At 66.4% G+C, this 57,671-nt stretch carries 27 protein-coding genes (2 of these 27 running past the window's edge); 20 read left to right on the top strand and 7 right to left on the bottom strand.

Going from position 1 to position 57,671, the window contains the following annotated elements; translation table 11 throughout:
* The 3 genes in view from argC to BXU08_RS06000 are tightly spaced (at most 43 nt apart) and all read right to left on the bottom strand, a layout consistent with a single transcriptional unit that may run on beyond the window.
* Positions 1–790, bottom strand: the 5' portion of a protein-coding gene (argC, locus tag BXU08_RS06010; protein ID WP_077509235.1) for an N-acetyl-gamma-glutamyl-phosphate reductase. It extends 152 nt beyond the left edge of the window; the window shows 790 of its 942 coding nt (coding positions 1–790); the start codon lies at positions 788–790; the stop codon falls past the left edge of the window.
* The gene (locus BXU08_RS06005) at positions 787–1,053 is read right to left on the bottom strand and encodes an SH3 domain-containing protein (RefSeq protein ID WP_366926576.1); all 267 of its coding nucleotides are present in this window, start codon (positions 1,051–1,053) and stop codon (positions 787–789) included. The genes argC and BXU08_RS06005 overlap by 4 nt, the downstream gene beginning before the upstream one ends.
* A gap of 43 nt (positions 1,054–1,096) precedes the next feature.
* Entirely contained in the window at positions 1,097–1,450 is a 354-nt protein-coding gene (locus tag BXU08_RS06000) for a MarR family transcriptional regulator (protein WP_077512059.1), read from the bottom strand.
* A gap of 219 nt (positions 1,451–1,669) precedes the next feature.
* Between BXU08_RS06000 and secG the strand changes: the two genes are divergently transcribed.
* From secG to BXU08_RS05980, 4 genes are all read left to right on the top strand, one after another.
* Entirely contained in the window at positions 1,670–2,059 is a 390-nt protein-coding gene (gene secG, locus BXU08_RS05995; protein ID WP_077509234.1) for a preprotein translocase subunit SecG, read from the top strand.
* Positions 2,060–2,151: 92 nt separating this feature from the next.
* On the top strand, positions 2,152–3,783 hold the full coding sequence (locus BXU08_RS05990) for a CTP synthase (RefSeq protein WP_077509233.1): 1,632 nt from the start codon (positions 2,152–2,154) through the stop codon (positions 3,781–3,783).
* Between the two features lie 134 nt (positions 3,784–3,917).
* Complete coding sequence (locus tag BXU08_RS05985; protein ID WP_077512057.1) at positions 3,918–4,760, top strand: alpha/beta hydrolase; 843 nt, start codon at positions 3,918–3,920, stop codon at positions 4,758–4,760.
* A gap of 49 nt (positions 4,761–4,809) precedes the next feature.
* Positions 4,810–5,478 (top strand): peptidylprolyl isomerase, encoded by a 669-nt coding sequence (locus tag BXU08_RS05980; RefSeq protein WP_077509232.1) that lies wholly within the window; start codon positions 4,810–4,812, stop codon positions 5,476–5,478.
* A 121-nt stretch (positions 5,479–5,599) separates the two neighbouring features.
* Here the strand turns inward: BXU08_RS05980 and BXU08_RS05975 are convergent, their stop codons facing one another.
* Positions 5,600–6,064, bottom strand: a complete 465-nt coding sequence (locus tag BXU08_RS05975) for an Hsp20 family protein (protein ID WP_077509231.1) — start codon at positions 6,062–6,064, stop codon at positions 5,600–5,602.
* Positions 6,065–6,313: 249 nt separating this feature from the next.
* On the opposite strand from BXU08_RS05975, the gene BXU08_RS05970 reads away from it, so the two are divergent.
* From BXU08_RS05970 to BXU08_RS05955, 4 genes are all read left to right on the top strand, one after another.
* Entirely contained in the window at positions 6,314–8,776 is a 2,463-nt protein-coding gene (locus BXU08_RS05970; RefSeq protein WP_077512055.1) for a TonB-dependent receptor, read from the top strand.
* A gap of 452 nt (positions 8,777–9,228) precedes the next feature.
* Complete coding sequence (locus BXU08_RS05965; RefSeq protein ID WP_077509230.1) at positions 9,229–10,479, top strand: lipoprotein-releasing ABC transporter permease subunit; 1,251 nt, start codon at positions 9,229–9,231, stop codon at positions 10,477–10,479.
* Positions 10,472–11,146: an ABC transporter ATP-binding protein gene (locus tag BXU08_RS05960; RefSeq protein ID WP_077509229.1), complete on the top strand. Its 675-nt coding sequence runs from the start codon at positions 10,472–10,474 to the stop codon at positions 11,144–11,146. Before BXU08_RS05965 ends, BXU08_RS05960 begins: the two co-directional genes overlap by 8 nt.
* Positions 11,143–11,622, top strand: a complete 480-nt coding sequence (locus tag BXU08_RS05955; RefSeq protein WP_077509228.1) for a glutathione peroxidase — start codon at positions 11,143–11,145, stop codon at positions 11,620–11,622. The genes BXU08_RS05960 and BXU08_RS05955 overlap by 4 nt, the downstream gene beginning before the upstream one ends.
* 4 nt (positions 11,623–11,626) lie before the next feature.
* Here BXU08_RS05955 and BXU08_RS05950 read toward each other — a convergent pair whose 3' ends face one another.
* Complete coding sequence (locus BXU08_RS05950) at positions 11,627–12,049, bottom strand: hypothetical protein (protein ID WP_077509227.1); 423 nt, start codon at positions 12,047–12,049, stop codon at positions 11,627–11,629.
* 244 nt (positions 12,050–12,293) lie between these two features.
* Between BXU08_RS05950 and dnaE the strand changes: the two genes are divergently transcribed.
* Both dnaE and BXU08_RS05940 read left to right on the top strand, forming a co-directional pair.
* A complete protein-coding gene (dnaE, locus tag BXU08_RS05945; protein ID WP_077509226.1) occupies positions 12,294–15,773 on the top strand; it encodes a DNA polymerase III subunit alpha in 3,480 nt (1,159 codons plus the stop codon).
* A 264-nt stretch (positions 15,774–16,037) separates the two neighbouring features.
* Positions 16,038–17,621 carry a long-chain fatty acid--CoA ligase gene (locus BXU08_RS05940; RefSeq protein WP_077509225.1) on the top strand — a complete coding sequence of 528 codons (1,584 nt, stop codon included), beginning with the start codon at positions 16,038–16,040 and terminating at the stop codon, positions 17,619–17,621.
* Positions 17,622–17,770: 149 nt separating this feature from the next.
* Here BXU08_RS05940 and BXU08_RS05935 read toward each other — a convergent pair whose 3' ends face one another.
* The gene (locus tag BXU08_RS05935; protein ID WP_077509224.1) at positions 17,771–20,395 is read right to left on the bottom strand and encodes a M1 family metallopeptidase; all 2,625 of its coding nucleotides are present in this window, start codon (positions 20,393–20,395) and stop codon (positions 17,771–17,773) included.
* Positions 20,396–20,515: 120 nt separating this feature from the next.
* Here BXU08_RS05935 and rutB point away from each other — a divergent pair, with 120 nt between their 5' ends.
* The 8 genes from rutB (at position 20,516) to BXU08_RS05895 (ending at position 30,750) form a co-directional block, all read left to right on the top strand.
* Complete coding sequence (gene rutB / locus BXU08_RS05930) at positions 20,516–21,250, top strand: pyrimidine utilization protein B (RefSeq protein ID WP_077509223.1); 735 nt, start codon at positions 20,516–20,518, stop codon at positions 21,248–21,250.
* Positions 21,251–21,253: 3 nt separating this feature from the next.
* Positions 21,254–21,637 carry a pyrimidine utilization protein C gene (gene rutC, locus BXU08_RS05925; RefSeq protein ID WP_077509222.1) on the top strand — a complete coding sequence of 128 codons (384 nt, stop codon included), beginning with the start codon at positions 21,254–21,256 and terminating at the stop codon, positions 21,635–21,637.
* Positions 21,634–22,407 carry a pyrimidine utilization protein D gene (gene rutD, locus BXU08_RS05920; protein WP_253190520.1) on the top strand — a complete coding sequence of 258 codons (774 nt, stop codon included), beginning with the start codon at positions 21,634–21,636 and terminating at the stop codon, positions 22,405–22,407. The genes rutC and rutD overlap by 4 nt, the downstream gene beginning before the upstream one ends.
* Positions 22,408–22,409: 2 nt before the next feature.
* Positions 22,410–23,471 (top strand): pyrimidine utilization protein A, encoded by a 1,062-nt coding sequence (gene rutA / locus BXU08_RS05915; protein ID WP_077509220.1) that lies wholly within the window; start codon positions 22,410–22,412, stop codon positions 23,469–23,471.
* Positions 23,472–23,726: 255 nt separating this feature from the next.
* Entirely contained in the window at positions 23,727–25,682 is a 1,956-nt protein-coding gene (locus tag BXU08_RS05910; protein WP_253190519.1) for an AAA family ATPase, read from the top strand.
* Between the two features lie 74 nt (positions 25,683–25,756).
* Entirely contained in the window at positions 25,757–26,998 is a 1,242-nt protein-coding gene (locus BXU08_RS05905) for an SGNH/GDSL hydrolase family protein (protein ID WP_077509219.1), read from the top strand.
* 81 nt (positions 26,999–27,079) lie between these two features.
* On the top strand, positions 27,080–29,269 hold the full coding sequence (locus tag BXU08_RS05900) for a type I secretion system permease/ATPase (RefSeq protein WP_253190518.1): 2,190 nt from the start codon (positions 27,080–27,082) through the stop codon (positions 29,267–29,269).
* Positions 29,269–30,750 carry an HlyD family type I secretion periplasmic adaptor subunit gene (locus BXU08_RS05895; RefSeq protein ID WP_150125429.1) on the top strand — a complete coding sequence of 494 codons (1,482 nt, stop codon included), beginning with the start codon at positions 29,269–29,271 and terminating at the stop codon, positions 30,748–30,750. Before BXU08_RS05900 ends, BXU08_RS05895 begins: the two co-directional genes overlap by 1 nt.
* Positions 30,751–30,785: 35 nt before the next feature.
* On the opposite strand, the gene BXU08_RS05890 is transcribed toward BXU08_RS05895, so the two are convergent.
* Positions 30,786–31,388, bottom strand: coding sequence for a toxin-activating lysine-acyltransferase (locus BXU08_RS05890; protein ID WP_077509216.1), 603 nt, complete (start codon positions 31,386–31,388; stop codon positions 30,786–30,788).
* A gap of 446 nt (positions 31,389–31,834) precedes the next feature.
* Here BXU08_RS05890 and BXU08_RS05885 point away from each other — a divergent pair, with 446 nt between their 5' ends.
* Positions 31,835–32,506: a hypothetical protein gene (locus tag BXU08_RS05885; RefSeq protein ID WP_150125428.1), complete on the top strand. Its 672-nt coding sequence runs from the start codon at positions 31,835–31,837 to the stop codon at positions 32,504–32,506.
* A protein-coding gene (locus BXU08_RS20290; protein WP_150125427.1) for a tandem-95 repeat protein crosses the window boundary here: on the top strand, positions 32,503–57,671 show its 5' portion. The gene runs 11,173 nt beyond the window's last position; the window shows 25,169 of its 36,342 coding nt (coding positions 1–25,169); its start codon is at positions 32,503–32,505; its stop codon lies beyond the right edge, outside the window. The genes BXU08_RS05885 and BXU08_RS20290 overlap by 4 nt, the downstream gene beginning before the upstream one ends.

The following is a 57,671-nucleotide window of genomic DNA, read 5'->3' as shown; positions in this document are numbered from 1 at the left end:
GATCGGTGCCGGCATCCTCCTCGATCGAGACCATGGCGACGTCGCTGGGCAGCACGCGAACCAGCGGGCAATCCTTGTAGGCGTCGCGCAACGCGTTCTCGATGGCTTCGAGCGACGGGCGGCGGGTGAAGGTGTGCAACGGCAACGGCACTTCGACCACCATGCCGCGATAGGTGCGCACGACGGCCGGCTGGAAGATTGGCGGATATTCGATCCGCGCATGCTTCTGCATCTCGGGCACATGCTTGTGATCGAGGCCGAGACCATAGTTGCGGAACGCCGTGGCAGTGAAGCTGTCGGCGCTCTGGTCCTCAAACTCGGCGATCATCGATTTGCCGCCGCCCGAATAGCCCGAGACCGCATTGATCGAGAAGACATGGTCGAGCGGCACCAGCCCGGCGCGCACCAGCGGACGCACCAGCGCGAGGAAGCCGGTCGGGTAGCAGCCCGGATTGCTTACGCGAGTCGCTTCGGCGATCGCCGCCATCTGCCCGGGCTCGAGCTCGGCAAAGCCATAAACCCAATCGGGCGCCACGCGATGCGCAGTCGAGGCGTCGATCACCCGCACCTTGTCCGCGCGAATCATCGCCACGGCTTCGCGTGCGGCATCGTCGGGAAGGCAGAGAATGACGAAATCAGCCGAGTTGAGCGCATCCTCGCGCTTGCGCGGGTCCTTGCGGTCGGCCTCGGCGAGGATCAGTTGCTCGATCCCGTCGCGGCCGTCGAGCCGCTCGCGAATCTCCAGGCCGGTGGTGCCGACGGCGCCGTCGATGAATACACGGATGGTCATTGCGGATCGGCCAGCGTTACAGCGGGGATATAGCCGACCAGCCCGACACCGGGGGCAACGCCCCAGGCATGGTTGCCGGCAAATTCCAGCACTTCGAAGACATCGCCTGCAGCCAGCTGCGCCATCACGTCAGAATCGGCGGCGCTGCCGCTGCGCAGTTCTGCGGGCGCAGCAAGGGTGCGCGGCATCGGGGCGGCATAATGGGGAGCAAACACCCGGTCGGCCAGCCGGATATCGGCCAAGTCACGGCGCACGGCGTCCACGCGCGAATCGATGATCGCGGAACGGCCCTTCAGCGAGAAGCGCTTACGCGTTGGCCCTGCGGGCGACTGGCTGGCCGAGGGTGTCGCCAGCGAGGAAATGCCCGAACTCTGCAAGAAACTCTGCCCCTTCCGCGGTGCGCGCAACGAAGATGTTGCGTTTGTCGGTGTCGTCGCGCTGGCGGCGCAGATAGCCGAGCGTGCCCAGGCGATTCAAGGCGCGTGTGACGACAGGCTTCGAGACGTTCAATGCCCGCGCCAGCCCGCGGACCGTATGCGGCCCCGGATCCAGATAGACAAGCATCAGCAGCGCCATCTGTCGGTTGGTGAGATCGGGTTCGCCCGAACGCACATAATCGATCAGGGTGTCCTTCCAGGACGATAGCGATTGGTCCGGCATCGCGTTCACGGCATCTTCTCATCCGTTACGTTCCCGGTTCTGTCCGGGAGCATTCAGTCAAACGCAGCTTGAGCGCAGTGGTTTCAGTGCGTTGGCGAAATGTTACTTCTTTATTGAACAAGGTTCGTGCTGCGACGGGAGGCGTCGCGCAGGCAGACGCAGGTTGATCCCCGGCGGCCGCTCCCCTATGTCGCCGCTTTCGCAACAGGTCCGGTCTCAATGTTCACCTTTCTGCTCGTCGTCCACGCCATCATCGCGGCACTGCTCGTTGCCGTGATCCTCATGCAGCGTTCGGAGGGCGGCGGACTGACCACGGGTGGCAGCCCCTCGGGCCTGATGTCGGCGCGCGGCGCGGCAGACTTCCTGACGCGTGCAACGGCGATCCTGGCGACTCTGTTCATCCTGATGAGCATCGGGCTCGCCTTCGTCGCGGCGTCGCGCCACTCGACGACGATTGATACGTCGCTCCAGCGGGCACCGACCGCACCGGTCACCTCGCCGACCAGCGCTCCGGCAGCGCCGCTCGCGATCGGCAACTCGACGGCACCCGCGGGCGCCGCACCTGCGACCACTGCGCCGGCCAACAGCTCGGTTCCGCTCGCGCAATAACCTCGCCGCTCTCCGGCGACGGAGGCAATCGAAAAAATAAGTGAGTCGCGCGCTTGTCGGCGTGCGGCCAATGACGTTAGGCGTTTTCTCCCATGGCGCGGTATATATTCATCACCGGCGGCGTGGTCTCCTCGCTTGGCAAGGGTCTGATGGCGGCGAGCCTCGCGGCTTTGCTCCAGGCCCGAGGCTATCGGGTCCGCATCCGCAAGTTCGATCCCTATCTCAACGTCGATCCCGGCACGATGTCGCCGCACCAGCATGGTGAGGTGTACGTCACCGACGACGGGGCAGAAACCGATCTCGATCTGGGCCATTACGAGCGCTTCACCGGAGTCGCGTCGCGCCAGTCTGACAACATCACCTCGGGCCGGATCTACAAGACGATCATCGAGCGCGAGCGCCGCGGCGACTATCTCGGCGCGACGGTGCAGGTGATCCCGCACGTCACCGATGCGATCAAGGCGTTTGCGCAGGACCAGACCGACGACCTCGATTTCGTGCTGTGCGAGATCGGCGGCACCGTCGGCGATATCGAGTCGCTGCCGTTCATCGAAGCGATTCGTCAGCTCCGCAACGATCTCGGCCGTGGCCAGACCGTGAGCATCCACGTCACGCTGGTGCCGTATATTTCCGCCGCCGGCGAGCTGAAGACCAAGCCGACCCAGCACAGCGTGCGCGAGCTTGCGGCATTGGGCGTGCAGCCCGACGTTCTGGTCTGCCGCTCGGAGCGCGAGCTTCCTGCCGGCGAACGTGCCAAGATCGCCCAGTTCTGCAACGTGCCCACCTCCGCGGTCATTCCTGCGCTGGATGCCAAGAGCATCTATGCGGTGCCGATGCAGTATCACCGCGAAGGTCTGGACGTCGAAGTGCTCCGCGCGTTCGGCATCGATGCAGGCGCGCCGCCGCCGCTCGATCGCTGGGAAAACATCATGCGCCGCCTCGACAATCCCGAGGGCGAAGTCACGATCGGCGTGGTCGGCAAATATATGGGCGTTCCCGACGCCTATAAGTCGCTCCACGAAGCGCTGGTGCACGGCGGCATCGCCAACCAGGTCAAGGTCAACATCCGCTGGCTCGACGCCGAATTGTTCGAGCGCGACGACGAGGAAGTCGCCGCCAAGCTCGAGCCGATGGACGGCATCCTCGTCCCCGGCGGGTTCGGCGAGCGGGGCAGCGAAGGCAAGATCGCCGGCGTCCGCTTCGCGCGCGAGCGCGGCGTGCCGTTCTTCGGCATCTGTCTCGGCATGCAGATGGCGTGCGTCGATGCGGCGCGCGACCAGGGGCTGGACACCGCTTCCACGACCGAATTCGGCCCTACCGAGGAGCCGGTGGTCGGCATGATCACCGAATGGATGACCGCGGAAGGCATTCAGAAGCGCGAGGAAGGCGGCGATTTGGGCGGCACGATGCGGCTTGGCGCCTATCCGGCCAAGCTTGGCGGCAATTCGGTAGTCGCGTCGATCTACGGTTCGGATGAGATCAGCGAGCGGCACCGTCACCGCTACGAAGTCAACACGCATTACAAGCCGCTGCTCGAGCAGAACGGGCTGGTGTTCTCGGGCATGTCGCCCGACGGTTCGCTGCCCGAGATCGTCGAGCGGCCGGATCATCCGTGGTTCGTTGGCGTGCAGTTCCATCCCGAGCTCAAGTCCAAGCCGTTCGATCCGCACCCGCTATTTGCGAGCTTTATCGAGGCGGCGGTGAAGCAGAGCCGGCTGGTCTGATCTCTCCCCCGGCGAAGTCCGGGCCCAGTTGCCAATTGTCGAGAGGGCGGTTGTCGCTCGCTAAACTCATCTAAACTGGGCCCCTTCTTTCGCCGGGGAACAGGGCCGGGGTGACGAAGGAAAGAATACGCGCGATGCTCTCCGCCGACACCGTCTGGCCGCTCTGGGACGATGCACCGATCGAAGGCGCATTCGCGCTCGCCGACCCCGCCGCCACGCCGGAAGCCGCCGTCGTCACCACAGTCGCGCGGCCCGTTCTCCTCGGCTACGCGCCCACGCGGCCCAACGGTCGGGCGATGCTGGTGCTCGGCGGAGGCGGTTACACCCAGCTCATGGCCGGGCGCGAGGGCGTGCAGGTCGCGCAATGGCTTAGCGGCCTCGGCTATCATGCCTTCGTTCTGATCCACCGCTTTCCCAATGCCGAGCACGGCGTGGCCGCGCCGCTCGACGATGCGACGGAAGCGATGCGGGTTATCCGCGCCAGCGGCCGCGCAGGATCCGGGCTCGGCGTCGTCGGACTGTCCTCGGGCGGGCATCTCGCCGCGTGCCTCGCTGCCGAATATCCGGCGGAATGGACACCGCCGGCGTCGCGCCATGCCGGGCAGGCGACACGGCCCGACGTGCTGGTGGTCGGGTATGCGCCGATCTCCACCAACGCCAGGGGGCGGACGATCGTCGCCGACAAGCCGTCGCTGCCGCCGATCGAGAAGCAGGCGATGTACGATCGCCTCCAGCCCGATGCGCAACTGATCGCGGGGCCGCCGCCCACCTTCATCATCTATGCCGGCAACGACGCGGTCGTTCCCGTCGAGAATGCCCGGCGTCTGCATGCGGCGTTCGGTGCGGCGGGTGCCAGCGCCGAATTGCACGTCTTCACCGACGCGCCGCACGGTTTCGCGCTCGACACGCCGGACCTGCCGGTGTCGCTCTGGCCGCGGCTTTGCGAGGCGTGGCTGCGGCAGGTCGGTTTCCTCTGAGGCCGAAAGGCCTTCCCGCGCGCGATTGCTTCGATTAGCGACACCGCCCATGCGTATCCTCGTCGCGTTGCTCGCGTTCTTCCTGGTCTCCACCGTCGATGCCGCCGCGCAGAGCAAGCCGGTCCCCGGCATGGTTCGGGTGCGGATCGAGACCAGCGCGGGCAACATCGTCCTCGCGCTCGACGCCCGCCGCGCGCCCAAGACGACGGCGAATTTCCTCGCCTATGTCGATGACGGCCGGCTGGACGGCACCGGCTTCTACCGGGCGTCTCGCCGCATCGGGAACCCGAAGTTCGGCTTCGTGCAGGGCGGGATCGCCAGCGACGCGAGGCGCGTGCTGCCGTCGCCGCCGCTGGAGCCGACCAACCAGACCGGCATCCGCCACACCGACGGCACCGTCTCGATGGCGCATGGCGCCAATATCGACGGGGCGACGGGCAATTTCTCGATCATGGTCGGCGACAATCCGTCGCTCGACGCGCGCGGCACCACGCGCAACGGCTATGCGGCGTTCGGCCGCGTGGTCGAGGGCATGGACGTGGTGCGCAAGATCCTGGCCAGCCCGACCGGCGGGGGCAGGGGCCCGATGCGCGGCCAGATGATCCAGCCCGAGCCGGTGAAGATCGTCCGCGCGGTGCGGCTCGACGGCGCGCCAAAGCCCACGGGAAACGTCAAGCCCTGGCAGATCAGCCCCAATCCGTGGATCAAGCCGAACTAAATATCCTCCCCCGGTTCCCAGCGGAGGATTTCAGACCCCAAAAACAAAAGGCGCCCGGGCAGTGCCCGAGCGCCTCTGCTGCGGCGCCAAAGGAGGAAAGCGCCGCTAGCCCTGGGAGCGGTTACGCCGCGTCGCGATGCGCGATCGGAGTGGGCTGGCCGCCGGCGTTGACGGCGATCTTCTTGGGCTTCATCGCCTCGGGCACTTCGCGGACCAACTCGATGACGAGCAGGCCGTCGGCGAGATCCGCGCTCTCGACGAGAACGAAGTCGGCGAGTTCGAAGCGGCGCTCGAAGCTGCGGCTGGCGATGCCGAGATGCAGGAACGCGCCCTGGTTGTTCTCGTTCTCGCTCGCCTTCTTGCCCTGCACGAGCAGCAGGTTTTGCTGCGCGGTCACTTCGACTTCATCGGCCTTGAACCCGGCGACGGCAAGCGTGATGCGATAGCGGTCCTCGGCGATGCGCTCGAGGTTGAAGGGAGGGTAATTCTCGCTGCTGGCCTGACGAGCGCTGGTTTCCAGCAAGTCGAACAGCCGGTCAAAACCGACGGTGGAGCGGCGGAACGGAGTAAAGTCGAACTGACGCATTACAAATCCTCTTGTGAGCAAGTTGAACGTCTCTTGGTGCTGCGCCCGGAAATCCGCGGCGCTGCTTGTCGCGGCCCATCTGGCACCGTGACATTCCGGAATGTGGTTTCGCAGTTCGCCGTTTCAAGTGCGGCGAAGCGCTCCGTGGGTGCGTCGGAGAAACCCAGCTTCGGCTATCCAAAGATTCGCTTGCTGGCTAATGCCTACTGATATGATGGAGATTGGCATCAACAAAACAGGGGGATGTTGATGAGCCTTTCTTCGCTATCGCTGCTTTTACTGGCCGGAACCTCGCCGCTTGCGGTTGCGCAGGAAGTGCCGACCGTGACCGCGCCGGAGAGCGCGCCGCGAACCACCCCCGGCGAACAGGACCGTACCCCCGAAGACGTGCAGCGCAGCTCTGCGGCCGCCGACATCGTCGTCACTGCCCGCCGCCGCGCGGAACAGGTGCAGGACGTGCCGATCCCGATCTCGGTGGTCGGCGTGAAGGAGCTCGACAATACCGGCAGCTTCAACGTCCAGCGCCTCCAGCAACTCCAGCCGACGCTGCAATTCTATTCGTCGAACCCGCGCAACTCCTCGGTAAACATCCGCGGGCTCGGCGCGCCGCTGGGCCTCACCAATGACGGCATCGATCAGGGCGTCGGCGTCTATATCGACCAGGTCTATTTCAGCCGCGTCGCAGTCGCCACGCTCGATTTCCTCGACGTCCAGCAGGTCGAGACGCTGCGCGGTCCGCAGGGCACGCTCTACGGCAAGAACACCGTTGCCGGCGCGATCAGCATCACCAGCAAGGCGCCAAGCTTCGATTTCGAAGGGCGCGCCGAAGTGACCGCGGGCAATCTTGCGTTCAAGCAGGCCAAGGCTTCGATCTCCGGCCCGCTGGCCGATACCGTCGCGGTCCGCCTCGGCATCTCGACGACCAGCCGCCGCGGCACGATCTTCAATGTCGCAACCGGCAACTATATCAACGAGCAGGACAATATCGGCCTGCGCGGTGCGCTGCTCTGGCATGCAAGCGACAGCCTGAGCCTGACGCTGTCGGGCGATTATAACCGCCAGGATCCCGAATGCTGCGCGCAAATCTATGTGCGCTACGGCCCGACCCAACGCCCGGCGAACCGCCAATATCCGGCGCTGACCGCCGCACTGGGCTATACCGTGCCGAGCACTAATCCGTTCGATCGGCTGACTGACGTCGATGCCGAGCTCAACGCACTCAACGTGCTCGGCGGCGCCTCCCTGCGTGGCGAGCTCAATCTCGGCTCGGGCACGCTGACGTCGGTCACTGCCTGGCGCTTCTGGGACTGGGGGCCGAAGAACGACCGCGACTTTACCGGCCTTCCGATCACCACGCTCTCGCAGAACCCGACACGGCAGGACCAGTTCACTCAGGAATTCCGCTACGCCGGCGAAGGCACGGGCTTCGACTATGTCCTCGGCGTGTTCGGTTTCTACCAGAAGATCCACACCACCGGGCAGCAGCAGCAGGGATCGGCGGCGAGCCGCTGGCTGCTCAATCCGTCGAGCGCGCTGTCGAACGATCCGAGCGTCCTAGACGGGCTGACCGCCGAGAACGACATCCGACTCAAGAATTTCAGCGGCGCGATCTTCGGCAAGTTCAACTGGGACGTCACCGACTCGATCACGCTCTCGCCCGGCATCCGCGTCAATTACGACGACAAGGTCGGCAGCTATGTCTCGATCGTCCGCGATGCGCAGGGCGTCCTGGTGCCCTATAGCGGGGGCACCGCGCGTCAGGCGGCACAGCGCGAGGCGATCCAGCCCCAGGCCTTCACCGACGAAGCCTATCGCGCCTGGAACCTCACCTATGATCTGACTGCGTCGTACAAGCCGTCACGCGACGTGCTGCTCTACGCGACCTATGCCCACACCTTCAAATCAGGCGGCCTGAATCTCAACGGCGTCCCCGTGGTCAACGGCGTGGTCCAGACCGACCTGGCCCAGATCGATCCCGAAAAGGTCGACCATTTCGAGCTCGGCGTGAAATCGCAGTTCTGGGACCGCAAGGCGACGCTCAACGTGACGGGCTATTGGACGATCATCAAAGACTATCAGGCGATCGTGAACAACAGCTCGACCTCGACGCTGCGCGGCTACCTCGCCAATGCCGGCGAAGTGCGCGTCCGCGGCGTGGAGGCCGACTTTTCGATCCGCCCGACCGAGCGGTTCACTGCCTATGTCAACGGCGCCTACACCGATCACGAATATGTCGAGTTCGTCAACGCGCCGTGCCCGCCAGAGCGCTCGGGCGGCAGCGCCGCACCCGTCGGCAGCGCAGGCGGTACGCCCGGCGTTCCGGGCCAGCTGAGCCCGGTGGTTTGCGACATTTCAGGCCAGTGGCTGCCCGGCATCTCGAACTGGGCCTTCTCCTATGGCGCGGAATATAATGCTCCGGCCAAGGTGGCCGGGCTGGACGGCGAATTCTATCTCGCCGGCGACGCCAGCTCGCGGTCCGACTTCTCGTCCAACGCCTCGCGATCGATCTACACCGATATCAGCGGGTACACGCTGGCGAACTTCCGCCTCGGCTTCCGCACCGACGACTTCAACATCTTCGGCTGGGTCCGCAACGCCTTTGACGAGGAGTATTTCGAATTGCTCGCGACGACCCCGGGCAACACCGGCCTGGTGGCCGGCAACCCGGGCGACCCGCGGACCTATGGTTTGACGATCAGCAAGGCCTTCTGATCGTCTGCGTGTCTAGCGTCTCGCCATGGCCGGGGGACGCTAGGGGAGGGAGGCGGAGCCCGCACCGCCTCCCTCTTTCAAAACGCGGCGCATTTCGGGAAAAGGGGCCTGAAACGGCAAACGGCCGGACTGTTTCCAGCCCGGCCGCCTGCGTGACGAATGCTCGTCAGCCCCCTTTGTCAGGCTCTGCCCACACGCTCGTACTTGCCTACGAGCGGGGCGGAGCCCTCCCCGAACCACGGCCATTTGCTGCCTGCGTTTCGACAGCCGTCTGCTACGTCGGTGAACGGCTTTTGTCACCGGCTTTGGAAAGGCCGGCCGCCGATTGGCGGCACCCTGTGTTGAATCGGCAACATAGCGGACACACCTATGATGATGCGCCTGCATTGCCAGCCGGCGTCCGCATGGCCTAGAGCGGCGGCAAGCACTCACGTCAGGGTCCCACCGACCGCATGCTACTCTCACGCTACGAGCGGATGATCGCTCGCCGTTATCTCCTGCCCGGCCGCAGCGAGGCGTTCATCGCCGTCGTCGCCGGGTTCAGCCTTGTCGCGGTGATGCTTGGCGTCGCCGCGCTGATCGTCGTCATGAGCGTCATGAACGGCTTCCGCGCGGAGCTGTTCGACAAGATCACCGGGCTGAACGGCCATGCCGTCGTCCAGGGCTATGCCGGGCAGTTGCGCGACTGGCGCGACGTCGTCGCAAAAGCCAAGGCGACGCCCGGGGTGATCAGCGCCACCCCGCTGATCGAGCAGCCGCTGTTCGCCAGCTTCAACGGCCGCGTCGAATTCGCCCAGATCCGCGGCATGCGAGTCGAGGACATCCGCGCCAACCCCGCGCTCAAGGGCAAGGAAGTGATCGGATCGCTCAATCGGCTGGTGCCGGGCGGCGAGCAGGTCGCGATCGGATCGCGGCTTGCGGAGTCGCTCGGCGCCACGGTCGGCAGCAAGATCACGATCATCAATCCTGCGGGCAACGCAACGCCGATGGGCACGATGTACCGCTCGGTGAACTATACGGTCGAGGCGATCTTCGAAGTCGGCGTCTATGATTTCGACAAGATTTTCGTCGTGATGCCGATCGAGGATGCGCAGACGCTGACGCTGCTCGGCGACGCCGTGAGCATGGTCGAGATGGGCACCAACGATCCCGACAATGTCCAGCGGATCGTCGCGCCCTTGGTCGACAAGGTCGGCAAGAGCGGCCAGATCGTCGACTGGCGCCAGATGAACCGCGAGCTTTTCGAGGCGCTGCAGGTCGATCGGATCGTGTCGTTCACCGTGCTGTCGATCATCCTCGTCGTGGCTTCGTTCAACATCGTCTCGTCGCTGATCATGCTGGTCCGCTCCAAGACCCGCGACATCGCGGTGCTGCGGACGATGGGCGCGACGCGCGGCGGGCTGATGCGGATTTTCGTGACCGTGGGCACCACGATCGGCGCGCTCGGAGTCGCCGCGGGCGGGGTGCTCGGCTTCCTGTTCATCACCTTCCGCGCGCAGGTGGTCCAGGGGATCGGTTTCGTCACCGGCCAGCAGGTTTGGGATCCGTCGATGCGCTTCCTTACCGAGCTTCCGGCGAAGACCGATCCGTTCGAGACGATCGGCATCTGCCTGATGGCCTTGCTGTTCGCGTTCCTCGCCACGCTCTATCCTGCGTGGAAGGCGGCGAGCACCGATCCGGTCCAGGTGCTGCGGTATGAATGAGCCTATCCTCCAGACGCGCGGGCTGAAGCGTAGCTTCAAGCAGGGCGAGGCCGTGATCGAAGTCCTGCGCGGCGTCGATCTCGATATCCAGCCGGGCGAGATCGTCGCGCTGCTCGGACCTTCGGGTTCGGGCAAGTCAACTCTGCTCCAGGCAGTGGGTCTGCTCGAGGGCGGGTTCGAGGGCTCGATCCGCATCGCCGGCAAGGAAGCCGCCAAGCTTCCCGCGGGTGGCCGCACCGAAGTCCGCCGCAACAGCCTGGGCTTCGTCTACCAGTTCCATCACCTGCTGCCCGATTTCAGCGCGATCGAGAATGTCGTGCTGCCGCTGATGATCCACGGCGCCACCCGCGCCGATGCCGATGTCCGCGCGGGGCAATTGCTCACGGCGCTCGGCCTGTCGCAGCGGCTGACGCACCGGCCCAACCAGCTTTCGGGCGGCGAGCAGCAGCGCGTCGCGGTTGCCCGCGCGCTTGCCAACCGCCCCGCGCTGGTGCTCGCCGACGAACCCACCGGCAATCTCGACGAGGCTACGGCGGACAAGGTTTTCGCCGAATTCCTGAGGCTGGTCCGCGACGAGGGCTCGGCGGCGCTGGTGGCGACGCATAACGAACGGCTCGCCGAACGGATGGATCGCGTGGTGCGGCTGCACGAGGGGAAGCTCGAATGACTGCGATCACCGAAATCCCGGTCCGCAAGGCCGACGGCAGCGATACCGATCTGTCGGATCATGCCGGCGAAGTGCTGCTCGTCGTCAACACCGCGTCGAAATGCGGGTTCACGCCGCAATATGCCGAGCTCGAGAAGCTCCAGCGCGAATACAAGGATCGCGGATTCTCGGTGCTGGGGTTCCCCTGCAACCAGTTCGGCGGGCAGGAACCGGGCGATGCCGCGGAGATCGCGAACTTCTGCTCGCTCACCTATGACGTGACTTTCCCGGTCTACGCCAAGGTCGACGTCAACGGCGCCGAGGCCGCGCCGTTGTTCGAGCATCTCAAGAAGGAAGCGCCGGGGCTGCTGGGGTCCAAGGCGATCAAGTGGAACTTCACCAAGTTCCTCGTCGATCGATCGGGCAAGGTGGTCGATCGCTACGCGCCGACCACGTCGCCGAAGGACATTGCCGGCGATATCGAGAAGCTGCTCTAGCCGATCAGTGGACCGACGGCCCGGGCAGGCAGATCACATACTGGCCGTTCTTTTCGATTCCCGCGGTCTCGCCTTCCTCGCCGTTGACCAGCTTGCCCAGCCTGGTGAGCATCGACGCCATCGAGATGGCGCCGGTGAGCGGGCGTCCGCGCGGGTCGCGGCGCGGGGCAGGGCGGGCACCCCGGGGATCGCGGCGGCGCGGCGGCGGGGCGAGGCGGTGCATGCGCTGGGCGACATCCGAAGCATCGCCGCTGCGGCCGAACTCGCGCCAGACTACCTTGAAGCCCTGCGGCACCTGCGCCCAATCGCCTTCCTCGCTGCGGATCATGTCGCAGCCGCAGCGGTGGCACATGCTGAATTCCAGCCCCTGATTGTGGTGACGCTTGGCCGAGGGCACATGGTTCATCACCGAGCAGAGGATGGTCATCGCAGGAATACTCCGGTTTACCGGACCACGGCGCAAGCTCCAGGACGGGTGCGCCGCGATCGACTAGTTGATCGCTGTTAACCGTCTTTTTCCCGACCGGCGGGTGATTCGCCATTCCGGTCGGTTCCCATAAGCGACTCCCACCAAGGGGTTGTTACGGATATGCCAGGTTAGTTTTTGGAAAGCTGTGGATAGCGCCGCCCGCGCAGTGGCAAAGCGGCGCCCGCATGCCTAGGGTGCCCCGATGGCGCATTCGGGATTCGTACCGCTCCGGGTCTTCTCTTCGTACACGATGCTCGAAGGCGCGATCGAGCCCAAGGGGATCGCCAAGCGCGCGCGCGAACTCGGCTTTCCCGCCGTGGCGGTCAGCGACCGCAACGGGCTCTACGCCGCGATGCCCTTTTCCGATGCGTGCAAGAAATCGGGCGTCCAGCCGATCGTCGGCACGCTGCTCGCGGTCAAGCGCCCCGAGCTGGCCGAGGGCGCGCCGGTCGCGATCGACTGGCTGGCGCTCTATGCGCAGGACGAGGCGGGCTATCTCAATCTGTGCAATCTCGTCTCGATGGCGCATCTCGATCGCCCGATCGAGGAGGACGCGCATGTCGATTTCGATGCGCTTGACGGCCGTACCGATGGGCTGCTCTGCCTCACCGCGGGTGCCGAGGGCGCGCTCGCCCGGCTCTATGCCGAGGGACAGGACAGCGCCGCCGAGACCTATGCCCATCGGCTCGAGGCGCTGTTCCCCCACCGGCTCTATGTCGAGATCGCGCGCCGGCTGAACGAAATCGAGGGCCGCGCCGAGGCCAAGCTGCTCGATTATGCCTATGCCCGCGATCTCCCGCTGGTCGGCACCAATCCGTGCTGCTTCGCCGAGGAGAGTTTCCACGAGGCGCATGACGCGATGCTGTGCATTGCGAACTCGTCATACATCGCGAGCGACGATCGTCCCCGTTCGTCGCCCGATGCGTGGATGAAGCCGGCGACCGAGATGAAGTCGCTGTTCGCCGACTTGCCCGAGGCGATCGCCAACACGATGGTGGTGGCGCAGCGCTGCGCCTATTCCGCGCCCAAGCGCAAGCCGATCCTCCCCAGCCTCGCCGGCGACCGCGAAGGCGAAGCCAGGATGCTGCGCGAACAGGCACATGAAGGCCTGGACATGCGTCTTGCCAAGGCCGGGATCACAGCACCCGAAGAGCGCCAGCTGTACGTCGATCGCCTCGAATTCGAGCTCGACGTCATCATCCAGATGGGTTTCCCCGGCTATTTCCTGATCGTCGCGGACTTCATCAAATGGGCCAAGGCGCACGACATCCCGGTCGGCCCGGGCCGTGGCTCGGGCGCGGGCTCGGTGGTCGCCTGGGTGCTGACGATCACCGATCTGGATCCGTTGAAGCTCGGGCTGCTGTTCGAACGCTTCCTCAATCCCGAACGCGTGTCGATGCCCGATTTCGACATCGATTTCTGCGAAACCCGGCGTGGCGAAGTCATCCGCTACGTCCAGGAGAAATATGGCCGCGACACGGTGGCGCAGATCATCACCTTCGGGACGATGAAGGCGCGCGCGGTGCTCAAGGACGTCGGCCGCGTGCTCCAGATGAGCTATGGCCAGGTCGATCGCCTCGCCAAGCAGATCCCCAATCTTCCCGCCGATCCCTGGACGCTCAAGCGCACGCTCGACGGAGTCAGCGAATTCCACAGCGAGTATAAGAACCACAGCGACGTCCGCTATCTGATCGACCTGTCGATGCGGCTGGAGGGGCTGCCGCGGCACTCGTCCACCCATGCCGCCGGCGTGGTGATCGGCGATCGCCCGCTCGCCGAGCTGGTCCCGCTCTATCGCGATCCGCGTTCGGACATGCCCGTCACTCAGTTCGACATGAAATATGTCGAGGGCGCCGGGCTGGTGAAGTTCGACTTTCTCGGGCTCAAGACGCTGTCGGTGCTCAAGAAGGCCGTCGAGCTGCTCGGCGACCGCGGCCTCGAAGTCGATCTCGACACGCTGTCCTGGGACGATCCCGAAGTGTACGACCTGCTCCAGCGCGGCGACACCGTCGGTGTCTTCCAGCTCGAATCTGAAGGCATGCGGCGCACCCTCACTGCGGTGCGCCCCACCAACTTCGGCGACATCATCGCGCTCGTCTCGCTCTATCGCCCAGGCCCGATGGACAACATCCCGAGCTTCGGCCGCCGCAAACAGGGTAGCGAGGAGATCGTCTACCCGCACGAGACGCTCGAACCGATCCTGAAGGAGACCTACGGGATCTTCGTCTATCAGGAGCAGGTGATGCAGGCCGCGCAGATCCTCGCAGGCTACAGCCTGGGCGGCGCCGACATGCTCCGCCGCGCGATGGGCAAGAAGATCAAGGCGGAGATGGACCAGCAGCGCGCGATCTTCGTCGAAGGCTGCGCCAAGGTCCACGGCATCAAGCCGGCCAAGGCCAACGAGCTGTTCGACTTGATCGACAAGTTCGCCGGCTACGGCTTCAACAAGTCGCACGCCGCCGCCTATGCGCTGCTCGCCTATCAGACGGCCTGGCTCAAGACGCACCATCCGCACGAATTCTTCGCCGCGTCGATGGCGTACGACATCCACCAGACCGACAAGCTCGCGATCTTCGCCGACGATATGCGGCGGCTCGACATCGCGTGCCTGCCGCCAGAGATCAACGCGAGCCTCGCCGATTTCCATGTCGAGAAGCACGGCGACGGCCTCGCGGTGCGCTACGCACTCGGCGCGCTCAAGGGCGTCGGCGAGCGCGCGATGGAATTGCTGATCGAGGAGCGCGACGCCAAGGGCCGCTTCCAGTCGCTCGACGATTTCGCCAAGCGCGTCGATCCGCGGCTGCTCAACAAGCGCCAGCTCGAAACGCTCGCCGCGGCGGGCGCGTTCGACACGATCGAGCCCAACCGCGCCGGGGTCCATGCCGCCGCCGAGACGATTCTCGCGGTTGCCCAGCGCACGCATGAGAGCCGGACGAGCGGGCAGGGCGGCCTGTTCGGCGAATCCGAGCCGAGCGGCGGCGCGATCAATCTGCCGCGCAGCGCGGTCTGGACGCTCGCCGACAAGATCACTGCCGAGAAGGACGCGTTCGGCTATTATTTCTCGGCGCATCCGCTCGATCGCTACGCGCACCTCGTCCGCAGCCAGGGCGCGCGCGACATCGCCACGCTCAATGACGTCCAGATCCCCGAAGGCGCCCGCGTCGGCGCCACCATCGCCGCGCTGATCGAGGACGCGCGCTGGCGCACCTCGGCACGCGGCAACCGCTACATGATGGCGACGATCTCGGACACCAGCGGCCAGGTGCTCGCGAGCTGCTTCGACGAGTTCGCCGCCAAGGACATGGAGGACGCGGCGCGCGAGGGTGGCTGCGCGCTGCTCACCGTCGAGCTCGACAAGCGCCCCGGCGAGGATACCCCGCGCGTCTCGATCAAGCGCGTCCAGCCGTTCGAGGGCATCGCCAATGTCGCGCGGCTGCTGGTCGATCTGGTGGTCGACGATGCTGCTGCCTTGCCCCGGCTGGTGGAGATGATCGGCGAGGCTCGCGGCGGCCGCTGCACCGTCCGCCTCTGGGCACCGCTCGGGCACGAAGGGCAGGCCGAAGTCGTGCTCGGCCGCAACTTCCGCATCGACGAGGAGCTGCTCGCCCAGATCGCGGTCCTGCCGGGCATGCGCTCGGCCGAATTCGCCAGCACCTCGGCGATGCTCGCGGCGGCGGCGTAGCCTAACATTCGTCACGCCGGCGAGAGTCGGATGACAATGTCGTGGTCGATCCTATTCCGTCACCCGGCCTTGTGCCGGGGGCCACCATGCCGCGATCGAGTAGCAGGAGGCGTCAGGGTCTCGCGCGCCTCCCGGTGGACCCCGGCACAAGGCCGGGGTGACGGCAGTACGCGCGGGTAACGAATCATTGCCCATCGAGCACCCCCTCGACACCTCCACCCCTCCGGCATACCCTCTCCTCAAAAATAAGCCCTGGAGAGAGCGATGCTGGGTGGAATGCAGGATTTCGAGCTGCGCGTGATGCGCCTGCTCGATCACGCGGCGCGCGAACATGGACCGCGCGAGATCGTCACGCGCTGGGCCGATGGCTCCGAAACGCGCACCGATTGGGCGGGGATCGCCCGCGATGCCCGGAAGCTGGCGCAGGCGCTCGAACGGCTCGGCCTCCAGCCCGGCGACCGCGTCGCCACGCTGGCGATGAACCACAGCCGCCATCTCGTCGCCTGGTATGGCGCGATCGGGATGGGCGGGGTGATCCACACGATCAACCCGCGGCTGTTCGAGGACCAGCTCGCCTTCATCGCCAACCATGCCGAAGACCAGGTGCTGCTCTACGACAAGGCGTTCGCGCCGGTGGTCGAGAAGATGAAGCCGCACTGGAGCACGATCCGCCGCTATGTCTGCTTCGACGACGGCGAGTTCGAGGCGCTGATCGCCCCGGAGAGCGGCGACTATACCTGGGTCGAGGGCGACGAGCGCGATCCGTGCATGCTCTGCTACACCAGCGGCACCACCGGCAATCCCAAGGGCGTGCTCTACACCCATCGCTCGACCGTGATCCACGCGATCACCGAGCTCCAGCCTGCCGAGTTCGACCTGTCCACCCAATCGGTGGCGATGCCGATCGTGCCGATGTTCCACGCGGTCGGTTGGGGGCTGCCCTATGCCGCGGCGGCGGTGGGGCTGAAGTTCGTGTTCTCCGCAATCAACGACCCCGCGGTGCTGTGCGAGCTGATGAACCGCGAGAAGGTCACGCACAGCGCCGGCGTGCCAACCGTCTGGTTCGCGATGTTCCAGCACATGGACGCGACGGGCGCCGCGCCCGAGCATCTGAAGATCGTCACGATCGGCGGTTCGGCAGCGCCGCGCGCGATGATCGAGCGACTGATGAAGATGGGCGTCCGCGTCAACCACGCCTGGGGCATGACCGAGACTTCGCCGATCGGCACGATGGGCGCGCCGTCGCCCGATTGGGACGAGTTGAGCTTCGAGGCGCAGGTCGATCAGGTCTCCAAGCAGGGGAAGGTCCCCTTCGGGGTCGAGCTGCGCACCGTCGACGACGATGGCGCCGTCCTGCCGCGCGATGGGGTTAGCTCGGGCCGCCTCCAGGTCCGCGGCCCCTGGGTGATCCGCCAATATTATGGCGAGGAGCAACTCGCGGTCGATCCCGACAATTGGTTCGACACCGGCGATGTCGCCGTCCTCCACCCCGACGGCACGATGCAGATCACCGATCGCGCCAAGGACGTGATCAAGTCGGGTGGCGAGTGGATCAGCTCGGTGGAGCTCGAGAACGCGGCGGTCGGCTGCGCCGGTGTTGCCGAGGCCGCGGCGATTGGCGTGTTCCACCCCAAATGGGACGAGCGCCCGATCCTGCTCGTGGTGCGCAGTCCGGGTAGCGCAGTGACGCCGGAGGCGATCCAAGCCCATTTGGAGCGGCATGTCGCCAAATGGTGGCTTCCCGACGAGATCCACTTCGTCGACAGCCTGCCGCACACCGCTACCGGCAAGCTGCTCAAGACCGCGATCCGTGCGCAATACAAGGACTTCAAGTTGGCCGCGGCGTAAAAACCCTCTCCCCTTGTGGGAGAGGGAGGGAGCCGGCGAAGTCGGCGGAAGGGTGAGGGGGAGACGTAGCGGGTTACGTCCCCCTCATCCTTCCCACTCGATTTCATCGAGCGGGCCCCTTCCTTCTCCCACAAGGGGAGAAGGAGTTTTTATTTCCCCATTACCGCTGCGCTCACTTCGTTCGCCTTCGCGTCCTTGAACCGCGCGCAATTGCGAATCGCCTCCACTGCGCGATCCAGCCCCAGCGTGCTGCCGTTGACCAGCTGCGGCCGCAGCTTGGCATCGACTGCGTCTGCTTGCTCGTTCGAGCACAGCACATTGAACATCTGGGATGCGCGTACCGAGAAGATGCCGCCGCCGCCGCTGGCCTGGGAGAAGGTGTCGAAGTTGCGCAGCATATAGTCCGAAGCGATGTCGCGCGTCCGCGGCGAGCCGAGGAAGCTTGCGGCGGTGTAGAGCCGCCGCGCCTGCGGCAGGCGCGGGTCCTTTAAGTCGTTAAAGAACCAGCGGGCCACCTCGGCATTGCCCGAGCCGCCGATCGCCGGGAATGCGACCTGGCCCAAGGCGCCGTCATGCCCGCCCAGACCCTTCTCGGCGACCGCCTTGGCCATCGGCACGCCCTTGTCCTCGATGGCGAGCGACAGCGCGATCTGGGCGAATTGCGGGTCGAGCGCCTTGGCGTCGCCGCCCAGATACGCTTCTGCCGCCGCCACCAGCTTGCCGCGCAATGCCGCATCGCTTCCCGTGGCGGCGACGAGCTGGACCATGTCGCCACGCAGTTTCTGCTCGTCGGGGCTGTCCGATGCATGCGCGCCGACTGCGGGATCGAATCCGAGTTGGGCGAGCTTCGGCGCATAGAGATCGACGATCAGCTTGCGATAGGCGGGCAGTGCCGCATCGCTGATCAGCCCGCTGCGCAGGAGCTTGCGCAGCCGCGTGCCATTGTCGAGCGCAGCGTTCGAAGCGGGATGCCCCGCCATCGAGCGCGCGAGCGCTGCGAGCTGCGGGAACCTGGCCTTGCCGGCATAGAAGGACGCCCACAGGCTGTCGGTCACTGCCAGCGCCTCGCCCTCGGGCAGCGTCGGCGCCGCCGCGATCAGCGCGGACCAGTCCGCCGGGTCCATGTCGAAGCGGTAATAGCCCCAGCCGCCGGCATTGGGGACGACTACGACGTCGCCCTTGGCCTCGATCGCGCCATTGGGCTTATCGAGCAGCGTGCAGCTGCGCACCGCCGCGCGGCGCACGCAGACCGGCACGATCCACTGCGTCGCCGGCAGGTTGCTGCCGAAATTGGCGTAGCGCGACTGGCTGGCGGTCAGGCCGTTGCCGTCACGCTTCAACGTCACCACCGGCATGCCCTGCTGGTCGACGAAGCTGCGCAGCGACTCCAGCACGCGCGGATCATGCGCCGCGCTGGCAAGCGAATCGAAGAACTGGTCGGTGCTCGCATTGCCGTGATGGTAGCGCTGCATGTGCAGCCGCACCCCGTCGCGGAACTTCTCTTCGCCCAGATAGGCCGCGATCATCGCGACGACCTGTCCGCCCTTGCCATAGGTGATCTGGTCGAAGGTGGCGTCGATGTCGGCGTCGTTGACGATCCGCTGGTGGATCGGGCGCCCTGCGGCGAGCGCGTCGATCTGCATCGCGTCGAACGCTTCGTCGATCGCCGATACGCCGATGTTGAGGTCGGGCCGCCACTCGTTGCCGATGCGATAGCCCATCCAGTTGGCGAAGCTCTCGTTGAGCCAGATATCGTCCCACCAGGCCGGGGTGACGACGTCGCCGAACCATTGATGCGACAGCTCGTGCGCGACGACCATGCCGAAGGTCTGCTTGTCCTCGGTCGGCGAGGCCTCGTCGACGAACAGGATGCCGTCGCCATAGATGTCCGCCCCGGCATTCTCCATCGCGCCGGGCATCACCGGCGAGCCGATCTGGTCGAGCTTGGGGTAGGGGAAGGGCTGGTTGAAATAGCTTTCGAGCAGCGCGACGATCTTCTTCGATCCCTCCAGCGCATAGGCCATCTGGCCCGCATAAGGCTTGGTCCCGACGATGCGGAGCGGCAGCGGACGCGGGCGCTGCGCCGTCGCGGGGACATTGCCTTCGAGGGTAACGAACGGCCCGGTGACGAAGGCGACGAGGTAGGTCGGTAGCGGTTCGGTCGCGGCGAAGCGGTGCTTGACCAGCTTGCCCGCGCGCAGCGGCACGCCCTGTTCGGCGGCATTGCTCACTGCGACGAAGCCCGGCTTGGTCGTCACGGTGACGGTGAACGGCGTCTTGTATCCGGGCTCGTCGAACGAAGGAAAGGCGGCGCGCGCGTCGATCGACTGGAATTGCGACCAGCTATACCAGTCCTCCTCCACCTTGATCCGGTAGATGCCCGACGGCCCGTCGCCGAACGCGGCATCATAGTCGAACTTGAGCGTCAGCTTGCCCGGCTGGAGCGTCCGCCCGAAATCGAGCTGCGCCAGCCCCAGCGGCGTCTTCTGGGTGAAAGTCACCGGCGTCTCGCGCTTGCCGATCTTGACCACCGCCTTGCTGACGTTGAGGTCGCGGCCGTGCAGGAAGATCGAGGCCGCTGCCTGCTTGAGCTCGACATCGATCTCCGCATGGCCGGTGAAGCGTTCGCGCTCGGGCACGATCGTCATGTCGAGCCGATAGGCGATCGGCTTGACGGTGTCGGGCAGCTTGCCGGTGGGCAGCGGGGAAACGGACTGGGCGAGGGCGGAAGCGGGCAGGACAAAGGCGCAGAGCGCAAGCAGGAAGACGCGCATCGAAATTCCTTGAAGGGACGGCGACGCTTATGCGTTCGACTGCCCCGGGGCAACGGCAGCAGGACACTTGCCTGCCCGCCGCCCTTGGTTCACCTTCGCAGCCGCAAAACGAGGCGCGCGATGGATCAGGCAAGTGGCGTGACGGTGGGAACGGCGGCGGCGAATGCGGCGGCAGTGACGCTGCCCGCGCGGCCCGAGCCGATTCGGGTGGTGCCGTCCGAGACCGCGGTGGTCGTGATCGACATGCAGAACGCCTATGCCTCGCCCGGCGGCTATGTCGATCAGGCGGGGTTCGACATTTCAGGCGCGGCGGGGACGATCGGCCGGATCGCCAAGGTGCTCGAAGTCGCGCGCGGCGCGGGCGTGCAGGTGGTCTATCTCCAGAATGGCTGGGATCCCGACTATGTCGAGGCGGGCGGTCCCGGCTCGCCCAACTGGCACAAGTCCAACGCGCTCAAGACGATGCGCAACCGGCCCGAGCTGGCAGGGCAGCTGCTGGCCCGCGGCGGCTGGGACTATGATCTGGTCGAGGGTCTCAAGCCCCGGCAGGGCGACATCGTCATCGGCAAGACGCGCTACTCGGCCTTCTTCAATTCGCAGCTCGACAGCGTGCTGCGCTCGCGCGGGATCAGGACGATCGTCTTTGTCGGCATCGCCACCAATGTCTGCGTCGAGAGCACGCTGCGCGACGGCTTCCACCTCGAATATTTCGGGGTGATGCTGGAGGATGCGACCCACCATCTCGGCCCGCCGATGATGCAGGAAGCGACGGTCTACAATGTCGAGAAATTCTTCGGCTGGGTAAGCACCACTGCCGATTTCTGCGGCAGCTTCGGCCAGATCCCCAAGGAGTAAGGAATGCCCTTCGAACCGATCAACCCGCCGCAATTTCCCACGCCGATCGCGCCCTATTCAGCGGGCGCCAAGGCAGGCAACACCGTCTACGTCTCAGGAGTGCTGGCGCTGGGCGAGGGGGGTGTCGTGCTCCACCCGGGCGACGCCGCGGCGCAGACCCGGCATGTGCTGGACGTCATCAAGATCACGCTGGAAGCCGGCGGCGCGACCCTGGAGGACGTGGCGATGAACCACATCTTCCTCAAGGACCTCGCCGACTACGCTGCGTTCAACGCAGTCTATGCCGAGTATTTCCCCGGCGCCAAGCCCGCGCGCTACTGCATCAAATGCGATCTGGTGAAGCCCGACTGCCTCGTCGAGATCGCCAGTGTGGCGCACATCGGTTGATCGACGGGCTCTACTGGGAAGAACATGGCAGCGGCCCGCCGCTGATCCTGTCGGCGGGGCTGGGCGGGTCGGGCAATTACTGGCTGCCGAACCTGCCCGCGCTCGCCGAGCGCCACCGCGTCATCCTCTACGATCATCGCGGCACCGGACGCAGCGATCGCGCGCTTCCCGAGACCGTGACCGTCGAGCAACTGGGCGACGACATCCTTGCGCTGATCGCGGGGCTCGGGCTTGAGCGCGCGAGCATCCTCGGCCACGCCGCCGGCGCGGTGGCCGGGCTGGCGGCGGCGCTCGCGGCGCCCGACCGCATCGAGCGCCTCGTGCTGGTCAACGGCTGGTCCGCGCCCGACCCGCATTTCCTCCGCTGCTTCGAGACCCGGCTGGCGCTGCTCCGCAACAGCGGCCCGCGCGCCTATCTGCGCGCCCAGCCGCTCTTCCTCTATCCGGCAAACTGGATGTCCGAACGTGTCGCCCGGCTTGCCGCTGAGGACGAGGCCCATCTCGCCCATTTCGCCGGCGCCGAGGCCTATGAGAAGCGCATCGCCGCGCTCGCCGCCTTCGATGTCGACGCGCGGCTGGGCGAAATAACCGCGCCCACGCTTGCGCTCGCTGCCGAGGATGACATGCTCGTGCCCAGCAACTGCTCGAAGCGGCTGGTGGAGGGCATCGCGGGTGCCAGACTGGCGACGATGGATTGGGGCGGTCATGCCTGCAACGTGACCGATCCCGAAGCCTTCAACCGCCTCGTGCTCGATTTTCTGGGGGATTAGTCATGCAAGTCGGCGTCTTCGTGCCCATCAACAATAATGGCTGGCTGATCAGCGAGAACGCCCCGCAATACATGCCGAGCTTCGATCTCAACAAGGCAATCGCGCTCAAGGCCGAGGATCATGGCCTCGATTTCCTGCTCTCGATGATCAAGCTGCGCGGCTTTGGCGGCAAGACCGAGTTCTGGGAATATGGGCTGGAGAGCTTTACGCTCATGGCCGGGCTTGCCGCGGTTACCGAAAAGATCAAGATCTACGCGACCTGCCCGACCCTGGTGATCCCGCCCGCCTTCGCCGCCCGGATGTGCAACACGATCGACAGCATCAGCCATGGCCGCTTCGGGCTAAACCTGATTACCGGCTGGCAGCGCCCCGAGTACAGCCAGATGGGGCTGTGGCCCGGCGACGAGCATTTCCGCAATCGATACAAGATGCTCGACGAGTATGCGCAGATCCTGCGCGAACTCTGGGAGACCGGCCGCAGCGACCTCAAGGGCGAATATTACCAGATGGACGATTGCCTCGTCCGTCCGAAGCCCGAAGGCGACATGAAGATCATTTGCGCAGGAAGCTCGGACGAAGGCCTGGCCTTCTCGGCAAAGTGGGCAGACTATGCCTTCTGCCTCGGCAAGGGTGTCAACACGCCGACGGCATTTGCCTTCAACAACGAGCGCCTTGCCGCCGCCACCGCAAAGACCGGCCGGGAGGTGTCGGTCTTCGTCCTCGTCATGATCATCGCTGCCGAGACCGACGAGGAAGCGATGGCCAAGTGGAAGTCGTACAATGCCGGTGTCGACATCGACGCCATTGCCTGGCTCAAGGACCAGGGCGCGGCGGACAAGCACAACGCCACCACCAATGTCCGCCAGCTCGCCGCCCCCGAAGGCGCAGTCAACATTAACATGGGCACGTTGGTCGGCAGCTATGAGAGCGTCGCGCGGATGCTCGATGAGATGGCCGAAGTACCCAACACCGGTGGCGTGCTCCTGACCTTCGACGACTTTCTCGAAGGCGTCGAGAATTTCGGCACGCGCATCCAGCCGCTGATGAAGAGCCGTCAGGGCTGATCTTGCGCATCCGGAACGATCAGGCTAAAGGCGCGCTGCCCGCGGCTGCGCGCCGGGGCTTTTGGAGAAGAGAATTGCTGGACTTCCATTTCCTTGCGGGGATCACCCCGGGAAGCGTCCGCACTCTCCCGTAAACGCCTGACCCAGGCGTCGCGGGGAGGGCAGAGGCTCCCCCGCGGAAATCCCACAATTGATTGAAACGCCCCGAGCGAGGCCGCGCGTCCGCGCGCCGTCTCGCCGGGCCGGGATCGGGTTATGATGCACGAACATGAAATCGTCCGGGGCATGCTGCTTCGGATCTGCCGGGACGTTGCCGGCACCTCACCGCTGGGCAAGGCGGTGCTCGGCTGGGCGCGTCCGCATGCGCGCTGGCTGCTGGGCGAGCGCGTCGAAAAGACGAAGCTCGGCTGGCGCGACTTGCGCACTTCACTCGCGCCGAACGCGGCGCCGGGCGATCCCGCGCGTCCCGTCGAAGTTGCGGCGCGGCTGGCCGAAGCGCTGCGTTTCGACGCGGCGGACACGGTCGTGCTCGTCGCGGCCGTCGCGATCGAGCGCTGCCCGCGCGCCCGCGCGCTGGGCCTCGTCCTCGCCGAGCAGGAGTATGACCTGTCGAAGATGCTCGCCGAACTGGCGGGGCTGGAGCCGCACGCGCTGCGCCGGTCGCAGCCATTGCGGCTGGGGCTGGTCAAGCTCTTCACGCGGCGCGGTGGCGGGGTGGAACTCGATATCGGCTGGACAGTCGATCGGCTGATCGAGCGGCCCGTGGCCGATGCAGAGGGGCTGCTCGAGATTGCGGTCGGTCCCCGCCAGCAGGCGCGGCTCGTGCCCGGCGACTTCCTTGGGCGCGAAGCCGATACCGGCTTCCTCGTCCGACTGCTCGCCGGCGCGGTCCGCGAACGCGCGGTCGGAGTCAACGTGCTGATCCACGGGCCGCCGGGCACGGGCAAGACCGAGCTCGCGCGGACGCTCGCCGCGGCGGCGGCCGTTCCGCTCTACAGCGTCGGCGAAGCCGATGAGCACGGCGATGAGCCGACCCGCTGGGACCGGGTCAATGCGCTCAACCTTGCGCATCGTATGCTCGCGGAGCGCGGCGGCGCGGCGCTGCTGTTCGACGAGATGGAGGATCTGGTCGGCGATGCGCAGCCCGCGCAGGGCGACTGGATGCGCGGGCGGCAGGGATCGAAGCTCTGGGTCAACCGGCTGGTTGAAACCAATCCGGTCCCGGTGCTCTGGACGACCAACGCGATGGGCAACCTCGATCCGGCGATCGTCCGGCGGATGAGCTATGTCCTGCATCTCGGCACGCCGACGCATGCGGCAGGGCTGGGCATGCTCGACCGTATCGGCCGCGAGGAGGGCGTCGCTTTCCCCGAAGCGGTGCGCACACTCGTCGGCGCCGCTCCCGAAGCTGCGTCGGTGCTGCGCGTCGCGGCGCGGGCGGGGCAGATCGCGGGCGAGCCCGGGGATATCGGGCGCGCGGCGGAGGCGCTTGTCCTCGCGCTGCGGCGGGGCGCGCCGGTGCCGGTGGTGGATGGCGAAGTCGATCTGACGCTGTTCGAGGCGGATCGCGACCTCACGGCGCTGTTCGCCGGCATCGCCACGCCGGGTGCGCCGGCGGACATCTCGCTGTTGCTCACCGGTCCGCCGGGCACAGGCAAGACGGGCTTAGCGCACCATCTCGCGCGGGCGCTCGACCGGCCGTTGCTGGTCAAGCGTGCCTCGGACCTCCTGTCGAAATGGGTGGGCGAGACCGAGCAGCAGATCGCCGAGGCGTTTCGCGAAGCCGAAAGGCGCGGGGCGGTGCTGCTGTTCGACGAAGTGGATTCGCTCCTCTTCGATCGCGGTACCGCGACGCAGACCTGGCAGGTCGGGCAAGTGAACGAGCTGCTGAGTTGGCTCGATCGCCATCCTTTGCCCTTCGTCGCGGCGACCAACCATGTCGAGCGGCTCGATCCCGCGGCGCTCCGGCGCTTCGTGTTCAAGCTCGAGCTCGGCCCGCTGGGTCCGGCGCGTGCCGCGGCGGCGTGGGAGCGCTTCTTCGGCAGTCCGGCGCCCGCCGTGCTGGCGGAGATCGCCAACCTCACCCCGGGCGACTTCGCAGTGGTGCAGCGCCAGCTCCGCTTCACCGGCGGGGATAGCGGTTTCATCCTCGCCCGGCTGCGCGCCGAGGTCGAGGCCAAGCCCGGTGCGACGGGGCGGCTGGGGTTCTAAACCCCGGCCGCTCCGGCCATTGCCACGCCGGGTGCCGCGCTTATGGTATCGCTATCGAGCGGCGGAGGATGCGAATGCGGAAGATGTGCAGGCTGATCGGCCTGCTGGCGGCGGTGTGCCTGAGCGGCACGGCGGTCGCACAAGACAAGCCGTATTGGGTGGCGAGTTGGGCGACCTCGCAGATGGTGCCCACCAACGAGAATATCGCGCCCGCCGAGGATCTGACCGACGCTACGCTGCGCCAGATCGTCCGCATCTCGATCGGCGGCAGGCGGCTGCGCGTCCGGCTGTCGAATGCGTTCGGCACCGCGCCGCTTGTCGTTTCCGCGGCCAGCGTCGCGCTTTCGGCCGACAATAGGTCGTCGCGCATCGTTCCCGCCACGCGCAAGCAACTGACCTTCGGCGGCGCCATCAACGTCACGATTCCCGCCGGCGCCGACTATTTCTCCGACCCTGTCGAGATGATCGTCGCAGCGGGTGCCGATCTGGCACTTACGCTTCATCTGCCGAGCCCGCCCGATCGCCAGACCGGCCATCCCGGCGCGCGCGCCCACAGCCACTTTGCCCATGGCCAGCAAGTCATGGCCGAAACGCTAACCGGCGCGAAGACCTCCACTCGCTGGTATGTGATCGGCGGCGTCGAAGTCGATGCGCCGGGTGCCGGCGCGCTGGTGATCCTGGGCGATTCGATCACCGACGGCTACGGCGTCCAGCCCAACACCAATGCCCGCTGGCCCGATCGGCTCGCGGTGCGGCTTCGCGCCAATCCGTCGACGCGCGATCTTGCGGTGCTCAATGCTGGCATCGGCGGCAATCGCCTCCGCCTCGACGGCACCGGTCCCAATGCGCTCGCCCGTTTCGAACGCGAGGTGCTTACGCCGCCAGGGGTCACCCATTTGCTGGTGATCGAGGGGATCAACGATCTCGGCACGCTTACCCGCGACGCACCCGCAACGCCCGAGCAGCACGCCGCGCTGGTTCGCGAAGTCATCGGCGTGTTTCACCAGATCGTCACGCGCGCCCGCGCGCATGGCATCAAGGTGATCGGCGGTACGATCATGCCCGACGGGGCCTTCGCCTATTATCATCCCGATGCCGCCAACGAAGCCGATCGGGCCGCAGTCAATGCGTGGATCCGCGCGCCCGGCAATTTCGATGCGGTAGTCGATTTCGACGCCGCGATGCGCGATCCGGCCAACCCGACCCGCTTGCGTCCCGATCTGGACTCGGGCGACGGCATTCATCCCTCGATTGCCGGCTATCAGGCAATGGCCGACGCGGTGCCGCTTTCGCTGCTGGCCGCGAGACGGAAATGACTTCCGCATTATTTTGAAGAACCGCGCTTTTTTCTCTGCGCCGACCACGATAACAATGCCGGGGGCGTGGGGGCAGTAGTCGTGACACAAGAGGCGGTGGTTGATTCGGCCGGATCGTTCGATCCTGCGCTGGTTTGTTTCGTTCTGGTCGCGAAATTTCTTGGCATACCTGCCGATCCCGGACAGATCCTGCATGAACGCGGGCGCGGCGAGGCTCCGTTTCACTTCGACGATCTCGCGCGCGTGTCGCGGCGACTGGGAATCATCGCGCGCCGGCGCAATGCCGATCTCGGCGCGCTCCAGCGGATACCCACGCCGCTGCTGATCGCGCTCGCCGATGGCGGCACTGCGATCCTGCTGCGCGCCGATTCGAACGACGAAGGCAGCCGTTTCCTCGTCCAGCGCGCCGATGCCGAGCGTCCCGATCTCTGGCTGGGCGAGCAGATGGCCGCGCAGTTCGCCGGATCGGTGCTGATGATGACCTCGCGCGAACGGCTAGCGGGCGAGAAGCGCCATTTCGACGTCAGCTGGTTCATTCCGGCGCTGGTCAAGTACCGCAAGCCGCTGCGCGACGTGCTGATCGGCAGCTTCTTCCTCCAACTCGCCGGGCTGGTCTCCCCGATTTTCTTCCAGCTGGTGATCGACAAGGTGCTTGCCCACCAGTCGATGACGACGCTCGACGTGCTCGCTTTCGGGCTGGCGGTGGTGCTCATCTTCGAGACGATCCTGTCGGGGCTGCGGACCTGGCTGTTCGCGCACACCACCAACCGCGTCGATGCCGAACTGTCGGCGGCGCTGTTCCGCCACCTCGTCGCACTGCCGCTCGGTTATTTCGAGTCGCGCCGGGTGGGCGACAGCGTCGCGCGCGTCCGCGAGCTCGAGAATATCCGCCAGTTCCTCACTTCGAACGCCGTTACCGTGGTCATCGATCTCGTCTTCACGATCGTGTTCTTCGCGGTAATGTATCTCTATTCGCCGATGCTCACGCTCGTGGTGGCGGCGACGATCCCGATCTATGTCGCGATATCGGTGCTCGTGACGCCCGCGCTCCGCGCCCGGCTCGACGAGAAGTTCAAGCGCGGCGCCGAGAACCAGTCTTTCCTGGTCGAGACGGTCGCCGGGATCGGCACACTCAAGTCGATGGCGGTCGAGCCGCGGATGCGCGACAAATGGGAGCGTCAGTTCGCTGGCTATGTGAAGACCGGCTTCGACGTTACCGTGCTCGCAAACTGGGGCGGCAACGCGATCCAGCTCGTTTCCAAGCTGTGCACCGTCGCGATCCTGTTCTTCGGCGCCAAGGCGGTGATCGCGGGCGACTTGTCGGTCGGCTCGCTCGTCGCGTTCAACATGCTCGCGGGCCGCGTCGCCCAGCCGATCCTGCGGCTGTCGCAGCTGTGGCAGGATTTCCAGCAGGTGCGGATATCAGTCGATCGGCTGGGCGACATCCTCAACACGCCCGCCGAACCCGAGCATAACCCCAACCGCGCCAGCCTGCCGCCGATCGAGGGGCGGATCGAGTTCGACAAGGTCCGCTTCCGCTACCGGCCCGACGCGCCGGAGGCGTTGCGCGGCGTGAGTCTGACGATCGAACCCTCCGAGATGATCGGCATCGTCGGCCCCTCGGGGTCGGGTAAGTCGACGCTGACCAAGCTCGTCCAGCGGCTCTACGTGCCAGAGCAGGGCAGGGTGCTGGTCGATGGCGTCGACCTCGCGCTGGTCGATCCGGCGTGGCTGCGGCGTCAGGTCGGCGTCGTGCTGCAGGAGAATATCCTGTTCAATCGCTCGGTGCGCGAGAATATCTCGCTCGCCGATCCGACCCTGCCGATGGAGCAGGTCATCCACGCCGCGCAGCTTGCCGGGGCGCACGAGTTCATCCTCAGCCTCCAGCACGGCTATGACACGATCATCGAGGAGCGCGGCGCCAATCTTTCGGGCGGCCAGCGCCAGCGCATCGCGATTGCGCGCGCGCTGATCGGCGACCCGCGCATCCTCATCCTCGACGAGGCGACCAGTGCGCTCGATGCCGAGAGCGAGGAGATCATTCAGCATAATCTCAATGCGATCGCGAAAGGACGTACCGTGATCATCATCGCGCACCGCCTCTCGGCCGTGCGGCCGTGCGACCGCATCGTCACGGTGGAGGCAGGCGAAGTGACCGAGATCGGCAATCACGAGACCCTGCTTGCCGCGGGCGGCCGCTACGCCCAGCTCTATTCCAAGCAGATGGGTTTCGCCGCCGCGCCGCGCCGCTCTGGCGAGGTGGTGGCGTGATGGCGAGCCTGGCCGATCGCTTCCCCAATCTCACGCGTCACTGGACGGTGCTGCGCGAGAGCTGGCGCTTGCAGAACGATGCCGAGACCCGCGCACGTCCTCGCGACGAGCACGAGTTCCTCCCCGCCGCACTGGAAATCACCGAAGCGCCGCCGAGCCCCGGGCTGCGCTGGCTGATGCTGACGCTCTGCGCGCTGTTCGTGCTCGCGCTGCTCTGGGCATTGATCGGGCGGATCGACGTGGTCGCGGTGGCGAGCGGCAAGACCGTGGCGACGGGCAACGCCAAGGTGCTTCAGCCGATCGAAATCGGGGCGGTCCGCGCGATCCATGTCCGCAACGGCCAGTTCGTCCGCCGCGGCCAGTTGCTCATCGAGCTCGATCCGACACTGGCGACGGCGGAAGAGGCGCAATCGACGCAGGCGCTACGCACCGCCCAGCTTGTCCAGGCCCGCAACAATGCGCTGCTCGCGCATCTTCAGGGGCGCCCGGCAACCTTCGTCGCGCCGCCCGGCACACCGCCCGCAGTCGCGCGGGCGGAGGCGACCTATGTGCGCACAACAGTCGCCGAATATCAGGCGCAGGCCGCAAGCCTCGGCAAGCAGCGCGCCGAGAAGCTCGCGCAATTGAAGGCGTCGCAGGCGCAGGTCGCCAAGCTGCGCGAGGCCCTGCCGTTCATCGAGAAGCAGCTGACCGCGCGCAACGATCTTACCGGCCGCGGCTATTATTCGAAGCTCAAGCTGCTCGAATACGAGCAGGCGCGCGCCGAGCATATTCGCGAGATCGACGTACAAAGCGCGCAGGGGCTAGGCGCGCAGGCGGCGATCGGCACGATCGACGCCGAACTGCGGCGGCTGCGCGAGACTTTCGGCAAGGGCGCCGCGACCGACCTGACCGCCGCCAACGACAAGGCCGGTCTCGCCTCCGAGGAACTCCGCAAGAGCGAGCGGCGCCGGCGCTATCAGGAGCTGCGCAGCCCAGTCGACGGGATGGTCCAGCAGCTTGCGGTCTCGACGATCGGCGGAGTCGTCCAGCCGGCTCAGCCGCTGATGGTGATCGTGCCCTGCGCGCGTGGCCGCGGCGACGAATGCGCCAGCGTGCTCGAAGTCGAGGCCTCGGTGCTGAACAAGGATATCGGCTTCGTCCATCAGGGCCAGCGCGTCGCGGTGAAGCTGGAAGCGTTCAACTTCACCGACTGGGGCATGATCGAGGGCGTGGTCGATACGGTCAGCCGCGATTCGGTCGATCCCGGGCGCGAGGCGCAGCAAGGCGACAAGGCGGGGCAGGCGCCTGGCAGCCCGACCTATGCCGCGCGGATCCGGCTGCGCTGCGGCGCCGGCGATCCGCTGCGCACGCCACTCTGCGATCGGGTGCGCCCCGGCATGAGCACCCAGGCCGAGATCAAGACCGGCCGGCGGCGGATCATCGACTACCTGCTCTCGCCGATCTCCCAGACCGTGGCGGAAGCCGGCCGCGAGCGCTGACAGGGGCAGCGCCTGCGTTGCCGCCCCGCTGGGCGTCAGGCGTTGCCGGCCGGCTCGGGCATATCGACGGGCACTTCGGCTGGCGGCGTTCCGCCGCGCGTCGCTCCCATCTTCTGCAAGGTCTCGGCATCGACCAGGCGCGTGACGAGCGGGTGGAGCTTTAGCCCGCCTTCCTTCACCAGCTGGCGAAAATTGGCGATCACCGTGGCGGTGGTCTTCTGGTCGGGCGCGATCACGTCGAGCAGCCAGTTGTTGTCGCCCGAATTCCAGTCCTCGCCCTTCAGCCGCACCGGAAAGACGCCCGCGGCGATCTGCTCGAGGATCTTCGCATCGACGGCGTCCGACACGCTCGCCCAGATCGCCACGCCACTGACATCGGACATGGGCTTCTCCTCGCTGTCGCGCGGGTAGGCGAGGGCGACCCGGTCACGCAGCAGCGGATCGAGCACGAGGTGCTGAAGATCGGCCAGCGACTGGTTTCGATAACGCGGCAGCATCATCATGGTCATCACGACGTTGCCGAAGCTCTCCCGCACATGGCTGCGGACTGCGGCCAGCTTCTTGGCAATCTCAGGATCGAGCTGTTGCGCGGAGGTGCCGTTCGCCGCAGCCTCTGGTGCGCTTTCATTCCGTGTCATGCGATACTCTCCCCCCGGTTGGTTTCATGTACCTTAGCAAGTGACGGTGCCGTTGTGTCAACGCGGAGAATCAAGTCAATATCGTGACTTGGAGTCGTTTGCGCTCTTGGCGGGGCGCCATAGTAAAAGCGACGTTGTCCAGTCGGATTATTTGATCCGAACAGGATTTGTAGCGTTGATTTGGCCGCGCCGTTGCGCGACGCTGGTATCTTCACGAAGGTCGGGGGGAATCGGCTTCGTAATGGGGGAAAGAATTAGTTCGTTGGCGCAACGGTCCTGCGGGACGGCGAAAAGCCGTCTGCCCGCAACTCTGCGGCTGCGCCCAACGCGGACCGCCACTGGCATGCGCTGCCGGATGATTTCGCCCCACATGCGCCGCCGGCCCTCGCTTCCTGCCGAACGCTTCTTGTCGCCTGCCGCGCTTACCGGCACCGGGGAATAGATCGATGCTGAACCTATTGGATGGGATTGCCGACATGGCGATGGATGCAATTCTGGCGCGGAGCGACGCGATCGATCCCGACAAGACCGTTATCAACGGCAATTTGATATATTATCCGACGATCAAGCTGCGGGTCGGCCGCGGCGGGCAGCAGGAGCTCGATTCCTCCAGCTTTTCGCTCGCGATCGACCATGATCCGCTGATCCGGAGCGATACGCTGCTCGTCCTGCCGCCGGACAGCGAGCGTCAGATGCTCCGCCGTATTCCGGCCCTTGCCGATCAGGCGGACAAGCCGGTGCCGTTTCGCTCGGCGGAGGCGACGCGGGTCGCCTCGATCCTGTTCACCTACGTCATCGACCACGAAGTCGCGGATGTCGTCCTGGCGACTACCGGAGAGCATCTCCGGATCATCGAGACGCTGCTGGCGCGGCTCGACCCGGCATTGCCCAAGGGTGGGATTCGCGCCTTCCTGCTCGACGCGATCGTCCAGTATTTCGCGCTCGTGGACATTTCGGCGGTCGATCCCACCTGGCAGTCGCCGGGTGCGGGCGGGGCGCAGCGAATGCGGCTGCTCATGCCGGAGGAGGTCGTCCGCGATTTCTTCGGCCTGGATGACACGGACGGCGCGCCTGAGGGCGGCCAGGTCGTGATCGCGGTTCGGGAACTCGGCCAATGAGCGTGTTCACCGACGCGCTCGACGCCTCGCTTTCCGGAATGGGGAATGCCTCCGGCGGCCCGCTTTCGGCGGGCGAGAAGGCGGCGATCATAGACGCGATGCGCCAGGCGGGCCTGGAAACCTATCTCCAGGATACCAACGCCGCCCATCGCGCGCGAGTCGATGGCAGCCGGCCGGTATATGTATTCTGGTCGGACGGCACCCAGGGCATGGCCGACCAATATGTCGACGAGATGAAGAAGGCGGGCCTCGGGGCCGGCACGCTCGGCAAGACCCCCTATGGCCTCCAGATAACCGAAGATGCCCGTCTCGGGCGGTTCCAGGCGTTCGCCGACGTCCTCAAGAACTTCAACCTCACTTTCAATGGCTCGCCCGTCGGCAATTATGCGGCGACGATCGAAAACATGGCGTGGAACTTCGGTTCTGCCGATTTCGCGGACAATGCGGTTGCCCATGGTTCCAAGGCCCGCGTCTTCCTGGGCGATGGCGTCAAGGATAGCAGCGGCTTCGTGCGCATGGAGATGCCGCGGCTCGCCGGGAGCGGCCTGGAAGTCAACGGCGACACCGTTCCGGCTTCGCTGACCAAAGAACAGCACATTGCCCGGGATCGAATGTATCGGACGATCGAGGAGGCGTACAAGGCGCTCAACCGCGGCCCGGACAAGCTTGTCGACCGGAACCGGCTGGAGCGTTTCCTCGACAGCATCCCGTTCAAGGAAATCTGGGGCAAGTTCAAGTCGATGGTGACCGGCCTTGCCGAGGCGGGCATCGACGTGACCACCAAGACGCTCGCGGAAATCGAGCGGACCTTCGTCCGCACCTTCCGCGCCTCCGCCGAGAAGATGACGGAGTTCACGGCCTTCGCCGAAGCGCGGGCGAAGTCGATCATCGCTGCGATCGACAATGTCGCGCACGACATCCCCGACTATCTCCGCGCCGGCGTCAAGAAGGCCAAGGATTTCTATACCGCGCCCGACGGCTCGATCGACAAGGTGCGCGTCGGCGCATCGATCGCCACCGGCGTGCTCGCGATCGCCAATATCTGGGTGGAGCTCGACCGGCGCAATTACGAGCCCGAAGCCGTCGCCGCCTATCTGAAGAGCGCGGCGAAGGACGCGATCGAGAGCCTGCCCTATGCCGGCGCGATCATGCTTGCGGGGATGACTCCGCTCGGGCCGGCGCTGATGTTCACGCTGGGTGCGGTCGGCGCCTATGTCGGCATCCGCAATGTCGTGCATTACATGGCCAACGAGGCCGGGCTCGACCATAACGGCGTCACCTACAAGATCGTCAAGCAGATCGACGACAGCCTCGCCGCGTTCGAGAAGAAGGCGCAGGGCTATGTCACCTGGGCCGCGAAGGAACTCGCCAAGGGAGTCGAGATCGGCCTGGAGCAGTTGACCGGGCGCTCGATCGAATGGATCACCGAGCAGACCTCGACCTGGGCCGGCTTGGACAACGACATCCTGATCGGCGACGACATCACCCAGCTCGTCGGCTCGGACGACAAGAACTGGCTGGTGCATCGCGCCGCGGGCGAAGCCTATGGCGAAAAAGGCGACGACACGCTGGTCGGCTGGTTTGCCGAAGACATCAAGAAGGGCGACGCGATCGGCGGCGTGCTCGGGCTCGGCGACAACGGCCAGCCGGTCTACATCACGGCGCGCGAGATCCGCGAAAATGAAGCCGCCGCGCTGGCGCGGTGGAAGAGCAACATCGAAAGCGGTGTTCCCGACGAGAACAATCCCAAGCCGATACCGCGGCCGAACGTCATCCGCGCTGAAGAGGACCACCAGCTGCTGCTGGACGGCGGCGAAGGCAATGACTGGGTTCTGGCGATCGGCGGCAAGAAGGTCATCACCGCCGGCGGGCTTGGCCGCGACTGGATCTACAACGGCTCCGACGGCGGCGTGATCTATGGCGACACACTGGACGGAAGCTATGAGCGCCAGAAGCGCGGCGCGAACGGCGAGCTGCTGTTCGGATCGGATGGCAAGCCGATCACCGAGCCGGCGCCGGTCGAGGATTCGGCCGAGAATTCCGACAATATCTGGTACTCGTCCAACACCACGGTGATGGACGCGCAGCACCATGACGTCCTCAAATTCTACGGGCTGACGCTCACCGGCGGCAATGCCGAGGGCGGGGCGGCGGGGTTGCTCGCGTTCGGCGGAATCGGCGGCGCGATCGGCATGGCCAATTTCGCCTTCTCGCTCGACGAAAACGGCAAATATGATCCGGCGCGGTCGATCTATTTCGATCACCTGTTCCCCTGGATGACCTATGTCCTGCGGCCGAACGGCAATGGCGGGCTGGATCTCTACGTCACCAACCAGTTCGACCAGCTGTTCCAGGCGGTGTTCGGCGAGGGCGGCAGCGACGCCTATGACGCCAAGCAGGCGCTCGATGCGCAGGGCACGCTGAAGGGGTGGATGCACATCCGCAACTTCGACTTCGTCGGCAGTTACATCGGCATGCGCCAGGGCGAGCTTGCCGATCAGGGCACCTTCAACATGGTGTTCAAGGCGGTGAACCCGCTCGCCGATCTCGTCTCGGCATTCGCTCCGCTGATGGGACTGGCCGGTTTCGCGATGGCCGCGCAGCTGGGCGGCGCGACGCTGATCGACCAGGCGTTCACGCTGAGCGCCGCCGCCTCGCGCTTCGTCAAGGGTATGAAGTGGACCTCGGGCGAGGATCCGCTGGTCATCGATCTCGACGGCGACGGCATCGAGACGATCGATCTCGCGACCAGCCAGGTCTATTTCGATGTCGATGGCGACCTGTTCGCGGAGCGGACCGGTTGGCTCAAGGGCGACGACGGCTTCCTCGTCCTCGACGTGAACGGCAATGGCAGCATCGACGACATATCGGAGATGTTCGGCGGCGTCGGCGCATCGGGCTTCGCCGAGCTGGCGGCGCTAGACAGCAATAGCGACGGCAAGATCACCATCGCTGATGCGCGCTGGGCAGCGCTGCGCATCTGGCGGGATCGCGACGGCGACGGCGTTACCGATGCAGGCGAGATGCTCGGGCTCGACGCGCTGGGCGTGGTCTCGCTCGACGTGCTCGGCACCGCGATGAACGTCACGACGCCCCAGGGCACGCAGTTGACTGCGTATGGCGACATCACCTTCGCCAGCGGCGTGACGCGGCGGATGTACGACGCGGTGCTCGCGGCGAGCCATGTCGATACGCGCTATGCCGGCGAGGCCGGCCGCGCGGAATGGCAGTCCGCCGACGTCATCGATGCGCGCGGCTTCGGCCGGCTCACCGACCTGTCGATCGCGGCCACCAACGATATCGGTTTCGGGACTTTGGTCGCGCAGACCGCCGCGGCAATGACAGCGCCCAAGCTCAAGACGCTGGTCGCGCAGGTCGGCGCGGTGCTGGGCGGCTGGGGCGAGACGCTCGAGCAAACGCGCGAGCTCACGCCGGTGCTTGTGATCGCGGGGACCGACGGCAAGCCCATGCTCGCCGATCGCGGCATCTATGTCGAGGATGCGGCGGGGGGCTATTGGACGCGTGCCTCGGGCCAGCCGGTGCTGGGCGCCGGCGGCCAGCCGATTGCACGCGCGACGCTCGAAGACCTGCTGGCGATGGGCGGGGGCTGGCAGCTGGAACAGACCTGGTCGCCGCGCGACCGGGCGGAGCAGCCCGAACATCGCGACGAAGCGCCTTATCTGATGCGCGTCGTCGACGGCCGCGCCCAGATCCTCGATTACGGTCTCCGAAATGCCGATGGCAGCTGGCGGATGGCGAGCGGCGCGGCGGTGCTCGACGGCAACGGTGCGGTGATCGCCGCGCCGACGCGCGCGGATATCGTCGCCCAGGCCCACGCCCTGGGCACCGAGTGGCGTATCGAATCGATCGGCCACAACCCCTATGCCGATCTTGGCGTTGAGCAGATCGGCGTTCGCTTCGCCGACGGCATCGCAGTCGATTATACCGTCCAGGTCACCGATCAGGACGGCAGCTTCTATGTCTGGGCGCGCAACCTAGACCGTGCGCTGCAACTTGAATGGAAAACCGGCGACAGCCGCGAGTTCAACTTGCGCAACTACGAGATCGACTTCGATACTCTGGACGAAGTCGGGTCGACCGACGACAGCGTCTACCGTGTCGAGATGCTGACGCCGGCGCAGTTCCACTTCGCCACGTCGCTGGGCGGAGTCGATTTCCGGCCCGAGATGTTGTCGGCGACGCTGAACAACAGCACCGGCCATCTCGCTTACGCGCTGGGGCCGGACGGCACCGCCAATCTCAGCACCGATCCCGAGAAATACGTCTCCGGCGTCGCGATGATGATCGACCTGCTGCAGCCGGTGATGACTGAATACATCACCACCAGCCGCAGGCTCGCGGTGCGCATCGCGCTCCAGGGCGGACTCGCCGATTTCGCCGATGGCCTCGAATACGACGTAGCGACCGACAGCTACAACGCGACCACCAGGCGCGAGCTGGCGCCGCTGTTTGAGGCGATCTTCGCCGCCGCGCCTGCCAGCAATGCCGACGACGCAGTATTCGACTATCTGACCGACTGGAACGAGATCCTCTGGCAGATTTATCCCGATTATCGCCTGTCGGGCAGCGGCAACCTGCTCGGCAGCACGGTCTCGATCAACCAGCCCTTCATCCTGCAGATGCTGCTTCCCGCCTTCGAGAATGTCGGAGTCGATCTCGACATCCATGCAGTCGCGCATGCGCTCTCGGTGGACGAGACCCGGCTCGTGACTCATGCCGCGGGCGACACCGCGGTCGACGGCACCGGCCGCACCGACTTTTTCTACATGTCGACGGGCCAGCAGACCTTCCGTGGCGGCGAGGGTGCGGACTATTATTTCGCCGGCAAGAATTTCGGCAATGATCTGATCTACGACCGCGATGCCGGCGGTGCCGACGAACTGCGCTTCACCGACGTCCAGGCGGCGGACGTGGTCGCAAGCCGCGAAGGGCAGGACCTGATCCTGCAGATCCGTGGCCGCACCGACACGATCCGGATCACCGACCAGTTTCTCGGCGAGCTCAACGAATATCTCAGCAACGGCAAACAGCTTGAAAGCGGCGTCAATGCCATCGTGTTCGCCGACGGCGTGGTCTGGGACCGCACGCGCCTGGCGATGCAGGTGGTCGACGAGGCGCGCGCGGTCGGCACCTTCAACGATCCTTATGTCGGTTCGGGCTCCGGCGACGTGCTGTGGGGCGGCAAGGGCAATGACTATCTGTCCGGCGGTGCGGGCGGCGACATCTATGTCTTCGAGCGCGGTGACGGCCAGGACGTGGTCGATGATATCGGCAGATTCTCGTTCGGCCCGATCAAGGCGGGGCTCGACTTCATCCGCTTCAAGGGCGACATCTCCGCCGAGGATCTCCGCCTTGTCCGCGATGGGGCGAGCGAGAATCTCAAGATCGTCGTGCTCGACAAGAACGGCAACGTCACCAGCGACACGATCGAAGTGGTCGGCCAGTTCGGCGGCGTGCGGCTCAACCTCGGCCTGTTCAAGGACCTGATGGGTGGTGATGCCGGGCTCGATTATGTCGCGCCGAACCTGATCGAACGCTTCATCTTCGAGGATGGCACCAGCCTCGAATTCACTGAAATCGTCCAGCGCGTGCTCGCCAACGCCAAGACCGATGGCGACGACGCGATCTATGGCATGCTCAACGCCAACACGCTCGATGGCGGCAAGGGCAAGGATTATCTCACCGGCGCCCAGGGTTTCGACACCTATCTCTTCGGCCGTGCCTATGGTCAGGACGTCGTCGAGGACTCCGATTATTCGCTCGCCCTGTTCGGTCCGAAGGACGACAAGCTTCGCTTCACCGACGATCTGCGCTGGACCGATTTCGACTTCCTGCGCAACGGGCCTTCCGACACGCTGACTTTGCAGGTCAAGGGCACCAGCGACCAGCTGATCCTGAAGGACTTCCTCAAGGAAGTGTTTCTCGTCGGCTATGTCAATTTGCTGGAGACGATCGAGTTCGCCGACGGCACCAGCTGGTCCTATCTCAAGCTGCTCCAGCATTATGTCGATATCGCCAAGACCGCGGGCGACGACCATATCTACGGCTTTGCCGGTATTCGCGACCAGATCGACGGCGGCGCGGGCAACGACATGCTGGAGGGGATGAGCGGCGACGACCGCTACATCTTCGGTCTCGGCTACGGCACCGACACGATCCTTGACGACGACGGCGACGAAACCGTCCGGATGGAAGGCATCGCCTCGGACGATGTCCTGTTCTCGCGCACCGCGCTCGACCTGATCATCACCGTCAAGGGCAGCGGCGAGAAGCTGATCCTCAAGAACCAGTATGTCCGCGACGACGGCCAGCATTTCGCCGTCGAGTATTTCGAGTTCACCGACCGGACGATTGCCTGGACCGACGTCAATCCCGAGGATCTCGATCTCGTCGGCACCAATGGCGACGACATCATCCGCGGTTCGGATTTCGGCGAGTTGCTCGATGGACGCGGCGGCGACGACCAGCTGATCGGCGGCGACGGCGGCGATCGCTACAAGTTCGACATCGGCTATGGCGACGACGTCATCGTCGACAAGCGCACGCGCGCCAACTGGCCCGACCGGCCCGGAATGCACGTGGCGGTCAACGACGTCATCGAATTCGGCCCCGGCATCACCTGGGACAACATGGTCCGCGAGCGCAGCGGCAACGACTTGCTGCTGACCTTCGTCAGCGAGCAGGGCATCGCGTTCGGTGACAGCCTGCGCATCCGCGATCACTTCCTCAACGTCGAGAGCGCGATCGAGGGCTTCCGCTTCCATGATGGCCGCTATGTCCCGATCGCCGAAGTCGAGCGGAACATGCAGATTACCGGCGGCAACGCCGCCGACAATGCCGACATCCCCTTCCAGATGGACCAGCCCAATGCGCTGGACGGCCGCCAGGGCAACGACGTGCTGCGCGGCGGTCGCGAGGGCGATACCTATGCCTTCAGCGTCGGCTATGATTCCGATCGCATCATCGAACAGGCCGACCAGGCCGGAAAGATCGACCGTGTCGTCTTCGGCCAGTCGGTATCGCGCGATCAGGTCCGCTTCCGCCGCAGCGGGAACGACCTCGTCATCGACTTGCAGAACGGCCTCGACATACTGACCATCGTCGGCGGGCTGGCCAACACGCGCGTCGAGGAATTTCTGTTCGCCGACGGCTCGACGATCAAGATGGAAGACGCGACGAGCTTCACTGGCGAAGACGGCGTCACGGTCACGCTGCCGCCGGTCCTCGACCGGCTCTATGCCGGGACCGACGGCGATGACGACCTGCTCGGCTTCGACAATCGCGACGACACGATCGCCGGCGGCGCGGGTTCGGACGCGATGGCGGGCGGCTCGGGCAACGACAGCTACCGCTTCGGCATCGGCGACGGTAGCGACAGCGTCTATGACAGCGCCGGTATCGACCGGATCGTCTTCGGCGCGGGCCTGACCCAGGACCGCGTCGTTTTCCGCAACGTCGACGGCGATCTCGTCGTGACCTTCACGGCGGGTGACGACACGCTCGTCATCCTCGGCGGCTATAACGCCACGCCGGTAGAGAATTTCGTATTCGCCGACGGCACCATATTGTCGATCGCCGAGGTGCGCGCGAACCTGTTCGAGACCGCGTCGCACGACGACCAGGAACTGATCGACCTTCGCGATCTCGGCGCCAATCCGGAGATCGTCGCCGGGCGCGGCAATGATCGCATCCTGATGGCCAATGGCGGCACGCTCGTCATAAATCCGGGTGACGGCATCGATCGTATCGAGATGCCCGCAGGCGTCACCGACGCGACCGTCACGCTTAGCGGCGCGGGCGTTGCCAGCGTCAAGGTGCGGCTGTCGGCGCTCGACAGCAACGACCTGATCATCGACATCCCCGCCACCGGCGACCAGCTTGTCATCGCCGGCGCGCTCGGCACCGGCGCGACCCCACGCATCGTGTTTGCCGACGGCAGCGTGTGGGACAAGGCGGCGCTGGTCCAGCGCGCGATCGAGGATCAGGCGAGCAGCGGCGCAGACACGATCCTTGGCAGCGAGAGCGCCGATCAGATCCGCGGCGGCACTGGCGACGACCAGATGCGCGGCGGCGGCGGCGACGATACCTATTTCTACGTCATCGGCGACGGCCGCGACGTCATTGACGATGCAAACGGCACCGATGCGCTGAAAGTCAGCGGCTACAGCCCCGGCGAAATGCGCGTCGCGCGCGCCGCGCCGGATCGCGACGAGCTGGTCCTCAGCTTCGGCGACGATGGTGACCAGGTGGTGCTGCGCTATGACGGCAACGGCCGCGGCGTCGATAGCGTCGTATTCGGCGACGGCACCAGCTTCAGCCGGGACGCGCTGTTCGCGCTCGCCGATGCTGCGGGACGGACCGGCGACGATCGCCTGATCGGCACCGGCAGTGCCGACACGCTCGAAGGCGGCCGCGGTGACGACGTGCTGATCGGCCAGGGCGGCGCGGACACCTATATCTTCAATCGCGGCGACGGGATCGACCGCATCGAAGCGGGCAACGCCCCCGACGGCAGCGCCACGCTCAGGTTCGGCACCGGCATCGCGCTCGAGGACGTGGTCGCCAAGCGCGACGTCGACGGCAATCTCGTCCTGCTGATCACCGGCACCGACGATCGCGTGACACTGGTCGATCCGACCAACGACCCCGACGGCGTGGTCGGCACCGTGCGTTTCGCCGATGGCCGCACCCGGACGTTTGCCGCCTATGCGCTCGACGTCCAATCGACCGACGGCGACGATCATATCGTCGTGCCGGCGAACAAAAATGGTGTCGGCGTGTGGACCGGCGCCGAAATCTATGGCGGTCTCGGCAACGACCATATCGAAGGCGGCCGCGGCGCCGATGTGCTGACCGGCGGCAAGGGCGGCGACCTGCTCCAGGGCGGCGAAGGCGCCGACGTCTATTATTTCGAACGCGGCGACGGCCAGGACGTGGTCGACGAGCGTGGCGTCGCGGGCGATGCGATCGACCGGTTGCGGCTCGGCGCGGGCATCGCACCGGGCGACGTCAAGGTTGTGGTAGGCGCCGGGCGTGACGTGACGCTGTTGATCGGCACGACCGGCGACCGCGTCGTATTGCGCGATCAACTCGCCGCGAATCCCGGCGGCCAGGATCTCGGCATCGAGGAGGTGGTGTTCGCCGACGGTACGCACTGGTCGCTGAGCACGCTCTATTCGCGGCTCGCCCAGGGTGGCGCGGGCGACGACACGATCGACCTCGGCCAAATCGGCGACATACCGGTGACTTTCGCGGGCGGCCGCGGTGACGACGTCCTCGCCGGTGGCGCGGGCGACGACATCTATGATTTCGCCGCGGGCGACGGCCGTGACGTGATCCGCGAAGTCGATGCCGCGGGTTCGCTCGATATTCTGCGGATCGCCGCAGGCATCTCGGCCACGCAACTCGTGGTTACGCGCACCGGCGACGATCTGGTGCTGCGCTTCGTCGGCAGCGACGATTCCGTGACGATCGCGCGCGGTGCGCTCGCGTCGCTGGCGCCGATCGACCAGGTCCAGTTCGCCGACGGCACGATGATCGCCGCGGCATCGCTGCGCGCGATGGTGGTCGATGCGGCGGCGGCCGAGGCGCGGCTGTACCCGACGAGCGGCGATCCCTTCGCCAACCCGATCTTCCCCGATGCCGGCACGGGTCCGGGCAGCGGTGGTGCAAGCTCGACGATCGCGATCGCGTTGAACGGCGCGGCAAGCCTGCCGGTCGACGGCCTCGCCACGGTCGGCTCCGCGACGCGCATCGAGGATGGCGAATATCAGCTGACTCCCGATGCAGGCGATCAGGCAGGCGCGGTGTGGGGCCGGATCGACTTGCGCCAGGACGTCACCTGGACGACGCGGATGTTCTTCGGGTCCCGCGACGGCGGCGCCGACGGGCTATCCTTCGCGCTCCAGGCCCAGGGGCCGGCCACGCTGGGCGGCTCGGGCGGCGGCGCACTGGGCGCGCTGGTCGCGGGGTCGCTCGGTATCGCCTTCGATACCTATCCCAATGGCTGGGAGCCGGGCGACTTCTCGCAGATCGTCGTGGACGGCGCAGTGGGCGACACCGCGTTCGATCCCTATCACGAGCATGGCAATATCGAGGACGGCGCCTGGCACGACGTCCAGATCCGCTGGGACGCCGAGACGCAGACCCTGTCCTACACGCTCGACGGCCAGCCGGTCGCGAGCAAGACCTATGACGCGGTCGGCACGTTGTTCGGCGGCCAGACCGAGATCTGGTACGGCTTCGGCGGCGCCACCGGGGGCGCGACCAACGACCAGCGCGTCGAGATCGTCGCGGTCGAGACGATCGCGGCGAACGTACCGGTCGATACCGGCGCAGTCTTCCAGATCGGCTCGGGCCTCCATGCGCGCCAGCTGATGGGGACCGCCGCGCAGAACGACTATAACGTCTTCGTCTCGGCCTCCGCCTGGGGCAGTGGCGTCGATACGGTCGTCAACTTCAAGACCGGCGCCAGCGGCGATGTTCTCGATATCACGCTGGCGCAGGGGCTTGCCGGCCAGGTCGTCGCGCGCCAGTCCGGTGCGGATACCCTGGTCTATTTTGTCGAAGCGGACACCCGCACGCTCGACGCTGCACGGCTGCTGCTTCGCCTCCAGGGTGTGCGTGCGTCCGATCTCACCGACGAGAATTTCGGCGGCGCGCCGCATGTCATCGCGGCGGACGTCACGATCAACGGCACAAATGCCGCCGAGACGCTGACCGGCGGCTGGGGGGCGGAGACGCTCAACGGCGTCTGGGGTGCCGACCGGCTGATCGGCGGAGGCGGCAACGACCTCCTCAAGGGCGGCGGCGACAACGACGTCTATGTCTTCCGGCTCGGCGACGGCCAGGACGTCATTCGCGACGAACACAGCGACTGGCCGACGCTCTACAGCGGCGGATATGACGCGATCGAGTTCGGCGCCGGCATCACTCCGGAGATGCTGCGCTACAGCGTCTCGGGCAGCGACCTGATCATCGCGATCGCGGGCACCAACGAGCGCATCACCGTGCAGGGCGGCTTCCGCGACGACAGGTATCGGCTTGAGGAACTGCGCTTCGCCGACGGGCGCGTCGTCAAATATTTCAACGACATCGTGAACATCCTGTCGACCGGCGGCGCAGGCGACGATGTCCTGCTCGATGATGTCGATGCCGGCCTGCTGGTCGGCGGAGCGGGCAACGACGCGCTACATGGCCATTGGGGTGCCGACCGCCTGATCGGCGGCACCGGCAACGACCTCCTCAAGGGCGGCGGCGACAACGACGTCTATGTCTTCAATCTCGGCGACGGCCAGGATGTCGTCCGCGACGAGCATAGCGACTGGCCGACGCTCTATTCGGGCGGCAACGACACGATCGAGTTCGGCCACGGCATCACCGCCGACATGCTCCGCTACAAGGTCACCGGCAGCGACCTGGTCATCGAGATCGCCGGCACCGACGATCGCATCACTATCCAGGGCGGTTTCCGCGACGACAGATATCGGATCGAGCAGCTGCGCTTCGCCGACGGCAGCGTGGTCAATTACTTCAACGATATCGTGAACATCCTGTCGACCGGCGGCACCGGAGACGACAACCTGCTCGACGACAATGGCGCCGGCACGCTGAGCGGCGGCGCAGGCAACGACACGCTGTCGAGCTATTGGGGTGCGGATCGCCTGACCGGCGGCGCCGGCAACGACATCCTGCGCGGCGGCGGCGACAACGACGTCTATGTCTTCAATCTCGGGGACGGCCAGGATGTCGTTCGCGACGAGCATAGCGACTGGCCGACGCTCTATTCGGGCGGCTTCGACGCGATAGCATTCGGTGCCGGCATCACCGCCGCCATGCTGCGCTTCTGGGGCAGCGGCGGCGACCTCGTCATCGCGCTCGCCGGGACGAACGACCGGATCACTGTCCAGGGCGGACTCTGGGACGATAAATACCGCATCGAGGAGCTGCGCTTCGCCGATGGCAGCGTGATGACCTATGCCGATGCGATAGCGCGCATCGCCACCGATGCGGTCCCCGGCATCACCGCCACTGCAGTTGCCGGCGGCGCCTATGCCGGCGGCGCGCATGACGACACGCTCTATGCCATCGCCGTGGGCAGCCCCGTCGAGATGCTTGGCAATGGCGGCAATGATTCCATCGAGGGTGGCTCGGCCGGCGACGTGATCGTCGGTGGCGCCGGCGATGACGTGCTGAGCGGCAATGACGGAAACGACGTCTATCGTTTCTCGGCGGGCTTCGGGCAGGATACGATCTACGACTGGGGCGGCGAAGGCAGCGGTTTCAACGTCATCGAATTCGATGCCACGCTATCCGCGGCTGACCTGCGGGTTGGCCCGACTCCCTCGGAATCGATCGCGCTGTATTTCGCGGGGACCGAAGACCGCATCATTCTGTCGTCCAACGCCATTCAGGAAGTGCGTTTCGCCGACGGCACCGTCTTCACCTACGGCGACCTGTACGGCCTGCAGAATCCGCCGAGCGGCGAAGAGCTCGACGCGACGGGTGCCTCGATCACGGTCGAAGGCACCGCGGGCGCCGACTATATCGACGGCGGCGAAGGCAACGACACGCTGACCGGCGGCGGCGGGGATGACCGCATCTATGGGTCTTCGGGCGACGACATCCTCGAAGGCGGCACGGGTTCCGACATTCTCGAGGGCGGCGACGGCGCCAACGTCTATCGCTTCGACCGCGGCTTCGGCGTCGATGAAGTCGTGTCGCATGGCTGGGAAGGCTCGGGCGTACGCGAGGACTGGATCGAGTTCCTCGACGGAATCGACTCATCGGAGATCCTGCTCGAAACCACGCCCGATCCGAACGGCTCGTCCAGCGATCTGGTGATCCGCTTCGTCGGCACCGAAGACCGCATCCTGGTGGAAAGCGCGCTCGACGATTCGAGCCGTCTCGCCGGGATCCGGTTCGCCGACGGCACGAGCTGGTCGATCGATGACATCTTCCAGCGGGTCCAGCCCGCCTCCGGCCTGTTCGTCACCGAGGCGCTGCAGGAGAATGCGGTCCTTATCGGCGGCGCGGGCGACGACTGGATCCAGGGCGGCACCGGTGCCGACCAGCTGACCGGCGGCGCAGGCGAGGACGACCTGAGCGGCGGCGACGGCGACGACATCCTCGAAGGCGGCGCCGGCAACGACTGGCTCAACGGCAACGAAGGCGATGACGAGTACCGCTTCGCCGCAGGCTGGGGCGCCGACGAACTCTATGAATGGCAGCCGGGCGAGACCAATCGCATCCTGTTCGATGCGTCGGTCGAGGTTGCGGACATCGTCGTCGAACTCGCACGCAACGGTTTCGACCTGATCCTGCGCCGCACCGGCAGCGCGGACGTGATCCGCGTGATCAACGGCGCCACCGACGGACCGATCGCCGCGGTCGCATTTTCCGACGGCACGGAATGGAGCCATGCGGACCTGATCGCGCGTGCCGTCGAGCAGCCCGGCATCGACCTGGTCGGTGCGGGGAATCCGGACACGCTTTCGGGCGGTGCGGGCGACGAGCAGATCAGCGGCCAGTCGGGCGACGACACGCTCTCCGGCGGCGGCGGCAACGACCGGCTCAGCGGCGGCAACGGCGCTGACACGCTCGCCGGCGGCGCGGGCGACGACGTACTCGAAGGCGGCGAGGGCGCCGATACCTATGTTTTCGCGCGCGGCAACGGGCAGGACCGCATCGGCGCCGACTGGAGCGGCTCTCAGGATCGCATCCTCTTCGCCGCGGACATCGCGCCCGAGGACGTGCGCGTCGAATGGGATTCGAATTCGAACGGCATCTACCTGCTGGTCGGCGAAGCCGGCGCCGATCGCATCCTGATCGAGGGTGCCAGCTTCGCGATGCTGGGCAGCGTCGACTTTGCCGACGGCACCGTATGGGACGGCCAAGCGGTCCGCGACATGGCGGTGTGGCCCTCGGGCCAGTACGGCTATGGCTCGGAAGGCGGCGAGATCTTCACCGGCGCAGCCACCGACGACACCTTCTACGGCTATGACGGCGACGACACGCTGTCGGGCGACGCGGGCAACGACACGCTGGGCGGCGGCGAAGGTGACGACACGATCACCGGCGGCGCGGGCAATGACCGGCTCGACGGCGGCGAGGGCGGCGACGTCTTCCGCTTCGGTTCGGGCTTCGGCCAGGACCGGATGGCGTTCAACGGCGCCGAGGACAATGCCAACATCCTCGAATTCGACGCGACGATCGATGCCGCGTCGATCCGCGTCGAGCATGATCCCGACTATGGCGTGGCCTATATCCGCGTCGACGGAACCAACGACCGGATCGCTTTTGATTATGGCCTGACCGGGCTGGAGGTGATCGCCGAAATACGCTTCGCCGACGGCACGATCTGGTCCAATGCCGACATCCTCGCGCGCGTGGCGACCGCCCCGCTGGCGGCGATCGACGGCATCGGCATCGCCGACACGCTGACCGGCACAGCGTTTGCCGACGCGCTCGACGGCGCCGATGGCGACGACGTGCTCGACGGCGGCGCCGGCAACGACCAGCTCTATGGCGGCATCGGCGACGATGTCCTGACCGGCGGCACCGGCGACGATTATCTAGAAGGCGGCGATGGCGACGACATCTATCGTTTCGCCAGCGGCTTCGGGCAGGATCGCGTGTCCGCCAGCGGCAGTCCCGACGACGACGATACCGTCGTCTTCGAAGCGGGGATTTCGGCCGAGGAGGTCGAGGTTCGCGCCGCGGGCGGAAGCTTCATCCTCTCGCGCGGTGCCGATCGTATCTCCCTGTGGAGCTGGGCAGAAGGCGACGAAGTCCGCTTCAACGACGGGACGATCTGGACCTTCGCCGATCTGGAGGCACGCGCGCTTCCCTCACAAGGCGTGGAGCTCAGCCCGGCCCCGAGCTCGACCTTCGTCGGCACCGAGTTCGACGACATCCTCCATGCCGACTGGGCGAAGACCCACGGCGACAACCACGGTCCGCAACAGCTTTCCGCAGGCGCGGGGATGGACCAGCTCTACTCCGGGGAAGGCGCCGACACGCTCGACGGCGGCACCGGCGCGGACTTCCTCGCCGGCGGCTATGGCAACGATACGTACCTGTTCTCGGCCGGCTTCGGGCAGGACCGAATCTCCGAAGACGCGGTCGAAGGCGAAATCAGCATCCTCCGCTTCGATGCGACGATCTCCGCGACCGATCTTCGCGTCGAATTCGATCCCGAGACGTCGGATGGCACCCTCCGCCTGCGCATTGCCGGGACCGAGGATTCGATCGAGCTGGGCAATGCCCGGACCAGCAACGAAGAGGGCGGCGTAGGCCGGTCGGCGGACGACATCGGCACCTTCAGCGCCGATCTCGCGGACTACGAGATCCACTTCGCCGACGGCACAATCTGGTCGGCCGAAGAGGTCCGTACGCGCGCCGTGGCAGTGCCATCGACCCATCTCACCGGCCTGATCGAGCTGCAGGGCGGGGCCGGCGACGATATTCTCACCGGCAGCTATGGCAACGATGCCCTCCACGGCGGCGGCGGCAACGACCGGCTGATCGGGGAATGGGGCGAGGACCTGCTCGACGGCGGCGCCGGCAACGACTGGATCGACGGCGGCTACGGCACCGACGTCTATGTATTCGGCCGCGGCTCGGGCCAGGACACGGTCTACAACCGCTATTCGTGGAGCGGCGACGACGACATCGTCTCCTTCGGCGAAGGCATCACCGCGAGCGACCTCCTCGTCGAGAGCAGCGGCAGCAACCTCGTCCTCAAGATTCGCGGCAGCGAGGACCGGCTGACCGTGATCTACGGCACCAATTCCTATGCGATCGGCGAAGTGCGCTTCGCCGACGGATCGCGCTGGACCCATGCCGAGCTGATGGCGCGGATCGAGGAGTCGCAGGGCGAATTCGTCGAGGCCCCGTCCGCAGGTGCGGCGCTGACCGGCACGGCGGGCGACGACCAGCTCACCGGCACCGGCGGCGACGATGTGCTGACCGGCGATTCCGCAGTGCGGCTCCAGCCGGATGGCCCCAACCTCATCGCCAATGGCAGCTTCGAGACGCTCGGTACGGACTTTACGCCCCAGGATTGGGGGCAGTGGTCGGACGGTGTGCTGCCGGGCTGGACCCGCGAAGGCGGCCAGTCCTGGGAGCTCGTCAACAGCGGCTATGCGGGCATCGCCGCGACCGATGGCGCCTATTGGCTCGACATGGATTCGGGCGGCGGCTCGAACAGCAACATGGTCATCTCGCAGACGGTAACCGGGCTCGCCGCCGGGGAATCGCTGCTGCTCCAGTTCGATCACGCCAACCGCACCGACGCCGAGAGCGGCGGCTTCGAAGTGCTGTGGAACGGTCAGGTCGTCGCACGGATCAACGATACCGGCACCGCGATGACTCACCGCATGGTCCGCGTGACGGCGCTCGACGGGAACAATGTCGTCACCTTCCGGGGCACCGGCTGGGAGAATTCGAGCGGGGCGTCGCTCGACAATATCCAGCTGAACCGGTTCGTCGAGACCGTGGCGCTTCCGGCGGGCCGCGATCGGCTCGAAGGGCTGGCGGGCGACGATCAGCTTCATGGCGGTGCCGGCGACGACCAGCTGCTGGGCGGGCAGGGCGCCGACCAGCTGTTCGGCGGCGACGGCAACGACACGCTGGACGGCGGTGTCGGCGCCGATCTGATCGACGGCGGCAGCGGCAACGACTCCCTCGCGGGCGGCGACGGCGACGATCGCTATGTGTTCGGGCGTGGTTCGGGCCAAGATCGCCTCAGTGAGAATTACGGCTTCGATCGCATCGTGCTGGGCGAGGGGCTGGCCCTCGCCGACCTGCGCCTGGAGCGCATGGCCAATGGCGACCTGTTGATCCGGGTGGCCGACACCGACGACCGGCTGCTCGTCGCCGGCATGTTCTCGGGGTCTGCCACCGCAGTCGAGCAACTCGTCTTCGCCGATGGCACGACGCTCGATTTCGAGGCTATCGCCGCGCTGACCCGGGCCGGCACGCCGCAAGGCGACCTGCTGGTGGGATCGCCGAACGCCGATCTGCTCGTCGGCGGCGCGGGCGACGACACGCTTTCGGGCGCGGCCGGCAACGATACGCTCGAAGGCGGAGCGGGCAACGATAGCCTCTCCGGCGAAGGCAATGCCGACACGCTGGTCGGCGGGCGCGGCGACGATCTGCTGCGTGGCGGCGCGGGCGACGATCTCTATCGCATCGCGCTGGGCGACGGTCAGGACCGTATCCAGGACGATGGCGGCGTCGACACCGTCGAATTCGGCGCCGGAATCGGCCCGGCCGATGTCCGCGTCAGCCGCGCTGGCACGGCGTTCGTGCTCGAACTCGCCAACAGCCAGCGCGTCACGCTGGAGAACGGCGTCGGCAGCGGCGCAGGCGCGATCGAGGCGGTGCGCTTCGCTGACGGGACCAGCTGGACTCAGGCCGACCTGCTCGCCCGTGCGATGGCCGGCACTGCAGGCGACGACAGCTATACCGGCACCGACGCGGCCGAAACGATCGCCGGCGCGAACGGCAACGATATCCTCCTGGGCCTTGGCGGCGCGGACCAGATTTCGGGCGGGGCGGGCGACGATCGCCTCGAAGGCGGATTGGGCGACGACCGGCTCGCGGGCGGCAGCGGCAGCGACTTGCTCATCGGCGGCGGGGGCGCGGACCTCTATGTGTTCGCCGCGGGCGATGGCGTCGACCGGATCGAGGACCGCGGCGAATCCGCCGGCGACTTGCTGCGGATCGAGGGCCATGCGCTTGAGAACACGCGCTTCAGCCGCATCGGTGACGATCTCCACATCCGCTTCGCCGACAGCGCCGACCATGTCACCGTCGCCGGCGCCTTCGCCAGCGGTGGGAACGCCATCGAAGCAGTTGCGTTCGCCGCCAGCGCCACGACGCTGCAGCCCGCCGATCTGCTGACTCGGCTCGTGCCCGATATCGCAGTTACCGGCGCATGGCTGGTCGGCGGTGCGGGCGACGACACGCTCACCGGCGGCAACGCGGCCGACTATCTCGACGGCGGCGACGGCGCGGACGTGCTGATCGGCGGCGGTGGCAACGATCATTTCGGCGGTATCGCCGGCGACGCGTTCGTCGATACGCTGACCGGCGGCGCCGGGCGCGACATCTTCTCCTATGTCCCCACCCATGGCGCCGCGCCCGATCGCGCCGCCGATGTGATCACCGATTTCCAGGTGGGTGCCGGCGGCGACGTGATTCGGCTGTTCGAAGGCAATCCCAATCCGTTCGAGGACGGCCGCGTGCGGCTGGTCCAGGGCGGCGCCGACACGCTGGTCGTGGTCCGCGACACCGAGGGCATGGACCTGGTCGCGCTGCGCCTGCTCGGCATCGATGCGGCGACGCTCACTGCCGCCAATTTCGACGGCGTGCCGATCGGGTCGGACAATTCGCTCAACATCGTCGATGGCAATGCCGGCTCGGTGCTGGGCGGCAGCCCGCTGGGCGACCGTATCCTCGGCAATGGCGGCGATGATGTGATCTCGGGCTATGCCGGCAATGACCGCCTCTCCGGCGGCACCGGCAACGACCGGATCGATGGTGGCTTCGACGACGACCAGATCACCGGCGGCGCCGGCGACGACGTCATCGATGGCGGCCGCGGCAACGACATCCTCGTCGGTGACAGCGGCAACGACGTGCTGCGTGGCGGCACCGCCGACGATGCGGGCGATGGCAACGATCTGTTCCAGGGCGGCGCCGGCGACGACACGCTGAACGGCGGCACCGGCAACGACGTCTATCGCTTTGCCCGCGGCGACGGCCGCGACACGATAACCGACGAGGGCGGCAGCGACCGCATCGAATTCGGCGCTGGCATCACCGCAGCCGACGTCAGCGTCGCTCAATATGGCAGCCAGGGTATCGAACTCCGAGTCGCCGACAATGGCGGCCGCGTGCTGCTTGCCAATGCGTTCGCCCCCGGTGGCGCACTCGAAGCCGTGCGGTTCGCCGATGGTTCGAGCTGGAGCTGGACCGATCTGCTCGCCCGCTCGGTTGCCGCAACTGCGGGCGACGACGCGCTCGCCGTGCGAATCGCACCCGCCGCCTCGGCGACGCGCGACCTGCTGGTCAATGGCGGGTTCGAAATCGTCAATGCCGCCGCCGGCAATTATACCGGCTGGGGCTGGACCACCTTCTCGCTTGCCGGCTGGACCGACATCAATGGCGCGCAGTTCGAACTGACCAACAGCGGCGTCGAAGGCATCGTCGCGACCGAGGGCACGCACTGGCTCGACCTCGACGGCAACGGCCGCAACATGAACATCCGCCAGACCGTCGCGGGGCTTGCCGCGGGCCAGAGCCTGCTGCTCCAGTTCGATCATGCCAATCGCACCAGCGCCGTCTCGGGCAGCTTCGAGGTGCTGTGGAACGGCGCGGTAGTCGCCTCGGTCGATGCGACCGGAATCACGCCGCGCGGCAGCGCGCTGCTGCTCACCGCCATCACCGGCGACAATGTCCTCGGCTTCCGGGCAACCGGCACCCAGGACAATATCGGCGCTTCGCTCGACAATGTCCGGCTGTTCGAGATCGACCCCAATGCGCCGCGCACGCTGTCCGGCCTTGCCGGCAATGATGTGCTCACCGGCTCGGGCCTTGCCGACATCCTCATCGGCGGCACCGGCGACGACCAGCTCCGCGGCGGCGGCGGCGACGACGTCTATCGCTTCGCCCGCGGCGACGGCCAGGACGTCATCTCCGACGATTCCGGCGCCAACCGCGTCGAATTCGCCGCCGGGATCGCGGCCGGCGACGTCCGGCTGGTCCGCGGCCGTGAGACGGTGGTGCTCGAGATCATCGGCACCGGTGACCGCATCGACCTCGGCATGGCGGCGAGCCCCGGCATGTCGGTCCGCGAAATCGCCTTTGCCGACGGCACGGTCTGGACCCCGGCGATGCTCGTCGCGATGGCGACCGCATCGACTGCCGGCGACGACCTGATCTACGGCACGCCGGGCGTGGACACGCTTTCGGGCGGCGCTGGCGACGACCGGCTGGTCGGCCGCGACGGCGACGACGTGCTCGACGGCGGCAGTGGCGTCGACCGGCTCGAAGGCGGCGCGGGCAACGACCGCTATCGCTTCGGCCTGGGCGGCGGCCAGGACCTGATCGTCGATGGCGGCGGTGCCGACGACGTGCTCGAACTCGGTGCGGGCCTGGCCGCGGACCGGATCCGCGTGCGCCAGAACAATGACGGTACCCGCTTCACGCTCGAACATCTCGACGGCAATGAGCGCGTCACGATCGAGGACGCGCTGGGCGCGGGCAAGATCGAGCGCGTCCGCTTCGCCGACGGCACCGAATGGGGCCTGGCCGATTTGCTCGCGCGTGCCGCCAGCATCGGCAACGACGTCCTCCACGGCGACGACACGGCCAACATCCTCGCTGGCGGCCTGGGCGACGACCAACTGGTCGGCGGCCTCGGCGACGACATCTATCGCTTCACTCGCGGGGATGGCCGCGAGACGATCCGCGACGCGAGCAACAGCGCCGCCGACCGGCTCGAAATCGCCGGCTATGCCGATCAGGACCTCCAGTTCATCCGTCGCGGAGTCGGCAGCAACGACATCGTGATCCGCTTCGCCGGGAGCGACGATGAGGTCGTCATCCTCGACGCGCTGTCCGGCGCGCGCGGGATCGAGACGCTGGTGCTCACGGGCAGCGGCGTAACGCTCAGCGTCGCCGACATCGTCGCGCGGCTGCTCGCCGGCGCCTCCACCGGCGGCGACGACATCATCGAGGGCACGCCCGGCGACGACACCATCACCGGCGGTGGCGGCAGCGACCTCGTCGTCGGCGAGGCTGCGAACGACATCTATGTCTATCGCCGCGGCGACGGCGACGATCGCATCGACGCATTCGGCAGCGGCAACGACGTGGTCCGGCTCGACGACCTCAACGTCGCCGACATCGCCTCTGCGGTCCGCGCAGGGCCCGACAGCAACGATCTGGTGATCAGCTTCAAGAGCAGCGGCGACCGGCTCGTGCTTCGCGACGTGCTCGCCAACCAGAATGGCGGTTCGTCGAGCCTCGTCGTCCGCTTCGCCGACGGGACGGAATGGAACCGTGACGCGATGCGTGCCCGCGCGCTCCAGGACATCGTCACCCCCGGCGACGATTCGATCCGCGGCTTCGACGGCGCGGACCTGCTGCGCTCGGGCACCGGCGCCGATTACATGGCGGGCGGGCAGGGCGCGGACTCCTATGTCTATGCCCGCGGCGACGGCAACGACACGATCCAGGACGGCGGCACCGATACCGCCGCCGATCGCGTCACCTTCTCGGGCATCGCCTCGACCGACGTTTCGGTCGAGCGCCTGTTCCGCGGCAGCGACACCGTGGTGTTCCGCTTCGCCTCCTCGGCCAGCGACAGCGTCACTGTGGTCGATGCACTGACGCTCGGCGGCCGCGGGATCGAGAGTTTCGTGTTCGCCGACGGCGTCACCTGGACGCACGACACCCTGCTCGAACGGCTCGACAATCGTGCCCCGGTCGCGCGCGACGACGGCTTCTACTCGGTTACCACTGGCCAGCCGCTGGTGCTTCGTGCCGCCGATCTGCTTCGCAACGATTTCGATGCCGACGGCGATGCGATTCGCATCGTTGCAGTCGATGGCGGCGCGCATGGCGTCGCGACGATCAATCAGGCCGGCGAAATCACCTTCACGGCCACCGGCGGCTATTACGGCCCCACCCAGCTACGCTACACCCTCTCCGACGGCCGCAGCGGCTTCGCCACCGGCAATGTCGAAATCCGCGTGCGGCCCGTCGCCACGGCGCTCGACGATATCGGCTTCACGGTCGAGGAAGACGACTTCCTCACGATCCGAGTCGAGCGACTGCTCTCGAACGATCTCGACGGCGATCGCATGCTGGTCGGCCAGGTCTATGGCGCAGTCGGCGGCATCGCCTCGCTGGCCAGCGACGGCAGCATCGGCTTCACGCCTGATGCCAATTTCACCGGCCGCGCCTCGTTCCTCTACGTCGCCAACACGCCCGAAGGAGGCCGCGCCGAGGCACGCGTCTATATCGACGTCACCCCGGTCAACGACGCCCCGATCGCCGCGGCGGACGGCGGCTTCGTCACTGCCGAGGGCACGACCTTCACGATCGACCCCGCGACCCTGCTCGCCAACGACCGCGACGTCGACGGCGATACGCTGGTGATCCAGTCGCTGCTGTCGAGCGCCAACGCGATCGTCTCGATCAACGCGCAGGGCCTGATCGAAGTCCGCCCGCGGGACTATTATTGGGGCCAGACCTATTTCGACTATGTCGTGGCCGACCCGTCTGGCGCCATTGCGACCGGCCGCGTCCACCTCAACGTCACCCCCGTCAACGACGCGCCGGAAGCGCGCGCCGACCGCTTCGAGCTGACTCAGGCGGGCGAGCCGATCCTCGAAGACAATCCTATCGTGCTGTCGGCCGAGCGGCTGCTCGCCAACGATATCGAGCGCGACGGCGATCCGATGCGGGTAATCGCAGTGGCCAACAGCCATGGCGGCAACGCCCGCCTGCTCGAGAACGGCACCGTGTTGTTCGAGCCCTGGGCCGATTTCAACGGCGATGCCTGGTTCGATTATCAGGTCACCGACGATCAGGGCGGTTACAGTTGGGCACGCGCGACGATCGCCTACACGCCGGTCAACGACCGCCCGGTGGCGCGCGACGACAATTACCAGGACGACGACTTCTACTTCCTTCGCGGTCCCGAAGACGTCGCGATCGAGATCCCGATCATCGAGCTGCTCAAGAACGACTATGATCCCGAAGGGTTCGCAGTGTTCTTCGAACAGGCGCGCGATGCGTTTCATGGCACGCTGGAGATCCGCGACGGCAAGATCATCTTCACGCCGGACGAAAATTATTGGGGCGAGGCGACCTTTGCCTACACGGTCACCGATCCGAGCGGCGCAGTCGATGGCGGCATCGTTACGCTGTATTTCGACAATGTCAGCGACGGCCCGCCGATCGCCGGCAACGACACGATCTACGTCTATGAAGACGTGCCGACGACGATCCCGATCTCCGCGCTGCTCGGCAACGACTATGATCTCGATCGTGATCCGCTGACCTTCCTCGATTGGGAGTTGATCGACGGGATCAACGGCCGCATTGAATTCGATGCGGACGGCAATCTGCTGTTCACGCCCAATCTCGACGCTTCGACGTCGTCGGGCTTCCGCTACCGGGTGACCGACGGAGTCGACGGCACTGCCGAAGCGTTCGTCGATATCGTCATCATTCCCTCGAACGACGATCCCACGGTTGTCGACGATTCGGGTTTCTCGACTCCGCTCGACATCCCGATGGTGATCCGCGTCGCCGACCTGATCTTCAACGATTTCGATATCGAGCAGATCGACACCAATGGCGACGGCATCCCCGATGTCGATCTCGACCAGCCCGATCGCCCGCGCCCGACCTTCATCGGCATCGACGCGGTGCTCGATCCCGTCGCGCTCGCCCAGGGCCAGCGCGTGTCGGTGGGCACTGCACGGCTCGTCACCTATCATGGCGAGCAATTCGTCGTGATCGACTTCGCTCCTGGCTTCAGCGGCAACGTCACGATTGAATATCGCATCGCGGACGCGCAGGGCCTGGAGGACACCGGCTTCGCCAAGGCGAGCGTCGAGAGCTTCTATCTCGGCACGCTGATCGGCACCGGCAAGATCGACTATGTCGAGGGCAATGCCGGCGACGACACGATCCGCACCGGCGGCGGCGACGACTGGATCCTCGGTTTCGGCGGCAACGATGTGTTCGAAGCGGGCGCCGGCGGCGACACGATCGACGCGGGCGACGGCGACGACTGGATCGACGCGGGCGATGGTGCCGACACCGTCAATGGCGGCGCGGGCTACGACACGCTCGTCTTCACCGGCAGCCTGATCGGCGTGCGTGCCGACCTGGAATCGCGCATCGGCCAGGGCGGCGTCGCGCATGGCGACGTCTATACCGGCATCGAGGCGCTGGTCGGCACGCAGTTCGCCGACATCCTCGGCGGCAATGCCCAGGCCAACCGCCTCGAAGGCGGCGAGGGCCGGGACCAGCTGGTCGGCCGCGGCGGCGACGACATCCTCCTTGGCGGCGCCGACAATGATCGCCTCCATGGCGGCGCGGGTGCCGACGTGCTCGATGGTGGCGACGGCATCGACACGGTAGAATATTTCTCCGACGAAGCCGGCAGCAGCCCGGCAGGCGTGACGGTCTCGCTCGCCGATGGCACCGCGCATGGCGGCGATGCCGAGGGCGATGTGCTGATCGGCATCGAGAACCTCACCGGCTCCGATTTCGACGACATCCTCACCGGCAACGGCGGTGCCAACGTGCTGATCGGCGGCCGTGGCGACGACCGGCTGGATGGCGGCGCGGGCGACGACACGCTGATCGGCGGTCGCGGTGCCGATCTGCTGATCGGCGGCGACGGCATCGACATGGTCGAATATTCGCTGTCGACCGAAGGCGTGACGATCGACCTCGCCAACGGCAATGCCGGCAGCGGCGACGCGCAGGGCGATGTGTTCAGCGGCATCGAGCTGGTGCGCGGCTCCTATCATGCCGATGTGCTGCGTGGCGACGCCGGCGACAACCGGCTGAGCGGCGGGCTCGGCGCCGATGTGATCGATGGTCGCGATGGCTTCGACACGGCCGATTATTCGCGCGCCGAAGCTGCGGTCACCGTCGATCTCGGCGCGGGCGTCGGGCTGGCCGGAGAGGCTGTGGGCGACACGCTGATTTCGATCGAGCAGGTCACTGGCTCGATCTTCGACGATACGCTGCTCGGCGGCGCCGACGCGGAAGTGTTCGACGGCGGCCGCGGTGACGATGTGCTTCGCGGCGGCGCGGGATCGGACGACTATCGCTTCGGCTTCCGCCGCGGCGGCGACGTGATCACCGAAATCGGTGGTGCCGGCGACGTCGATCGGCTGGTGCTGATCGAAGGCGTGCTTCCAAAGGATGTCTCGCTGGTCCGCGAGGGCGACGATCTGGTCGTCGTGCTCGAGAACGACGGCAGCTTCCTCAAGGATCGCGCCCGCATCGTGAACCACTTCCTCGGCAACGAGAGGGGGATCGAGACGATCGCGTTCGCCAACGGCGCCACCTGGAACCGCACCCAGATCGAGGCGCTGGTTCG

This window comes from Sphingomonas sp. LM7 (assembly GCF_002002925.1).
Classification (GTDB): domain Bacteria; phylum Pseudomonadota; class Alphaproteobacteria; order Sphingomonadales; family Sphingomonadaceae; genus Sphingomonas.
The sequence above is the reverse complement of the archived record's forward strand: the minus strand, read 5'-3'. Positions and strand labels throughout refer to the sequence as shown.

What these genes read in the sequence shown, in the direction of transcription:
- BXU08_RS06000 (WP_077512059.1), bottom strand. Translation starts at nt 1,450, where the DNA reads ATGCCGGACCAATCGCTATCGTCCTGGAAGGACACCCTGATCGATTAT.
- secG (WP_077509234.1), top strand. Translation starts at nt 1,670, where the DNA reads ATGTTCACCTTTCTGCTCGTCGTCCACGCCATCATCGCGGCACTGCTC.
- BXU08_RS05990 (WP_077509233.1), top strand. Translation starts at nt 2,152, where the DNA reads ATGGCGCGGTATATATTCATCACCGGCGGCGTGGTCTCCTCGCTTGGC.
- BXU08_RS05985 (WP_077512057.1), top strand. Translation starts at nt 3,918, where the DNA reads ATGCTCTCCGCCGACACCGTCTGGCCGCTCTGGGACGATGCACCGATC.
- BXU08_RS05980 (WP_077509232.1), top strand. Translation starts at nt 4,810, where the DNA reads ATGCGTATCCTCGTCGCGTTGCTCGCGTTCTTCCTGGTCTCCACCGTC.
- BXU08_RS05975 (WP_077509231.1), bottom strand. Translation starts at nt 6,064, where the DNA reads ATGCGTCAGTTCGACTTTACTCCGTTCCGCCGCTCCACCGTCGGTTTT.
- BXU08_RS05970 (WP_077512055.1), top strand. Translation starts at nt 6,314, where the DNA reads ATGAGCCTTTCTTCGCTATCGCTGCTTTTACTGGCCGGAACCTCGCCG.
- BXU08_RS05965 (WP_077509230.1), top strand. Translation starts at nt 9,229, where the DNA reads ATGCTACTCTCACGCTACGAGCGGATGATCGCTCGCCGTTATCTCCTG.
- BXU08_RS05960 (WP_077509229.1), top strand. Translation starts at nt 10,472, where the DNA reads ATGAATGAGCCTATCCTCCAGACGCGCGGGCTGAAGCGTAGCTTCAAG.
- BXU08_RS05955 (WP_077509228.1), top strand. Translation starts at nt 11,143, where the DNA reads ATGACTGCGATCACCGAAATCCCGGTCCGCAAGGCCGACGGCAGCGAT.
- BXU08_RS05950 (WP_077509227.1), bottom strand. Translation starts at nt 12,049, where the DNA reads ATGACCATCCTCTGCTCGGTGATGAACCATGTGCCCTCGGCCAAGCGT.
- dnaE (WP_077509226.1), top strand. Translation starts at nt 12,294, where the DNA reads ATGGCGCATTCGGGATTCGTACCGCTCCGGGTCTTCTCTTCGTACACG.
- BXU08_RS05940 (WP_077509225.1), top strand. Translation starts at nt 16,038, where the DNA reads ATGCTGGGTGGAATGCAGGATTTCGAGCTGCGCGTGATGCGCCTGCTC.
- BXU08_RS05935 (WP_077509224.1), bottom strand. Translation starts at nt 20,395, where the DNA reads ATGCGCGTCTTCCTGCTTGCGCTCTGCGCCTTTGTCCTGCCCGCTTCC.
- rutB (WP_077509223.1), top strand. Translation starts at nt 20,516, where the DNA reads ATGGATCAGGCAAGTGGCGTGACGGTGGGAACGGCGGCGGCGAATGCG.
- rutC (WP_077509222.1), top strand. Translation starts at nt 21,254, where the DNA reads ATGCCCTTCGAACCGATCAACCCGCCGCAATTTCCCACGCCGATCGCG.
- rutA (WP_077509220.1), top strand. Translation starts at nt 22,410, where the DNA reads ATGCAAGTCGGCGTCTTCGTGCCCATCAACAATAATGGCTGGCTGATC.
- BXU08_RS05910 (WP_253190519.1), top strand. Translation starts at nt 23,727, where the DNA reads ATGATGCACGAACATGAAATCGTCCGGGGCATGCTGCTTCGGATCTGC.
- BXU08_RS05905 (WP_077509219.1), top strand. Translation starts at nt 25,757, where the DNA reads ATGCGGAAGATGTGCAGGCTGATCGGCCTGCTGGCGGCGGTGTGCCTG.
- BXU08_RS05895 (WP_150125429.1), top strand. Translation starts at nt 29,269, where the DNA reads ATGGCGAGCCTGGCCGATCGCTTCCCCAATCTCACGCGTCACTGGACG.
- BXU08_RS05890 (WP_077509216.1), bottom strand. Translation starts at nt 31,388, where the DNA reads ATGACACGGAATGAAAGCGCACCAGAGGCTGCGGCGAACGGCACCTCC.
- BXU08_RS05885 (WP_150125428.1), top strand. Translation starts at nt 31,835, where the DNA reads ATGCTGAACCTATTGGATGGGATTGCCGACATGGCGATGGATGCAATT.